General features: G+C 66.5%; 55 protein-coding genes (2 of these 55 cut by a window edge). 33 read left to right on the top strand and 22 right to left on the bottom strand.

The features are described 5' to 3' along the window. Positions 1-742: the 5' portion of a carboxylate-amine ligase gene (locus IWX78_RS08305; protein ID WP_196833049.1), read on the bottom strand. The gene continues 362 nt to the left of window position 1, outside the view; only the first 742 of its 1,104 coding nucleotides appear in the window; it begins with the start codon at positions 740-742; the stop codon falls past the left edge of the window. A gap of 81 nt (positions 743-823) precedes the next feature. On the opposite strand from IWX78_RS08305, the gene IWX78_RS08300 reads away from it, so the two are divergent. The 6 genes from IWX78_RS08300 (at position 824) to IWX78_RS08275 (ending at position 7,260) form a co-directional block, all read left to right on the top strand. Beyond that, a complete protein-coding gene (locus IWX78_RS08300) occupies positions 824-1,639 on the top strand; it encodes a class II glutamine amidotransferase (protein WP_196833048.1) in 816 nt (271 codons plus the stop codon). A 130-nt stretch (positions 1,640-1,769) separates the two neighbouring features. After that, the gene (locus IWX78_RS08295; RefSeq protein ID WP_196833047.1) at positions 1,770-2,864 is read left to right on the top strand and encodes a Glu/Leu/Phe/Val dehydrogenase family protein; all 1,095 of its coding nucleotides are present in this window, start codon (positions 1,770-1,772) and stop codon (positions 2,862-2,864) included. A 204-nt stretch (positions 2,865-3,068) separates the two neighbouring features. Beyond that, positions 3,069-4,484 (top strand): DUF6421 family protein, encoded by a 1,416-nt coding sequence (locus IWX78_RS08290; RefSeq protein ID WP_196833046.1) that lies wholly within the window; start codon positions 3,069-3,071, stop codon positions 4,482-4,484. After that, positions 4,477-5,142: an SDR family NAD(P)-dependent oxidoreductase gene (locus IWX78_RS08285; RefSeq protein ID WP_334684638.1), complete on the top strand. Its 666-nt coding sequence runs from the start codon at positions 4,477-4,479 to the stop codon at positions 5,140-5,142. Before IWX78_RS08290 ends, IWX78_RS08285 begins: the two co-directional genes overlap by 8 nt. Before the next feature lie 55 nt (positions 5,143-5,197). Further along, on the top strand, positions 5,198-6,595 hold the full coding sequence (locus IWX78_RS08280) for a sensor histidine kinase (protein ID WP_196833263.1): 1,398 nt from the start codon (positions 5,198-5,200) through the stop codon (positions 6,593-6,595). Further along, positions 6,592-7,260, top strand: coding sequence for a response regulator (locus IWX78_RS08275; RefSeq protein WP_196833045.1), 669 nt, complete (start codon positions 6,592-6,594; stop codon positions 7,258-7,260). The genes IWX78_RS08280 and IWX78_RS08275 overlap by 4 nt, the downstream gene beginning before the upstream one ends. 54 nt (positions 7,261-7,314) lie before the next feature. On the opposite strand, the gene IWX78_RS08270 is transcribed toward IWX78_RS08275, so the two are convergent. Further along, on the bottom strand, positions 7,315-8,514 hold the full coding sequence (locus IWX78_RS08270; RefSeq protein ID WP_334684637.1) for an MFS transporter: 1,200 nt from the start codon (positions 8,512-8,514) through the stop codon (positions 7,315-7,317). A 133-nt stretch (positions 8,515-8,647) separates the two neighbouring features. Between IWX78_RS08270 and IWX78_RS08265 the strand changes: the two genes are divergently transcribed. The 6 genes from IWX78_RS08265 (at position 8,648) to IWX78_RS08240 (ending at position 14,323) form a co-directional block, all read left to right on the top strand. Beyond that, the gene (locus tag IWX78_RS08265) at positions 8,648-9,532 is read left to right on the top strand and encodes an ABC transporter ATP-binding protein (RefSeq protein WP_196833043.1); all 885 of its coding nucleotides are present in this window, start codon (positions 8,648-8,650) and stop codon (positions 9,530-9,532) included. Next, a complete protein-coding gene (locus tag IWX78_RS08260) occupies positions 9,529-10,635 on the top strand; it encodes an ABC transporter permease (protein WP_196833042.1) in 1,107 nt (368 codons plus the stop codon). The genes IWX78_RS08265 and IWX78_RS08260 overlap by 4 nt, the downstream gene beginning before the upstream one ends. Positions 10,636-10,731: 96 nt before the next feature. Beyond that, entirely contained in the window at positions 10,732-11,079 is a 348-nt protein-coding gene (locus tag IWX78_RS08255; protein ID WP_196833041.1) for a hypothetical protein, read from the top strand. A gap of 84 nt (positions 11,080-11,163) precedes the next feature. Further along, positions 11,164-11,703 (top strand): SRPBCC domain-containing protein, encoded by a 540-nt coding sequence (locus IWX78_RS08250; protein WP_196833040.1) that lies wholly within the window; start codon positions 11,164-11,166, stop codon positions 11,701-11,703. Positions 11,704-11,715: 12 nt separating this feature from the next. After that, positions 11,716-12,786 carry a threonine aldolase family protein gene (locus tag IWX78_RS08245; RefSeq protein ID WP_196833039.1) on the top strand — a complete coding sequence of 357 codons (1,071 nt, stop codon included), beginning with the start codon at positions 11,716-11,718 and terminating at the stop codon, positions 12,784-12,786. A 70-nt stretch (positions 12,787-12,856) separates the two neighbouring features. Continuing rightward, the gene (locus IWX78_RS08240) at positions 12,857-14,323 is read left to right on the top strand and encodes an amino acid permease (protein WP_196833038.1); all 1,467 of its coding nucleotides are present in this window, start codon (positions 12,857-12,859) and stop codon (positions 14,321-14,323) included. Between the two features lie 54 nt (positions 14,324-14,377). Here the strand turns inward: IWX78_RS08240 and IWX78_RS08235 are convergent, their stop codons facing one another. Beyond that, positions 14,378-15,367 carry an NAD-dependent epimerase/dehydratase family protein gene (locus IWX78_RS08235; protein ID WP_196833037.1) on the bottom strand — a complete coding sequence of 330 codons (990 nt, stop codon included), beginning with the start codon at positions 15,365-15,367 and terminating at the stop codon, positions 14,378-14,380. A gap of 139 nt (positions 15,368-15,506) precedes the next feature. Here IWX78_RS08235 and acs point away from each other — a divergent pair, with 139 nt between their 5' ends. From acs to IWX78_RS08215, 4 genes are all read left to right on the top strand, one after another. After that, positions 15,507-17,561 (top strand): acetate--CoA ligase, encoded by a 2,055-nt coding sequence (gene acs / locus IWX78_RS08230; protein ID WP_196833036.1) that lies wholly within the window; start codon positions 15,507-15,509, stop codon positions 17,559-17,561. Between the two features lie 189 nt (positions 17,562-17,750). Beyond that, positions 17,751-19,673: an RICIN domain-containing protein gene (locus IWX78_RS08225; RefSeq protein ID WP_196833035.1), complete on the top strand. Its 1,923-nt coding sequence runs from the start codon at positions 17,751-17,753 to the stop codon at positions 19,671-19,673. Between the two features lie 82 nt (positions 19,674-19,755). After that, on the top strand, positions 19,756-20,748 hold the full coding sequence (locus IWX78_RS08220) for an LLM class F420-dependent oxidoreductase (protein WP_196833034.1): 993 nt from the start codon (positions 19,756-19,758) through the stop codon (positions 20,746-20,748). A gap of 106 nt (positions 20,749-20,854) precedes the next feature. Continuing rightward, positions 20,855-21,445, top strand: a complete 591-nt coding sequence (locus IWX78_RS08215) for a nitroreductase family protein (protein WP_196833033.1) — start codon at positions 20,855-20,857, stop codon at positions 21,443-21,445. 137 nt (positions 21,446-21,582) lie between these two features. Here the strand turns inward: IWX78_RS08215 and IWX78_RS08210 are convergent, their stop codons facing one another. Next, positions 21,583-23,730, bottom strand: coding sequence for an ATP-dependent Clp protease ATP-binding subunit (locus IWX78_RS08210; RefSeq protein WP_196833032.1), 2,148 nt, complete (start codon positions 23,728-23,730; stop codon positions 21,583-21,585). 93 nt (positions 23,731-23,823) lie between these two features. Then, on the bottom strand, positions 23,824-25,293 hold the full coding sequence (locus IWX78_RS08205) for an alanine/glycine:cation symporter family protein (RefSeq protein ID WP_196833031.1): 1,470 nt from the start codon (positions 25,291-25,293) through the stop codon (positions 23,824-23,826). Positions 25,294-25,453: 160 nt separating this feature from the next. Here IWX78_RS08205 and solA point away from each other — a divergent pair, with 160 nt between their 5' ends. Next, a complete protein-coding gene (gene solA, locus IWX78_RS08200; RefSeq protein WP_196833030.1) occupies positions 25,454-26,617 on the top strand; it encodes an N-methyl-L-tryptophan oxidase in 1,164 nt (387 codons plus the stop codon). Positions 26,618-26,812: 195 nt separating this feature from the next. On the opposite strand, the gene IWX78_RS08195 is transcribed toward solA, so the two are convergent. The 5 genes from IWX78_RS08195 to clpS all read right to left on the bottom strand — a co-directional run bounded on the left by IWX78_RS08195 (position 26,813) and on the right by clpS (position 30,767). Continuing rightward, entirely contained in the window at positions 26,813-27,163 is a 351-nt protein-coding gene (locus tag IWX78_RS08195) for a hypothetical protein (RefSeq protein WP_196833029.1), read from the bottom strand. Between the two features lie 49 nt (positions 27,164-27,212). Then, positions 27,213-28,592 carry an LLM class flavin-dependent oxidoreductase gene (locus IWX78_RS08190; protein ID WP_196833028.1) on the bottom strand — a complete coding sequence of 460 codons (1,380 nt, stop codon included), beginning with the start codon at positions 28,590-28,592 and terminating at the stop codon, positions 27,213-27,215. A 96-nt stretch (positions 28,593-28,688) separates the two neighbouring features. Continuing rightward, the gene (locus tag IWX78_RS08185; protein ID WP_196833027.1) at positions 28,689-29,873 is read right to left on the bottom strand and encodes a glycosyltransferase; all 1,185 of its coding nucleotides are present in this window, start codon (positions 29,871-29,873) and stop codon (positions 28,689-28,691) included. Positions 29,874-29,961: 88 nt separating this feature from the next. Then, positions 29,962-30,486, bottom strand: a complete 525-nt coding sequence (locus tag IWX78_RS08180) for a DUF2017 family protein (RefSeq protein WP_196833026.1) — start codon at positions 30,484-30,486, stop codon at positions 29,962-29,964. Next, a complete protein-coding gene (gene clpS / locus IWX78_RS08175) occupies positions 30,483-30,767 on the bottom strand; it encodes an ATP-dependent Clp protease adapter ClpS (protein WP_442929225.1) in 285 nt (94 codons plus the stop codon). The genes IWX78_RS08180 and clpS overlap by 4 nt, the downstream gene beginning before the upstream one ends. 127 nt (positions 30,768-30,894) lie before the next feature. Between clpS and fgd the strand changes: the two genes are divergently transcribed. After that, positions 30,895-31,899, top strand: coding sequence for a glucose-6-phosphate dehydrogenase (coenzyme-F420) (gene fgd, locus IWX78_RS08170; protein WP_196833025.1), 1,005 nt, complete (start codon positions 30,895-30,897; stop codon positions 31,897-31,899). 33 nt (positions 31,900-31,932) lie between these two features. Beyond that, positions 31,933-32,577 carry an NADPH-dependent F420 reductase gene (locus tag IWX78_RS08165; RefSeq protein WP_196833024.1) on the top strand — a complete coding sequence of 215 codons (645 nt, stop codon included), beginning with the start codon at positions 31,933-31,935 and terminating at the stop codon, positions 32,575-32,577. 7 nt (positions 32,578-32,584) lie between these two features. On the opposite strand, the gene IWX78_RS08160 is transcribed toward IWX78_RS08165, so the two are convergent. The 8 genes from IWX78_RS08160 to IWX78_RS08125 all read right to left on the bottom strand — a co-directional run bounded on the left by IWX78_RS08160 (position 32,585) and on the right by IWX78_RS08125 (position 41,086). Beyond that, a complete protein-coding gene (locus tag IWX78_RS08160; RefSeq protein WP_196833023.1) occupies positions 32,585-33,706 on the bottom strand; it encodes a class I SAM-dependent methyltransferase in 1,122 nt (373 codons plus the stop codon). A gap of 4 nt (positions 33,707-33,710) precedes the next feature. After that, the gene (locus tag IWX78_RS08155) at positions 33,711-34,856 is read right to left on the bottom strand and encodes a DUF4064 domain-containing protein (RefSeq protein WP_196833022.1); all 1,146 of its coding nucleotides are present in this window, start codon (positions 34,854-34,856) and stop codon (positions 33,711-33,713) included. A 118-nt stretch (positions 34,857-34,974) separates the two neighbouring features. Further along, positions 34,975-35,388: a heat shock protein transcriptional repressor HspR gene (locus IWX78_RS08150; protein WP_196833021.1), complete on the bottom strand. Its 414-nt coding sequence runs from the start codon at positions 35,386-35,388 to the stop codon at positions 34,975-34,977. A 5-nt stretch (positions 35,389-35,393) separates the two neighbouring features. Continuing rightward, positions 35,394-36,383, bottom strand: a complete 990-nt coding sequence (locus tag IWX78_RS08145) for a DnaJ C-terminal domain-containing protein (RefSeq protein WP_196833020.1) — start codon at positions 36,381-36,383, stop codon at positions 35,394-35,396. A gap of 5 nt (positions 36,384-36,388) precedes the next feature. After that, positions 36,389-37,015, bottom strand: a complete 627-nt coding sequence (locus IWX78_RS08140) for a nucleotide exchange factor GrpE (RefSeq protein WP_196833019.1) — start codon at positions 37,013-37,015, stop codon at positions 36,389-36,391. A gap of 2 nt (positions 37,016-37,017) precedes the next feature. Then, entirely contained in the window at positions 37,018-38,889 is a 1,872-nt protein-coding gene (dnaK, locus tag IWX78_RS08135) for a molecular chaperone DnaK (protein ID WP_196833018.1), read from the bottom strand. 257 nt (positions 38,890-39,146) lie between these two features. After that, on the bottom strand, positions 39,147-39,533 hold the full coding sequence (locus tag IWX78_RS08130) for a hypothetical protein (RefSeq protein WP_196833017.1): 387 nt from the start codon (positions 39,531-39,533) through the stop codon (positions 39,147-39,149). Further along, on the bottom strand, positions 39,530-41,086 hold the full coding sequence (locus IWX78_RS08125; RefSeq protein WP_196833016.1) for a PspC domain-containing protein: 1,557 nt from the start codon (positions 41,084-41,086) through the stop codon (positions 39,530-39,532). The genes IWX78_RS08130 and IWX78_RS08125 overlap by 4 nt, the downstream gene beginning before the upstream one ends. A 114-nt stretch (positions 41,087-41,200) precedes the next feature. Here IWX78_RS08125 and IWX78_RS08120 point away from each other — a divergent pair, with 114 nt between their 5' ends. From IWX78_RS08120 to IWX78_RS08100, 5 genes are all read left to right on the top strand, one after another. Next, positions 41,201-42,427 carry an ATP-binding protein gene (locus IWX78_RS08120; RefSeq protein WP_196833015.1) on the top strand — a complete coding sequence of 409 codons (1,227 nt, stop codon included), beginning with the start codon at positions 41,201-41,203 and terminating at the stop codon, positions 42,425-42,427. Then, entirely contained in the window at positions 42,414-43,088 is a 675-nt protein-coding gene (locus tag IWX78_RS08115) for a LuxR C-terminal-related transcriptional regulator (protein ID WP_196833014.1), read from the top strand. The genes IWX78_RS08120 and IWX78_RS08115 overlap by 14 nt, the downstream gene beginning before the upstream one ends. A 25-nt stretch (positions 43,089-43,113) precedes the next feature. Then, complete coding sequence (locus IWX78_RS08110) at positions 43,114-43,653, top strand: TM2 domain-containing protein (RefSeq protein WP_196833013.1); 540 nt, start codon at positions 43,114-43,116, stop codon at positions 43,651-43,653. 117 nt (positions 43,654-43,770) lie between these two features. Further along, the gene (locus IWX78_RS08105) at positions 43,771-45,111 is read left to right on the top strand and encodes an MFS transporter (RefSeq protein WP_196833012.1); all 1,341 of its coding nucleotides are present in this window, start codon (positions 43,771-43,773) and stop codon (positions 45,109-45,111) included. A 35-nt stretch (positions 45,112-45,146) separates the two neighbouring features. Next, complete coding sequence (locus tag IWX78_RS08100; RefSeq protein ID WP_196833011.1) at positions 45,147-45,821, top strand: FadR/GntR family transcriptional regulator; 675 nt, start codon at positions 45,147-45,149, stop codon at positions 45,819-45,821. Positions 45,822-46,024: 203 nt separating this feature from the next. Here IWX78_RS08100 and IWX78_RS08095 read toward each other — a convergent pair whose 3' ends face one another. Then, a complete protein-coding gene (locus tag IWX78_RS08095) occupies positions 46,025-46,684 on the bottom strand; it encodes a transaldolase family protein (RefSeq protein ID WP_196833010.1) in 660 nt (219 codons plus the stop codon). A gap of 93 nt (positions 46,685-46,777) precedes the next feature. Between IWX78_RS08095 and IWX78_RS08090 the strand changes: the two genes are divergently transcribed. From IWX78_RS08090 to IWX78_RS08050, 9 genes are all read left to right on the top strand, one after another. After that, entirely contained in the window at positions 46,778-47,806 is a 1,029-nt protein-coding gene (locus IWX78_RS08090) for a ribokinase (protein WP_334684636.1), read from the top strand. Beyond that, a complete protein-coding gene (gene rbsD, locus IWX78_RS08085; RefSeq protein ID WP_196833009.1) occupies positions 47,803-48,207 on the top strand; it encodes a D-ribose pyranase in 405 nt (134 codons plus the stop codon). Before IWX78_RS08090 ends, rbsD begins: the two co-directional genes overlap by 4 nt. Positions 48,208-48,228: 21 nt before the next feature. Beyond that, positions 48,229-49,065 carry a GntR family transcriptional regulator gene (locus IWX78_RS08080; RefSeq protein ID WP_334684635.1) on the top strand — a complete coding sequence of 279 codons (837 nt, stop codon included), beginning with the start codon at positions 48,229-48,231 and terminating at the stop codon, positions 49,063-49,065. Between the two features lie 99 nt (positions 49,066-49,164). Further along, positions 49,165-49,743, top strand: coding sequence for a glucose-6-phosphate isomerase family protein (locus IWX78_RS08075; protein WP_334684634.1), 579 nt, complete (start codon positions 49,165-49,167; stop codon positions 49,741-49,743). A 5-nt stretch (positions 49,744-49,748) separates the two neighbouring features. Then, on the top strand, positions 49,749-51,248 hold the full coding sequence (gene xylB, locus IWX78_RS08070) for a xylulokinase (protein ID WP_196833008.1): 1,500 nt from the start codon (positions 49,749-49,751) through the stop codon (positions 51,246-51,248). Continuing rightward, positions 51,248-52,189, top strand: coding sequence for an NAD(P)-dependent oxidoreductase (locus IWX78_RS08065; RefSeq protein ID WP_196833007.1), 942 nt, complete (start codon positions 51,248-51,250; stop codon positions 52,187-52,189). The genes xylB and IWX78_RS08065 overlap by 1 nt, the downstream gene beginning before the upstream one ends. A 10-nt stretch (positions 52,190-52,199) precedes the next feature. Then, on the top strand, positions 52,200-52,826 hold the full coding sequence (locus IWX78_RS08060; protein WP_196833006.1) for a bifunctional 4-hydroxy-2-oxoglutarate aldolase/2-dehydro-3-deoxy-phosphogluconate aldolase: 627 nt from the start codon (positions 52,200-52,202) through the stop codon (positions 52,824-52,826). Further along, positions 52,823-53,734, top strand: a complete 912-nt coding sequence (locus tag IWX78_RS08055; protein WP_196833005.1) for a shikimate dehydrogenase family protein — start codon at positions 52,823-52,825, stop codon at positions 53,732-53,734. The genes IWX78_RS08060 and IWX78_RS08055 overlap by 4 nt, the downstream gene beginning before the upstream one ends. After that, entirely contained in the window at positions 53,731-54,690 is a 960-nt protein-coding gene (locus IWX78_RS08050; RefSeq protein ID WP_196833004.1) for a phosphotriesterase family protein, read from the top strand. The genes IWX78_RS08055 and IWX78_RS08050 overlap by 4 nt, the downstream gene beginning before the upstream one ends. Positions 54,691-54,702: 12 nt before the next feature. Here the strand turns inward: IWX78_RS08050 and IWX78_RS08045 are convergent, their stop codons facing one another. From IWX78_RS08045 to IWX78_RS08035, 3 genes are all read right to left on the bottom strand, one after another. Continuing rightward, positions 54,703-55,668: an aldo/keto reductase gene (locus IWX78_RS08045; protein ID WP_196833003.1), complete on the bottom strand. Its 966-nt coding sequence runs from the start codon at positions 55,666-55,668 to the stop codon at positions 54,703-54,705. Positions 55,669-55,741: 73 nt separating this feature from the next. Further along, the gene (locus IWX78_RS08040; RefSeq protein WP_196833002.1) at positions 55,742-56,734 is read right to left on the bottom strand and encodes an ABC transporter substrate-binding protein; all 993 of its coding nucleotides are present in this window, start codon (positions 56,732-56,734) and stop codon (positions 55,742-55,744) included. A gap of 209 nt (positions 56,735-56,943) precedes the next feature. Continuing rightward, positions 56,944-57,365: the 3' end of an ABC transporter permease gene (locus IWX78_RS08035; RefSeq protein ID WP_196833001.1), read on the bottom strand. The gene runs 601 nt beyond the window's last position; the window shows 422 of its 1,023 coding nt (coding positions 602-1,023); the start codon falls outside the window, past its right edge — the gene reads right to left on this strand; it ends in the stop codon at positions 56,944-56,946.

Below are 57,365 nucleotides of genomic sequence, written 5' to 3'. Positions count from 1 at the left end.
GGGCGGCGATGAGGATCGTGTCATCGACGTCGGGGCAGACATCAGCCACTCGGATCTCGACCGTCGGGTAGTGGTGCGACAGTCGCGCGTCGAAGTAGACCATCCCGTCGTCGAGCATCACCCGGGTGTCTTTCATCGCGGTGACCAATGCCTGATAGCCGGCGACCGATCCGAAGACCTCGGGCACGACCGCTGTCGGCCAGCGGCGGATCACTTCGGACCGATAGCTGGCGTATCCCGAGTCGACCCCATGCCAGAACGGGGAGTTGGCGCTGAGAGCAACGAGCACGTGGAGCCATTCACGGATGCGGTCCAGAACGGCGATCCCCTCATCGTCGGACTCGACGAACACGTGGACGTGACAGGCGCAGGCCAACTGGTCCCGCGCCGTCTGCGCGAGAAGGTCGGCGATTCGTTCATATCGCGCATCGGGCATTAGAACGGAATCCGACGGGATCGGCGATGTTCCTGCGGCGATCACGAGCGCGTCCACCGTGCGCGCCGCGTCGATGGCGGTGGACCGCCACGCCGTCACATCGGCCCGCAGGTCTGTCAGGGAACGGTGAGGGGCCGACGCCGTCTCGATCTGTTGCTGCTTGAACTCGTGGTCGAGTGTGCCGCCGTCGTGTCCGGCCGCACCGGCATCCTGCACGCGACGCAGCACGTCACTGGCAGCGGACACGGGCTGACCCGTTTCCGCACTGACCAACAGGAGTTCTTCTTCGACCCCGACGGTTCGCATGCTGTCACTCTGCCAGTTCGGTTGCCTCAACGTAAGTAATGGACGAAGCTCAGGAAGAAGGATTCGAGAGGGGGTGCGACCGTGTGCCGGCTACTGGGATACGTCTCTCGACACCCGACCGCAGTTCTCGACGTGCTCGGCCCCGACGACTTCGCCTCATTCACCTCGCTCACTGCCGTGCACGGCGACGGCTGGGGCGCGGCCTGGCACGACGCCGACGGGCGGATCCGGTCGATCAACTCCACCGGAACAGCAATACTCGACGATGACTACGCCGCAATGGCAGCGACACGGCTCGGCACGAGCGGGCTGCTGCACCTGCGTTGGGCGACCGCCGGTCTTCCGATCTGCCCGGAGAACACGCATCCGTTCGTCGACGGAGACTACGCCTTCGCCCACAACGGCAACATCTCGCCGATCCCCCACCTCGACAGCCTGCTCACACCCGAGTCGCTCGCCCGGTTGACCGGCGACACAGACAGCGAACGCTACTTCAGGCTCCTGCTGCAGTGCATCGCCGAGGCCGGCGACGACACCGAGGGCGTTACCCGCGGGCTGGCGATCCTGCAGCGGGAGTTTCCTGACTTCAGCCTCAACGCGCTGCTCCTCTCTCCAGAGGCCCTGTTCGCCGTGCACATCAACAGCAGGGCCGAGTCCCCGCCGCGGGCATTGCGGGCTCTGTTCGAGCATGAGGATTCGATGCCGGCCAGGCACGCCACCGAGTATTACGCGATGGACTACCGCGTGACGGAGGATGCCGTTCACGTCATCTCGAGCGGGCTCGACGCGGCCGGCTGGACGCCGATGCCCTCTGACACGGCCATCCGGATCGACCTGGGCTCCCGCGACATCACGCACCTGGTGCCACGCATCGACCACCGTGCAGCAGCGGGCTGATCGATCCCCGCCACGCCCTTGTGCACGGCGGGCGTTCTTGGTGTGATGGAGTCGCCGGCACCCGCGCCACCCGCGCGAGCCGGCACTGCCCACACCCGGGCATCGACATCACCCACAAGGAGATACGACGATGACGTCAGCATTCCACGCGGGCGCGTCCCTGGACGCCCTGCACTCCCCCTCCCTCGACCACGAGACCGTTCTGATCACCCGCGGCATCCGTTCCGGGCTCACGATCAGCGTGGCGGTCCACTCCACCAGACTCGGGCCGGCACTCGGCGGCGCACGGGTCTGGCAGTACCGGTCCTGGCTCGAAGCCGTCGAGGATTCCCTCCGGCTCTCCGCTGGCATGACGCTCAAGAATGCGGTCGCTGGCCTCTCCCGCGGTGGCGGCAAGTCAGTGGTCTTCGTGCCTGTGGGCACCGAGCTCGACGTCGCGACCAAGCGTGCGGCCATGCTCGATCTCGGTGATGCCGTCGACAGCCTCGGCGGCAGCTATCAGACCGCTGAGGATGTCGGCACGAGCGCAGAAGACATGGCCGTCGTCGCCGAGCGCACCAGCCACGTCTCCGGGCTCCCTGCCGACCGCGGTGGGGTCGGAGAGCCGAGCGATGCCACGGCCGCCGGTGTGTACTCGGCGCTGGTGGCCACACTGGACGCCGCCTTCGGGAGCCCACTCGTGCGCGGACGACGCGCCACCATCTCAGGACTCGGCCAGGTCGGCGGACGTCTCGCCCGGCGCCTCGCCGACGACGGGGCATCCCTCATCGTCACCGACGTGAACCCGGCCAGGCGTGCTCTTGCCGAAGAGATCGGGGCCAGCTGGATTGAGCCGGGCGACGAGCACCTGTTCGAAACCGACCTCTTCGTTCCGTGCGGGGTCGGCGGAGCACTCAGCCACGACATCATCTCGCAGCTGCGGTGCGCTGCCGTCGTCGGCGCCGCCAACAACCAGCTCGCCGAGCGCGACGGCGCCGAGCAGCTCGCGGAGCGCGGCATCCTCTGGGCACCGGACTTCGTCGCCAACGCCGGAGGTGTGATCTACCTCGACATGGCGTCGCGACCCGGCGCAGACCTCGAGTCGATCCTCCGGCGGGTCGACGGCATCGGCGACACCATCAGTGCCGTCTACCGCTCAGCGAAAGAGCAAGGGGTCACCACCCTGGTCGCAGCGGAGAAACTCGCGACCGACCGACTGGATGCCGTGAAGCTGCAGGCAGCGTAAGCCTCACCCCCGCGAGGTGCTGGGTTTGCAGGGTCACAGCCCGGCTGCACCCCTCCAAACCCAGCAACTCGCGGCAGACGCAGTTAACCTGCGCGGGCGCCGCCGTCTGCGCAGCCAAACTCCGCAGGAGTCAAAGAAACGCCTGACCGCCCCCGGATACGCTCGACTCATCCGCAGTTCGATTCCAGCACCGGGAGGGTTGTTATGTCTGAAATTCACACACGTGTCATCGTTGGCGAGCCCGAGGTGCTCGAAGACACCCGCGACCTGCCCCTTCACCCGGCCTGGCTGGGCCTCAAGGCCGCAGCCACCGGCATCCGCCCACTGCAGATCAAGGACGGCTCGATTCCCGATGCGGATGCCCACGCCACCGCTCGCGACCACGTCGCGACGATCACGGCATCCGTTCGCGAACTGGCGCCCCTCTTCCCGTGGGACGCCGCCTACCTCGAAGCCGTCGTCGTCGATCTGAATCGTTGGGTGACCGAAGGATTCGGCGTGCCGGACTTCTACGACTCGCTCGTCGCATTCCAGCCCCAGGAACACCGCACGAACGGACGCACCCACCTCGTGCTGTTCCCGATGTACACGCAGAACGGGTCAGCAGACCGGCTCGTCGAGGCGGTGCTCATCGAGGTCGTCTGGCCCGACTTCGTGGCTGAACTCGAAGCAGGCGACTACTCGAACCCGTTGTTCGTGCCGATCCGGTTCCTCGACTTCACGCCGGGGTATGACACCAACTCGGCCGTGCTGTTCCCGGAGACGGTGTCGATGCGCGCGATCCCGACGTTCACCTGGGGCGCGATCTTCGCGGACCGCGAGGCTGCGCGGTTCCGCCGGGTGGTGAAGGCCGCTGCCGGGATCACCAAGCTCGACCTTCCCGCTGACGCCCAGGCGCTCCTCGAGGATCAGAAGCTCACCGAAGAGACCTTCATCATGTGGGATCTCATCCACGATCGCACCCACATGCGCGGTGATCTGCCGTTCGACCCGTTCATGATCAAACAGCGGATGCCGTTCTTCCTCTACTCGCTCGAGGAGTTGCGCTGCGACCTCACGGCGTTCAGGGAATCGGTCACGCTCGAACGCACGCTGTCTGCCCAGAGCCCGGTCGAGCTGAGCGAGGCGGAGACGCAGATCCTCGCACACGCGAAGCTCGTGCAGTACGCGGTGATCTTCGACCGTATCTTCCGGTTCGCGCTCACCGGCAGCCGGGTGCGCAACTACGACGGACTCGGCGGCCAACTGTTGTTCGCGTGGCTGCACCAGCACCATGTGCTGCACTGGACAGACACGGCGCTGACCATCGACTGGGCTGAGGTGTCCGACGTGGTTGTTGCGCTTGGTGCGACGATCGACGACCTGTACTGGCGTTCCATCGACCGCCCGAAGGTCTCGCACTGGCTCGCCGCATACGCCCTCGTCTCGAGCACGCTGGAACCGCACCCGGCGTCGGCGTGGGCCCGCGGGCTGCCGGACGACGTGCTCACCGGAGCCCCGAAAGGGTACACCGACCTCGTGATGGACGACGAGTTCCCGCTCTCGATGTTCTACGAGGCTCTGTCGAAGAAGATGCGAGACGTCATCGAATCCACGGCGGGAGTCACCGGTCGTGACTGAGAACGGCGTCGCTGGTCGCACCGTGCTCGTCGCCGGTGCGACCAGCGCTGCCGGCATCGCCGTCTGCCGTGCACTCGCGGCAGGGGGCGCGCACGTGATCGCGGTCGGTTCGGACGCCGGCCGCGTGAGTGCCCTGACCGACACGGTGCCGGACGTCAGAGGTGTCGTCTGCGACCTCGCTGACCTCGGCGATGTCGAACGACTCGCAGAGCAGATACATGCCCATCAGCGCATAGACGGGCTCATCCACCTCGTTGGCGGCTGGCGCGGTGGCGGTGGCCTTGCCGGACAGACCGACGAGGACTGGGACTTCCTGGAACGCCGGGTCCTGACAACCCTGCGCAGCACCACCCGGGTGTTCGTGGACGACCTGTCGGCGTCGGATGCCGGTCGGCTCGCCATCGTGTCCAGCACCTCGGTCGATTCCCCGGCACCGGGCGGCGCGAACTATGCCACGGTGAAGTCAGCCGCCGAGACCTGGGTGCGGGCGATCGCCCGCGGCTTCGCGAAAACCGCGCCGGCGGCATCCGCCACGATCTTTGTCGTCGCAGCACTCGACGGGCTCGAATCGCGACTCGCCACAGAGGTGGTCGGCCTGTGGGACGCGAAGAGAGCATCCGATCCCCTCAGCCGCGTCCTTCTCAGCCCGGATGGCTGAAGTCCGTCGCACGACGGATGCCAGCACCACCCCCACTCGCTAGCGTGGGACCGTGATGTCTCCCGTTCTGCCTGCTTTCGATCCCGGCGACCCGTCGTGGCGCCGGCCACCGGTGACCGCGAAAGAACTGCGCACCGACGCGATCCTCGCCGCCGTGCTCTTCGTCGGCGCCCTGCTCAGCCTCATGCTGTACCAGGTCGCCGGTGTCTACGAGGATCCTGCACCGATGTGGGTGAGTCTCATCTGGGCCGTCCTCATCACCCTCCCGCTGGCCTGGCGACGCCGTTGGCCGAACATCGCAGCCGTCGTCGTGTCTGCCGCGTTCATCGGCGGCGGCGAGCTGCGCGTGCCCGAGTTGCTGATCTGCAACATCACCCTGTTCATGGCGCTCTACGCCGTCGGTGCGTGGGTGGACAACCGGCGCACGGCGCTCCTCGTGCGCTGCGGGATCATCGCGGCCATGCTGGCCTGGCTGGTTCTGGCCATGTTCCGCCAGACCACAGACCCCGACGCGCTCGAAGGTTTCTCGCGGGTGGGCATGTTCTCACCCCTCGTCGCTTTTCTCATGATCCAGATCCTCACCAACCTGCTCTACTTCGGCGGTGCATACTACTTCGGTGACCGCTCGTACGCCTCAGCCAGGCAGCAGGCCCTGCTCGAGTACCGCACCGAGGAACTCGAGCGCGAACGGGAACGCACCGCCGGCCAGGCCGTCGCCCTCGAACGGGTGCGCATCGCCCGTGAACTCCACGACGTCGTCGCTCACCACGTGTCGGTGATGGGTGTGCAGGCAGGAGCAGCCCGCACCGTTCTCGACTCCGACCCGCGGGCGGCACGAGACGCGCTCGCCAACGTCGAACTCGGCGCTAGGACCGCGATCGACGAACTGCAGAAACTGCTGCACACCCTTCGTGAGAACGACCAGGCGGATGCCGCGTCTCTCAGCGCATCCACCCTCGGCCTCGGTGCGATCGCGACGCTCGCAGCCGACTCGACGGCATCCGGCCTGCCGACGACGCTCGAAGTCGTCGGCACCCCGACCGAGGTCACCGGTCTGGTCAGCCTGAGCATCTACCGGATCGCCCAGGAAGCGCTCACCAACGCCCGCAAGTACGCGGGTTCTGCTGCGACCGCCGATGTGAGGCTCCGCTACCTCGATGGCGCTGTCGAGATCGAGGTGTCGAACACGGGCACTGTGCCGTCGAAACCGCGGGCGGGAGGTCTCGGCCATATCGGGATGCGCGAACGGATCGACGCCCTCGGCGGCACGCTCGAGCTCGGCCCGCGACCTCGCGGCGGATATCTCGTGCGTGCCCGGGTGCCTCTGGGTCGCCCGGTCGACAGCGCGGCGGATGCCGACTCTCACGGCGCTTCGGACGCCGGCGCTTCGGACGCCGGCGCGTCGAGCGAACGCCCACCCTCAGACGCGAGCACACCGAGGAGCACCCGATGACCGCGACCCGCGTCCTGCTGGCCGATGATCACGACATGGTGCGAGCCGGGTTTCGGATCATCCTCGGTTCCCAGCCCGACATCGAGATCGTCGGGGAGGCCGGTACAGGCGCCCAGGCTCTCGAGCGCGCCATCGCCCTGAACCCGGACGTCATCTGCATGGACGTGCAGATGCCGGACATGGACGGTATCGAGGCGACGCGTCTCATCGTCGCTGACGACTCGGTGGCATCCGCGGTGCTCATTCTGACGACCTTCGACCGCGACGACTACCTGTTCGAGGCGTTGCAGGCAGGAGCGAGCGGGTTTCTGCTCAAGAATTCGACGCCTGAGCAGCTCATCGATGCGGTTCGGGTGGTCGCGGCCGGAGACGCACTGCTGTCGCCTGGCGTGACCCGTCGGGTGATCGAGCGGTTCGGGTCGCAGCCGGCCGGCCAGGCAGAGCCCGCCCCGGACGCTCTCGACACCCTGACCGACCGTGAGGCCGAAGTGCTGCAACTCGTGGCTCAGGGAATGTCGAACGCTGAGATCGCCACCAGCCTCTTCGTGGGCGAAGCGACGGTGAAGTCACACGTGTCGAAGGTGCTGCAGAAGCTCGGCCTGCGCGACCGCATCCAGGCCGTGGTGTGGGCATACGAGAACCGCGTGGCGGTGCCAGGGGCGTAGCCGGGTGCCGCCTGGCTCGCGGCTCGTGGCTCGCGGGCGAACTACGCGCAGCCGTCACACCCGTTCGCGCGGCATCCTCAGCGCGGACAGCGCCGCGATGAGCAGGAACACGGCGGCGACGCCGAACGCGGCGGGGAATGACGCCACATCCACCAGCCAGCCGGCGACGAGCGGGCCGAGGATCGCGCCCAGGTCGCTCGCCATCGAGAAGAAGGCCACCGGTCGTCCACCACGGGCACCTGCCGTGGCATCACCGACCGCGGCCGCAGGCGCTGTACCCATGAACGCGGCGGCGATCCCGTAGACGCAGAGCAGCGCAGTGAGCACCGCGAAGTTCGGCGCGATCGAGACGCCGACCACGGTGACGGATGCCACGGCGTACGCCGCGAGGATCGCGGGGCGTCTCCCGACGGTATCGACGAACCGCCCCGCCGGCCCGAGCGCGACCGTCTGCACGACCGCGGCTATCGCGAACGCAACCCCGGTCCATGCGGGCGTTCCAGACAGCACTTCGACGACGAGCACCGGCACGAGGGCGCTTCGCACGCCCAGCGACGTCCACCCGTTCGCGAAGTTCGCGAGGCAGGCCGCACGGAACCGCGGGTCCCGCAACACCGTTCGGAGCGGCACCGCCGGTGCCGCTCCGGCGTCCTCGGCTGCTGCCGTCTTCGGACGCAGCAGAAGGATGCCGACCAGTCCGGCGATTGCGAGCGTGCCCGCGTAGAAAAAGAAGGGGGCGGTCAGCGAGATCGTGGCGAGCACCCCTCCGATCGCAGGACCGGCCATCCCGCCGATGAGGAATCCGCCCTGGTAGAAGCCGACCGAGCGACCGCGCATGCCCGGTGAGGTGGAGCGGAGCAGCAGCGTCATCGCCGACACGGTGAACATGGCCGAACCGATTCCGCCGGCGCCGCGCAACAGGAGGACCTCAACATAGCTGTGGGCAAGGCCGACCAGTCCGCTCGACACGGCGACGATCCCGATGCCGATCGCGAGCAGCATCCGCTCTCCGAACAGATCGATGAGGCGCCCGCAGAATGGGCTGGCCGCGAACCGCATCAGCGCGAACGCCGAGACGACGGCACCGACCTCGAGGTAACCGACGCCGAAACTGCTGACGTAGACCGGCAGAACCGGCACGACGACACCGAAACCGACCATCACGAAGAACGCGACGACTCCGAGCACTTTCACATCACGCGACAACCGAGGCCGGTCGGCCGGGAGGCGACGGAACAGCGGGACTCGGGGCACCAGCCCAGCGTAGGCCAGCCGCGTGGCTGGCCTCATGTCCCCCTCGCGGCGGAGCGCAAAGACCCGTCGGCAGGCGGATGCCGCTGTGCGCGTCGCAGACGTACGGTGGAGACACTGGTACAGAGGAGATCCCATGCTCGAGATTCGAGACGTCAACAAGAAGTACGGCACCAAGCAGGTGCTCACCGATGTCAGCTTCAACGTCCTCCCCGAGCGGATGACCGGCTTCGTCGGCGGCAACGGGGCGGGTAAGACCACGACGATGCGCATCATCCTGGGTGTGCTGTCGTCGGACAGCGGAACGGTCACGCTCGGAGGGAGCAAGCTCACACCCGCCGACCGGCGGCTGTTCGGGTACATGCCCGAGGAGCGCGGCCTGTACCCGAAGATGAAGGTCGAGGAGCAGCTCGTCTACCTCGCGAGGCTGCACGGCTTCACATCAGCGGCCGCCAAGAGGAACGCCACGAACCTCCTCGAGCAGCTGGGCCTCGGCGAACGCGCCAACTCCCCCGTCGAGAGCCTGTCTCTCGGCAACCAGCAACGCGCCCAGATCGCTGCAGCACTCGTGCACGATCCCGAGGTCCTCATCCTCGACGAACCCTTCTCCGGGCTCGACCCCATGGCCGTCGATGTCGTGGTCGGTGTGCTCAAGGACCGAGCCGTTGCCGGCGCTCCCGTGCTGTTCTCTTCGCACCAGCTCGACATCGTCGAACGTCTCTGCGACGACCTGGTCATCATCGCCGACGGCACCGTCCGCGCCAACGGGTCACGCGAGTCGATCAGGGCCAGCCACTCCACCCTGCGTTACGAACTGATCTCCAGCGGGGATGCCGGCTGGCTGCGCTCCGTCCCTGGCGTGAGCGTCATCGAGTTCGACGGCGGATACGCCCTCTTCGACGTCGACACCGAGCAGACCGCGCAGGCGGTCCTCCGGAACGCCATCGGCCGTGGCGACGTCGCCACGTTCGCTCCCCAGCATCCTTCTCTCGCCCAGATCTTCAAGGAGGTCATCCGATGACCACGACGGCCCGCACCCGCCCGGCTGCGCCCAGCCTCGCCCAGAGCACCTGGCTCGTCGCCGAACGTGAACTGACGATGCGGCTGCGCAGCAAAGCGTTCCTCATCTCGACGGGCATCCTGCTCGCGCTCGTGCTCGCGTCGATCGTGATCGGCGGGTTCGCCGCGCAGAACACCGACAAGACGCCGGTCGCGGTCGTCGGTGTGGCTGCCCAGTCGATTGCCGGTGTCGACGGTCTCGAGGTCACCGACTCCGACAGCGTCGAGGCGGCCACCGCACTCGTCGAGAATGGCACCGTCGACGCGGCCATCGTTCCGGATGGCTCGACTCCCCTGGGAATCGCGATCATCGCAGACACCGAAGTACCGTCGTCTCTGGTGGGCATGCTGAGCATGGCCCCTCCGGTGCAACTGCTCGATGACAGCGCCACCAACCCGCTCATCGCCTACCTCGTCGCTCTCGGTTTCGGCCTCGTCTTCTTCATGTCTGCGATGACGTTCGGTTCGACGATCGCGCAGAACGTCGTCGAGGAGAAGCAGACCCGTGTGGTCGAGATCCTCATGTCGGCGATCCCGGTGCACGCGCTCCTCGCGGGCAAGGTCGTCGGCAACTCGATCCTGGCCTTCGGTCAGATCGCGGTGATCTCAGCACTCTCGATCATCGGCCTCACGATCACCGGCCAGACCGATTTGTTGTCAGGGCTCGGCATGCCGATCGTCTGGTTCGCGCTGTTCTTCGCGATCGGGTTCATCCTTCTTGCGGCCCTGTTCGCGGCGACCGCCTCGATGGTGTCGCGTCAGGAAGACATCGGCTCGACCACCACCCCGGTGACGATGCTTGTCATGCTCCCGTACTTCCTCGTCATCTTCTTCAACGACAATCCGACGGTCCTGGCGATCATGTCGTACGTCCCGTTCTCAGCGCCGGTGGCGATGCCCGTTCGGCTGTTCCTCGGCAGCGCCGAGTGGTGGGAGCCGCTGCTGTCGCTCGCGCTGCTCACCGTCACCACCCTGGTGACGATCTGGCTCGGTTCGCGGATCTACCAGAACTCGCTCCTCCGGATGGGTGCGCGGGTGAAGCTCGGCGAAGCACTTCGCGGCTGACACGTCTTCGGGGGCCATTTCGGGAAACCCTAGTGACATGAGGATTGCTCAGGAATAGTCTGCGGTTCTACTCGGTGTCCACCCGAAGGGACCGTAATGACGTCTTCACTCACGCCTCACCCCGTCACCCGACGCGAACGGCAACAGACCCTCAACCCGCTCCGCTACCACGCGATGATCAACCCCGTGCGGATTCCGGAACCTGTCCACATCGAACCACAGCCCAAGCGCCTGAGCGTCACCGCTCTCGTGCTTGGGCTGTCGTCGATGCTGGTCGGGTTCACGGTGATCGTGCCGATCGCCGGCATCCTGTTCGGCCTGCTCGGCGTCGGGCTCGAACCGACCAGCAAACGGATGTCGGTCGCCGGCATCCTCGCCGCTCTGATCTTCGGGACCGCCTGGGCGGCCGTCACGCCACTTCTGCTGGACCTGCTCGTCGTCTGACCCTCGCCGGCGTTCGCCGGATCGACGAACGCTGGACGTGCGTGGCCGCGCCCACCAGACTGGACCAACACCAGGGAGGGTTCCATGTCGACGTCGCAGCTTCCGCCGCATCCGATCGAGGCAACACTGACGGATCTCGGGCAACGCTGGCTCCTCGCCGTCGAACGCACGTTGCCGCATTCCCCCCACGACGTCTGGGCTGCGCTCACCGAGCAGAGTCTGGTCAGTCGGTGGGCGCCGTTCGATCCCGACAGGGATCTCACCGAGACCGGCTTCGTCTCCCTCCCCGAAGCGGGAGTCGCGCATGCAGAAGACGAGAGCACAGAAGACTCGATCGGCACCATCGTCACCGTTTCGCCCCAGCGGATGCTGTCGCTCATCTGGGGAGGAGACCCTCTCGACATCGAACTGGCACCGACGGCGTCGAGCACCGTCGTGAGGCTGAGCCACACCTTCGACGACCGAGCCAACGCCGCGAGCTATGCGGCCGGCTGGCACCTCTGCCTCGCTGTCCTCGACGGCGTCGCCGGTGGGACGGATGTCCAGAGAATGGTGGGTGAGGCCGCGAAGCTGCATGGCTGGGACGACCTGCACGAGAAGTACAGCGAACTCTTCGGCGACTGAGAGACTAGAGGGGTGACTGACACCCTGCATGACGTGAACTCCCGTGGCTTCGCCTCCGACAACTACGCCGGCGCGCACGCCGAGGTGCTCGAGGCCATTGCCTCGGCGAACGGCGGCCACCAGACGGCATACGGAGCGGATGTCTACACCGACCGTCTCCAGAGCGTGTTCGCATCGCATTTCGGTGGTGGCGTGCAGGTGTTCCCCGTGTTCAACGGCACCGGTGCCAACGTCGTCGGCCTGCAGTCGATGCTCCCGCGCTGGGGTGCAGTGATCTCGGCATCGACCGCCCACATCAACGTCGACGAGAACGGCGCGCCCGAGCGGGTCGGCGGCATGAAGCTGCTCACCGTCGACGCGCCAGACGGCAAGCTCACCCCAGCGCTCATCGACCAGGAAGCGTGGGGCTGGGGCGACGAGCACCGAGCGCAGCCGCTCGTCGTCTCGATCACCCAGTCGACTGAACTCGGGACGCTGTACAGCGTCGACGAGGTGCGAGCGATCGCCGACCACGCCCACAGCCACGGGATGAAACTACACATGGATGGGGCCCGGCTGTCGAACGCCGCCGCGTCCCTCGGTGTTCCGTTCCGCGATTTCACCACGGATGCCGGTGTCGACGTTCTCTCCTTCGGCGGCACGAAGAACGGGCTTCTGTTCGGAGAGGCCGTCGTCGTTCTGAACCCGGAGGCATCCGACGGGCTGATCTTCCTGCGCAAGCTCAACATGCAGCTCGCGTCGAAGCTTCGTTTCGTTTCTGCCCAGCTCATCGCCCTGCTCGACGGCGACCTCTGGCTGCGGTCGGCGTCGCACGCGAACGCCATGGCCGCCCGCCTGCGCAACTCGCTCGACGACCTCGTCGCGACTGGCGCGATCACCGGTCTTTCCTTCAGCCAGCCCACGCAGTCGAACGCGGTGTTCGCCACCCTGCCGGCTGGCTCTGCCGACCGCCTGCGTGAGACCTTCCGCTTCTACGACTGGGATGCGACGAAGAACGAGGTGCGCTGGATGGCGTCGTTCGACACGACGGAAGCCGACATCGACGCCTTCGTCGACGGCATCCGGGCCGAACTCTCCCGCTAGCCTCCCCACAGAAACTCTTGCGAACCCGACGCGAAGAGGGCCATGCTTGACGCCATTGAGGGGGTCAAGCATGACGACACGTGATCCAGCCCGATCCATACTCCGGCGCAAGCCGATCGAAGAGATCGACGAGGAGAACAAACACAGCGGACTCTTCCGGAGCCTCGGCCTGTGGCAGCTCACCGCCATCGGCGTCGGCGGCATCATCGGGGTCGGCATCTTCTCGCTCGCCGGGCTCGTCGCCGCCGGCAGCGAAGACACCCCCGGTGTCGGGCCCGCCGTGCTCATCTCGTTCCTCATCGCTGGGCTGGCGTCGGCCGCAGCTGCTCTGTCCTACGCCGAGTTCGCCGGGATGATTCCGCGGGCAGGATCCGCTTATACCTACGGTTACGTGGCGCTCGGCGAGATCATCGGGTGGTTCATCGGCTGGGATCTCCTCCTCGAGTACATCGCGATCGTGGCCGTCGTGGCGATCGGCATTTCCGGGTACTTCGACGCGTTCCTCTCCGGCATCGGTATCCACATGCCGGACTGGATGACATCCACTGCCGACGAAGGCCGGGGAGGCATCGTCAATCTCCCGGCGATCCTCGTCTGCCTGCTCGTCACCTGGATCCTGAGCCGGGGTACCCGCACGTTCGGTCGGTTCGAGCTCATCGCCGTGGCCATCAAAGTCCTTCTCATTCTCTTCATCATCGGACTCGGGGTGTTCTACATCGACACCGCGAACTACGACCCGTTCATGCCCAGCGGGTTCGGACCCGTGATCGCCGGAGCAGCCACCGTGTTCTTCGCCGTGTTCGGCTACGACGCCATGAGCACCGCAGCCGAAGAGGCGACAGACGGCAAGAAGCACATGCCGAAGGCCATCATCCTGTCGCTCATCGTCGCGATGATCCTCTACGTCGCAGCGACCCTCGTGCTCACCGGGATGCAGAATTACACCGAGATCGACCCGACCGCCGGGTTTGCGTCAGCATTCCAGAACGTCGGTCTCCCTGTCGTCGCCACGATCATCTCCGTCTTCGCAGTACTCTCGATCCTCACCGTGATGCTCACGTTCCTGCTCGGAGTCACTCGGGTGTGGTTCTCGATGAGCCGCGACGGTCTTCTGCCCGGATGGTTCTCGAAGACCGACCGTCACGGCACTCCCCAGCGGGTGACCTGGATCGCCGGAGTCTCCTCGGCGTTCCTGGCGGGCGTGTTCCCGATCAAAGAAGTCGCGGACCTCACGAACATCGGCATCCTCGCCGCGTTCGTCGTCGTGTGTTCGTCGGTGATCGTCTTTCGCTACAAGAAACCGGATGCCCCGCGCACCTTCCGTCTCCCATTCATGCCCGTGGTTCCCGCGTTCGGCGTTTTGGCATCCCTGTTCCTCATGCTGCAACTGCACTGGGAGACCTGGGTGCGTTTCGGCGTGTGGCTGCTGATCGGCCTCGCCATCTACTTCCTCTACGGCCGACGGAACTCGCTGATGAACCCCGACAGTCCGAGGCACTCGGAGCGCGTCGGGGCGGCCCCGCCCGCCGACCGGTGATCGAGTAGCGACGCGTATCGCGATCGCGGGCGTCTCGAAACGGCGCCGGACGGTCTACACGGTGTGCGGGGTGCCGGCGACCAGCCGGTCGAAGAGAGCATTCTTGTCGGCGTCGACGACCCGACGGGATGCATCCGCGTCGTACCATTCGATGATCTCGCGGGCACCGTCGGTGAACAGCGTGCGCTGCGCGAAGTCGGGCACGAGGCTCTTGACCTTGCTGTTGTCGAACACCGACGAGTGGGTCTTGTCGCCGAGGAGTCCGTCGGCGAGGTCTGGCGCCGCTGCGGCGATCGCGTCGGTCGTGACGTGGGCGAGGATCGGCTCGACGCCGGCAGCGGACCCGAGCGCACGGTAGATGACATCCCAGGTGGGAGCCTCGTCGCCCGTGATGGTGAACGCCTCGCCGATCGCGGCCCGCTGTCCCAACAGCCCGACGAAACCGACAGCGAAGTCACGGGTGTGGGTGATGGTCCAGAGCGAACTTCCGTCGCCGTGGACGACGACCGGAACGCCGCGGCGCATCCGGTCGATGTCCGTCCAGCCGGCGAGGGTCGGCAGCAGGGTGCGGTCGTAGGTGTGTGACGGCCGCACGATCGTGACCGGGAAGCCGGACTGGCGGTACTCGGCGATGAGCGCGTCTTCGCAGGCGATCTTGTTGCGCGAGTATCCCCAGAACGGGTTCTGGAGCGGAGTCGACTCGGTGATGGGCAGGCGCGTCGGCGGGGTCTGGTACGCCGATGCCGAGCTGATGAACACGTACTGCCCGGTGTTCCCGCGCACCTGGTCGATGTGCATCTGGTCGGGGGTGAAGCTGAGGAAGTCGGCGACCACATCGAACGAGCGAGAGCCGATCGCGCGAGCGACGGCATCCGGGTCGCGAACATCGCCGGTGAGGGACTCGACGCCATCCGGCAACGGACGATCGGTCGATCGCCCGCGGTTGAGAACCGAGACGTCCCAGCCCTTCTCTACGGCCAGGGCCACGGAGGCCGAACTGATGACACCTGTGCCACCGATGAACAACACGCTTTTTGCACTCATGCGTCCATCCTCTCGCGAGTTGCTGTGTTTGCAGGGGTGTGACAGTCCGGCCACCCCCTCAAACCTGGCAACTCGCGAAGGTTACCTTCCGTTGCTCGGCGATTCGGCCGCGTGAGGGCGTGCGCCGTAACGTCTAAGGATGCCCGCCTCCGACGCCTCCGCCCCGACGATCACCAACCTGCTGACCGAGACGCGGCGGTACCCGGCACCCGACGCTTTCGCGGCGCAGGCGAACGTCACGGCCGCAGACTGGTCACGAGCCGATGCCGACCCTGACTCCTTCTGGGCGGATGCCGCGGCGCGGCTGGATTGGGTCGAGCCCTGGCACACGGTCTCCAGCTGGGATCCGGTCGCCGAAGGTCCGGACGGCGAACTCTCGGTGCCTGCGGCGGCATGGTTCGCCGGCGGCACACTCAATGTGGCGGTGAACTGTGTCGACCGCCACGTGGCCTCCGGGAACGGGGACAGAATCGCCCTCTACTTCGAGGGCGAGCCCGGCGACCGCCGTGCGATCAGCTACGCCGAGCTGCAGCGCGAGGTGTCGAAAGCCGCGAACGCGCTCGAAGCGCTGGGGATCGGCCAGGGCGACCGGGTCGTCATCTACCTGCCGGTGATCCCTGAGACAATCATCGCCACCCTCGCTGTTGCCCGGATCGGCGCCATCCACTCGCTCGTCTTCGGTGGCTTCAGTGCCGAAGCGCTGCGGTTCCGCGTCGAAGACACCGGGGCAAAGCTTCTCATCACGAGCGACGGCCAGTACCGGCGCGGGCGGGCCGTCGCCGTGAAGGGCAACGCGGATGCCGCCGTCGACGGTGTCGACAGCATCGAACACGTGCTCGTGGTGCGTCGCACCGGCGACGCGACCCCGGCGATCGCCTGGACGCCTGGGCGCGATGTCTGGTGGCACGACGTCGTCGACACCGCTCCGGAGCGTCACGACGCGCAGGCGTTCGACGCCGAGACTCCGCTCTTCATCATCTACACCTCTGGCACGACCGGAAAGCCGAAGGGACTCGTGCACACGTCGGGTGGATACCTCACCCAGGCCTCGTGGAGCCACTGGGCCCTCTTCGATGCCAAGCCTGGCGACGTGTACTGGTGCACGGCAGACCTCGCCTGGGTCACCGCTCACACCTATGAGATCTACGGCCCGCTGTCGAATGGTGCCACCCAGGTGATCTACGAAGGCACGCCGAACTCGCCGCACACCGCCAGGCACTTCGAGATCATCGAGCGGTACGGCGTGACGACGTATTACACGGCGCCCACGCTCATCCGGACGCTCATGACCTGGTTCCCTGACGGCGTTCCTGCTGGGTATGACCTCTCATCGATCCGGCTGCTCGGCACCGTCGGCGAGGCAATCAACCCGGAGGCGTGGGTGTGGTTCCACTCCCAGCTGGGCGGCGGACGCGCACCGATCATCGACACCTGGTGGCAGTCAGAGACAGGGGCAGCGGTGATGGCCCCTGTGCCGGGAGTCTCAACGCTCAAACCCGGGTCGGCGAACCGGGCGTTGCCCGGCCTGTCAACGCTCATCGTCGATGACGATGGCAAGCCGGTGCCGTTCGGAGAGGGTGGGTACCTCGTCATCGACCGCCCCGGACCAGCACTTGCCCGCACGGTCTGGGGCGACCCGGAACGCTACCGCGACTCCTACTGGTCCCGCTTCTGGAAGCAGGGCTACTTCTTCTCCGGCGACGGTGCCAAGTGGGATGCCGACGGCGACATCTGGGTACTCGGTCGCGTCGACGACGTGATCAACGTCTCCGGCCACCGACTGTCGACGATCGAGATCGAGTCGTCGCTCGTCGCACATCCGCTCGTCGGCGAGGCGGGGGTCGTCGGTGTGACGGATGCCCTCACCGGGCAGGCCATCGCGGCGTACGTCATCCCGGCGACGCGCTCCGCGGGACAGGAGACGGAGCATCCGGACTACTGGCTGGCGTTGCGGGCCGAACTCGCGGAGCTGCTGCGGTCGCACGTCGCTCAGGCGATCGGACCGATCGCGAAGCCGCGAGACGTCATCCTGGTTCCCGACCTGCCGAAGACCCGTTCGGGAAAGATCATGCGTCGACTGCTCGGCGACATCTCCGACGGCCGGCCACTCGGTGATGTGACGAGCCTGCAGGACGAGACCGTACCCGCCAGGATCGAAGCGATCGTGGTCGCATCCGCTCGCCCGACCAGCTGACGCTTCGCCCCGCGCACGGCGAAATTCCACGAATGGCCCCATCAGACACCCGCGAGCCCTCCGACGAGTCGTGTGGGGTCTCGCAGATGGACCTGCGGATGCCCCGAACGGGGCGGTTCGCGCCGGGCTGGTTCCCAGCGGATCGCCATAGGATGAGAGCGACTTTCCGCCCCTGACCCTGGTGACCCGATGCCTGCTCCTGCCGCCCCGCGTGTGACGCCTCGTCGGCGGCGGTGGGGTCGATTCGGCGCATCATCTCTGGTCGCAGCCGCGCTGACAGCGGTTCTCGTCACCCTGGTGACCACCGGAAGCACGAGCGGGACCCTCGCACTCTGGTACGACTCGGCCGCCCAGCCTGCCTCGGTCGTCTCAGCCGCGTCGATCACAGCCGGCAGTGCCGTCACCATCTCTCCGAACGTCACCTTTTCGGCGGGAATCACGGAGAAGACCGGTGGCCTGACGGTGTCGAACACGGGCAGCATCGACGCCACCTACCGCACAGAGACGACGACCACAGGCTCTGCTCCGCTGGCTTCCGGCATCCAGGTGATGCTGTGGCCGTCCACCGTCGCAACGGGATGCACCACACCGGTGAACCCGGTCTCGGGAACCTGGGCGTCGCCCCCGGTCCTGACCGGCAGCCTCGCGGCGGGCGCTTCGCAGTTCTACTGCGTGAAGACGACGCTGACGACGGCCGTCGGCCTGGCCTCGAACACGGCTGTGACCGCCACGTTCACCACGACGCTGTCCCGCAGCAACTGGACGAGCCAGGCAACGTCCGCCGTGACTCAGAATTTCGTCGACGCGGCGCCCAGCGCACCGACAGGCCTCTTCTTCAGCGGCACGACGGCCACGTCGACGACGCTCAACTGGACGGCATCCGCCGACGACGTCGCCGTGACCGGCTATGACGTCTACCGCGGAACAACACTCGTGGGCAGCACGACCGGCGCGACCGCGTTGATCATCAACGGACTCACCGCGTCGACCTCACACACCTTCACGGTGCGGGCCAGGGACGGAGCCGGACACACGTCTGCATCTTCCGCCGTAGCAACGGTGACGACCCTGGCGGTCAGCGCGCCGAGCGGCTGGTTCCAGCTCGTCAACACCAAGAGCCAGATGTGTATCGACGCGTACGGCTACGGCACCACTGATTTCACGCCGCTCGTGCAGTGGACCTGCAGCACGCCGGCAGCGACCAACCAGCAGTGGTCATTCCAGGGTCCGAACGCTGCCGGCTTCTACACCGTCGTGCCTCGCCACAGCAGCGCGATCATCTGGGACGTCGAGGCCGCGTCGAGCACCAACGCCGCCCGCATCATCCTCTACGGCCCCAACTCGGGCACGAACCAGCAGTGGAGCGTCATCGCTGTCGGATCGGGCAAGTACCAGTTCGTCGCCCGCAACAGCGGCAAGTGCATGGCCGTCATCGGCGGTTCGACAGCGTCCAACGTCGGATACGAGCAGGTGACGTGCAACGCCTCAGATCCCGCCCAGACCTTCAGCCTGCGCGGCATCGACACCGTCGCCCCGACGACGCCGACCAATCTCACAGCGACAGCATCAGGCACCACATCGGTGTCACTCACGTGGGCCGCGGCCACAGACGCGGTCGGCGTCACCGAATACCTGATCTATCGCAACGGAACATTGCTGGCATCACGACCGACCGGGACGACCTTTGTGGATACCGGCCTCGCGGCAGGGACCTCATACAGCTATCGCATTCAGGCACGAGACGCTGCGGGCAACACATCGGCGTACTCGAATTACGCATCAGCGCAGACGTCCCGCCCACTTCAGACGCTGTCTTGCACGGGCGAGCAGTGGTATCTGTACTACACGTGGACCAACAACGAGCGCGGCTCGTCGTCTGTCGCCAGCTATGGGCTGTATGTGAACGGCTCGAACGTCGCGGCAACGGTGGCCGACACGTGGCAAAGCACCATCGGCCTCTCCTCAGATCAGGCTTACCTGTATGCCCCCGCCAGCTCGACAGTGACTGTGGTTCTCAAGCAGAAGCTGACGAACGGACAAGAGACAGCAATCGCCAGCGGCACCGTTCGCCTCCAGACAGTGAACGGGCTGAGGGTGATCAACTGCTTCTGACCGCCTGCACGGTCACGGCATTTCCGAATTTGTTGTGTCAATCCCCCAAATAGTCGGGACGGCCGCCCCTAGGCTGGCGTTCATGAGATTTGGACTATTCATCCCTCAGGGATGGCGACACGACCTTGTTGGAATCGACCCACGAGAGCAGTGGGAGACGATGCGCAGCCTGGCAGACCACGCGGATGCCGGCAGCTGGGAATCGATCTGGGTGTACGACCACTTCCACACCGTCCCGGTGCCGAGCGAAGAGGCCACCCACGAGGCATGGACACTGATGTCCGCTTTCGCCGCGTCGACGAAGCGTGTGCGACTCGGCCAGATGTGTACCTGTATGAGCTACCGCAACCCCGCATACCTGGCCAAGGTCGCCGCGACGATCGACGTCATCTCCGGCGGACGCGTCGAGATGGGAATCGGCGGAGGCTGGTACGAGCACGAATGGCGTGCATACGGATACGGCTTCCCCAGCGCAGGCGACCGACTCGGTCGACTCGACGAGGGTGTCCAGATCATGAAGCAGGCCTGGGAGACAGGCACGGCGACTCTCGACGGCAAGCACTATCAGGTCGACGGTGCCATCGTGCGTCCGCTGCCGTTGCAGGCCGACGGCATCCCGTTCTGGATCGCGGGCGGCGGCGAGAAGGTCACTCTGCGGATCGCTGCACAGTATGCGCAGTACACGAACTTCGACGGCTCCCCCGAGGGCTTCGCTCACAAGAGCGAAATCCTCAAGGGTCATTGTGACCGCATTGGGCGCGATTTCAGCGAGATCGTCCGCAGCGCCAACTACAACGTGGTCATCGCAGACACCGAAGCGGAGGTCCAGGACCGACTGGACGCCATCGAGGCACGGGTGACCCCGTACCTCGGCGAAGCCAAGGCCGCCGATTTCATGGGCGAGTACCGCAGTGGCAACGCGCTCGGCGTCGGCACCCCCGATCAGGTCATCGAGCGCCTGAGCACAATGCAGGACAACGGTCTCGCTTACGCGATCACCTACTTCCCCGAGGCGGCGTACGACCGGTCGGGTATCGAACTGTTCGAGAGCAAGGTTCTTCCTGCCCTCAGCTGAGACGCGTGAAAGAAGGCGCCGCGGAATATTCCGCGGCGCCTTTTGCTTGCATCTGCATGGATCAACGGCGACCCGGAAGACACCATCCAGTTCGAAAGGCAGCCTCATGTCCGATACCACCATCGTCCGCACCGCGACCACCAGCGCACCGATCCACGAGGTGCTGGCCGAACGCTGGAGCCCTCGCTCGTTCGACCCGAGCGTGGAGATCCCCGACGAGAAGATCACCGCGGCGCTCGAGGCGGCACGCTGGTCTGCATCAGCATCGAACACGCAGCCCTGGCGTTTTATCGTCGCACGCCGCGGCACCACCGAGCACGCCACGATCGTCGACAACCTCATGGGCTTCAATCAGGTCTGGGCGTCGTCAGCCCAGGTACTCATCGTGAACCTGGCCGCAGCGACCACCGATGACGGCGCACCCCTGCGCTGGGCCCAGTACGACCTCGGACAGGCCGTCGCGAACCTCACCGTCCAGGCACACCACGACGGACTCCACGTGCATCAGATGGGTGGGATCGAGGTCGACGGACTCCGTCGTGCCTTCGACATCGGCCCTCAGCTCGAACCGACCTCGGTGACGGCGCTCGGAGTGCTCGGCACGCCAGAAGCGTTGACCAGCGATGTGCTCCGCGAGCGCGAGGTCGCTCCGCGCAGCCGTCTCGCCCTCGACGATCTGGTTCTTCTGAACGCCTAGACCGGCCTCTGCTGTACTTCTGTGTCGATGCTGCACTTCCAGTCGCCGTCGCGCCGCCCATGCTGCAGTTGTGTGTCGATGCTGCAGTTGCAACTGCAGCATTGACGTAAAAGTGCAGCACGGGTAGACGGATGCCTCTACTCGGCTGCGACTGCCCCCACCGTGAGTTCGTCGGCCGCGATGTCGAGGTCGACCCGCACGGTGTTGCCGTCGCGGATGGTCCCACCGAGGATCGCTGTGGCCATCCGGTCGTCGATCTCGTTCTGCATGAGCCGACGCAACGGCCGAGCCCCGTAGATCGGGTCGTAACCGCGCTCGGCGAGCCAGCTGCGAGCATCCGGTGTCACCGCCAGCTCGAGCCGGCGTTCGCGCAGCCTCCGTTGCAGGCGGTCGATGTAGAGCTCGACGATCTGGCTGAGATCGGCTTCGCTCAGCGCCGAGAACACGACGATGTCATCGAGCCGGTTGACGAACTCCGGTTTGAAGGCCTGGCGAACAAGCTGCTGCACGGCCGCTTCCTTCTCGGGCCACGAGAGCGCCTGGTCGACGAGGTACTGCGAGCCCAGGTTCGAGGTGAGGATGAGGATGGTGTTACGAAAGTCGACCGTGCGGCCCTGACCGTCGGTGAGCCGACCGTCGTCGAGCACCTGCAGGAGCACATCGAAGACCTCAGGATGCGCCTTCTCGACCTCATCGAGCAGAACAACCGAGTACGGGCGACGGCGAACCGCCTCGGTCAGCTGACCGCCCTGCTCATAACCGACGTACCCGGGAGGAGCGCCGACGAGGCGCGAGACGGAGAACTTCTCGCCATACTCCGACATGTCGATGCGCACCATCGCCTTTTCGTCGTCGAAGAGGAATTCGGCGAGCGCCTTGGCCAGCTCGGTCTTGCCGACACCGGTCGGACCGAGGAAGAGGAAGGATCCGGTCGGACGGTCGGGGTCCGAGATACCGGCCCGCGTGCGCCGAACGGCATCCGCCACCGCTTTCACTGCCTGCTTCTGCCCGACGAGTCGCTTCCCGAGTTCCGTTTCGAGGTGCAGCAGCTTCTCGGTCTCGCCCTGAAGCAGCCGACCGACGGGGATGCCGGTCCAGGCGGCGATCACTGCGGCGATGTCATCAGCGGTGACCTGATCGTTGACCATGAGCGGTCCGTCGTTCTCGACGAGCTCGGCCTCGCGCAGTTCGCGTTCGATCACCGGGATGTCCCCGTACAGCAGGCGGGACGCCTTCTCGAGGTTGCCCTCCCGCTGAGCACGCTCCGCGGCGATCCGGGCGGTGTCGAGCCGTTCCTTCAGCCCACCCACCCGGTTGAGGTTCGCCCGCTCCTTGTCCCAACGGGCCTGCAGTTCGGTGAGTGACGCCTGGCGAACCGTGAGGTCCTCACGCAGCCTGGCCAGGCGCTCTTTCGAAGCGTCGTCCTTCTCCTTCTTCAGCGCCAGCTCCTCGAGCTTGAGCCGGTCGACGCTGCGTCGGAGCTCGTCGATCTCGACCGGCGCCGAGTCGATCTCCATCCGCAGCCGGGACGCTGCTTCGTCGATGAGGTCGATGGCCTTGTCTGGCAGCTGCCTGGCTGGAATGTAGCGGTTGGAGAGGGATGCCGCGGCGACAAGCGCAGAGTCGGCGATCGTGACCTTGTGGTGGGCCTCGTAGCGCTCCTTGAGCCCGCGGAGAATCGCGACGGTGTCTTCGACGCTGGGCTCGCCCACGTAGACCTGCTGGAACCGCCGTTCCATGGCGGCATCCTTCTCGATGTACTCGCGGTACTCGTTGAGGGTGGTGGCGCCGATCATCCGGAGTTCGCCCCGCGCAAGCATCGGTTTGAGCATGTTGGCTGCGGCGACGGAGCCTTCGCCTGCACCGGCTCCCATCAGGGTGTGCAACTCATCGATGAAGGTGATGATCGAGCCTTCGGCCTCGTTGATCTCCTTGAGCACCGCCTTGAGGCGCTCCTCGAATTCACCCCGGTACTTCGCGCCGGCGACCAGGGCAGCGAGGTCCAGCGAGACGATCTGCTTGTTCTTGAGCGAATCCGCGACGTCGCCGGCGACGATCCGCTGTGCGAGACCCTCGACGACGGCTGTCTTGCCGACACCGGGTTCGCCGATGAGCACAGGGTTGTTCTTCGTTCGCCGCGTGAGGACCTGGCTCACGCGACGGATCTCGGCGTCTCGGCCGATGACAGGGTCGAGCTTGCCGGACGATGCGATCTGGGTGAGGTTCACCCCGTACAGTTCCAGGGCGCTCTTCGGCTCTTCCTCTGACTGCTGACCAGGCTGCATGTGGTTCTCTCCGAAGTTAACTTGAGTCGATTTGACTCAAGTTTACCGGCCTCGGAGAGAGAGCGCCAGCGGCGCGGTGGCGATCGGTCCTCGCTATCGGCGAACAGCAGAGGGCTTGTGCACCCGGATCGGCCCGGTCACGCTGAGCTCGTCGGTCCAGCACTGGATCCCGGAAACCTCCGGCAACCGATCGCGTGTGAACACCGGGTCGAGTCCGGCCCTGCGCTGGTCGGAGTAGTCCTTGAGGAGCTTGAAGACGATCCCGGACAGCAGGGCGATCGCGATGAGGTTCACGAGCGCCATCAGTCCCATGATCCCGTCTGCCGTGTTCCAGATGACGTCAGCGGATGCGATGGATCCGAAGAAGATCACGGCGACGACGAGGATCCGGTAGGTGACCAGGTAGCGGCGCTTCGGCGAGATGAATTCGATATTCGATTCGCCGTAGTAGTAGTTGCCGAGGATCGAACTGAAGGCGAGCAGGAAAATGATGATGGTCAACAGCACGTTCGACCATTCCCCCAGGTTGCCGACGATGGCGTCCTGCGTCAGTCCGATACCCCGGGTCGCCCCGGCCAGGTCTGGCGTGGAGACAAGGATGATGAACGCCGTGATGGAGCAGACCAGGAAGGTGTCGAAGTACACGCCGAGGGTCTGGACGAGGCCCTGTTTGACCGGGTGGGTCACCGCGGCACTCGCCCCGGCGTTCGGGGCGGAACCGAGGCCGGCCTCGTTCGAGAACATGCCGCGCTTGACGCCGGTCATGATGATCGTGCCGATCGTCGCTCCGACGACCTCGTTGAAGCCGAACGCCTGGGTGTAGATCGACGCGAAGACTTCTGGCAGCTTCTCGATGTTCATGCCGACGATGACGAGCCCGAGAAGCAGGTAGCCCAACGCCATGGTGGGGACGACTGCCTGGGTGACCGACGCGATACGACGGATGCCGCCGAAGACGACGAGACCGGTCAGCAGCGCGAGCACAGCACCGACGACGACTGGAATCCAGGTGACCTCGCCTCCGAAGCTCGATGACACGGTCGCGGTGATGGTGTTGGCCTGCAGGGAGCTGAAGGCGAACGGAAAACAGACGATGAGGATGACGGCGAAGACGATACCCATCCAGCGCGCCTTGAGTCCATGCTGCATGTAGTACGCCGGACCGCCACGGAAGCCATCGGCATCCTTCACCTTGTACAGCTGCCCCAGGGTGGACTCGACGAAGCTGGATGCCCCGCCGATGAACGCCATCGTCCACATCCAGAACACCGCACCGGGGCCGCCGATCGCGATGGCGGTGCCGACTCCGGCGATGTTGCCGACGCCCACCCGAGACGCAGCCGAGACGGTGAACGCCTGGAACGCCGACACCGACTGAGGTTTGCCGTTGTCGTCCAACGGCGTCTTGTCTGTCAGCGTCCGGAACATCTCCGGGATCAGGCGGAATTGAACGACACCTGAGCGTGCGGTGAAGTAGAGGCCGAGGACCGCCAGAACCGGCAGCACCGCCCAGGTCCAGAGCAGATCACCGGCGAACAGCACGAATTCATTGACGAGGTCCATGGGGTCAGTATGTCGGAAGAGGCTTCACCGAATCCACCTCAGCTGCCGCGAGAACCCGCGGGGAGCCGCCACGCAGCGTGCACGCGGCCGGCGAAGCGACGGCATCCGTCGAGGGTGGCAGACTGGAGGCCCAGCTACTCCCCGACCGGAATCGAGACCCATGCGCGACGTCGATGTGATCGTGATCGGTCTCGGCTCGATGGGTGGCGCGGCCGCGAACGCCCTGGCCCAACGCGGCCTGTCCGTGCTCGGTCTCGAGCGATTCTGGCCGGCTCACGACCGCGGATCCGCGCACGGGGGCACCCGGATCATCCGCCAGTCCTACTACGAGGGCGGCGAGTACGTGCCCCTCCTCCGCCGCGCGTACGACGGCTGGCGGGCGCTCGAGGACCAGTCGGAACGCACGCTGGTCACCCTGACCGGCGGTATTTACATCGGAGACCCGGGCGAGGAGACCTTCACCGGGGCCCTCCGGTCAGCCGAGGACTGGAACCTGCCGCACGAGGTTCTCACCAGCGCGGAGATCACGGAACGGTTCCCGGCGATGCGCCCCGCCGAGCATGCCGTCGGCCTGTACGAGGCGAACGCCGGCTTCGTGAACCCCGAACTCACCACCGCTGCCAACATCCAGGTCGCGACCCGGCACGGTGCTCGGCTGCACTTCGGGGAATCCGTGCTGTCGTGGACGGCGACCAGGGGCGGCGGCGTCGAGGTCATCACCGATCAGGGCCGGTATGGTGCCGACCGGCTGGTCGTGGCGCCTGGTGCCTGGTCGGCTCAGCTGCTCGGTGAACTCGGCGCCCCGGTCACTCCTGAGCGTCAGGTCGTGTACTGGTTCGCGCCCGGTCTCGCTCCCGGTCGTCCGACCTACGACGACTACACCGCCGCACGGCAACCGGTCTTCATCGAACGCACGGACGGCAACGAGCAGGTCTACGGCTTCCCGATCGCCGATGGCGGCGCAGGTGGTATCAAGATCGGTTTCTTCCACGACGAACGTCCCACCGACCCGGATGCCGTCGACCGCGACGTCCTGCCGTTCGAGATTGCGAGAATGCAGTCACGCACACTCGAGCTCTTCCCGCACCTCACCGGCCCGCTTCTCGACGCGCAGACCTGCCTCTACCCGAGCTCTCCGGACGACCACTTCATGATCGGCCTCCACCCGGAGTACTCGCAGGTGACGGTCGCGACAGGATTCGGTGGACACGGTTTCAAGTTCGTGCCGGTCGTCGGCGAGATCGCGGCCGACCTCTCGACCAGGGGACGCACCGACCTGCCGATCGGGCTGTTCTCCCTCGACCGGCCCACCCTGCAGTTCTGAGGCGCAGCATCCGTCGTGTCGATCCCGCTTGGTCGAGATTCGCCGTGTCGAAAAACACTGAAGCAGTGCACCGGGGCGTACGCTGGCTGCACAATCGGACCCGTCCGATGCCTCACATGAAACGACCCGCCGTCCCAGGGGGCACTGGGAGAGCGGGTCGTTTTGCGCAATGCGGCCGAAGCCGCAACTTCTCGATTATCGCCCAGAGCCAAGCCCTGGCGGTGGAATGATCGGCGTGTCGGCGCCGTCCTGCACCCCCCGTTCGTCCGCGTCGTCCGTGGGCGTCTCGGCGCCGTCCGGTGTCGCTGACGCTGCGTACTCGCCGGCCGACTCCCCGGTGACGTCTCCCGGATGGGTTTCGTCGAAGCCGTCGAGGATGCCGTTGGTCTGGTCGAACGGGTGGGCGACGTCGCCCAGGACTCCGGCGTTGGAATCCGGGGCGGCTGCGGAGTCGGTGGGAACGGGCTCCGTGCGATCGGCCGCGCTGACGTCGCTGTCAGCGTCGGTGATCTTCACCTGGTTCTCGAGATCTCTGTTGTTGTCCATACCTCGACGCTACGCGTCGGGTCAGGAGCGACAAGTCCCTTGACAGAGCTCAGACGCGCACTGAATTGATCTTGAAACCGGCACCGCGATGCTCAGCAGGCAGGTGGTCTCCGCGCCCATGGAGTTTGTGGCGGAGGCTGCCTGGCTCGTAGTCGGAGGGGTAGGCATCCCGCGCCTGCAGTTCAGGGATGACGAACTCGACGATGTCTTCGAACGTGCCGGGGGTGATGGCGTATGCGAGGTTGAACCCGTCGACGTCGGTTTCGTCCACCCACGATTGCAGCTGGTCGGCCACTTCGGCGCCGGAACCGACGATCCGGGTGCCGAGACCACCGATCCCCGCCCAGTTCGCGATGTCACGCACGGTCCACTCGCTTCCGTCTTCGGATGCCGCCTGGAAGTTCGCCACAGCTGACTGGATGGCGTTGCTCTTCACGTCACCGATCGGGTCGTCGAGGTCGTACTGCGACAGGTCGATGCCCATCCAGCCGGACATGAAGACGAGTGCGCCCTCCGTGCTGGCGTACTGCTGGTAGTCCTCGTGCTTGGCCTGCGCCTTCTCGGGTGTCTCGTCGGTGATGATCGTCACGAGCTGGTAGATCTTCGCGGAGTACCGGTCGCGACCGGCCGCCTCGAGGGCATCCCTGATCTTCGACACGGTGGCCTTGAGCACGGCCTTGGTCGGGGAGCCGACGAAGATGGCCTCGGCGTTCTCGGCGGCGAACTGGATGCCTCGGCCTGAGGCCCCGGCCTGGAAGATCACCGGCGTGCGCTGCGGCGACGGTTCGGACAGGTGGATCCCCGGAACCGTGAAGTTCTTGCCCGCGTGCCCGATCTCGTGCACCTTGGTCGGGTCGGTGAAGACGCCGGTCTCTCGGTCGCGGAGAACGGCGTCGTCTTCCCACGACCCCTCCCAGAGCTTGTAGAGCACTTCGAGGTATTCGTCGGCGATGTTGTAGCGCTCGTCGTGCTCGATCTGGTCGTCGTGGCCCATGTTGCGTGCAGCACTGGGCAGGTAACCGGTGACGACGTTCCAGCCGATACGGCCCTTGGTGAGGTGGTCGAGTGTCGACAGGCGACGGGCGAACGGGTATGGGTGCTCATACGCGGTGCCTGCTGTGATGCCGAAGCCGAGGTTCTTCGTGACGGCGGCCATCGCTGAGACCAGCAACAGAGGGTCACTCACCGGAACCTGCGCACCGTTGCGGAGCGCTGCTTCATGATTGCCGCCGTACACGTCGTATGTGCCGAGCACGTCGGCGATGAAGAGGCCGTCGAACTTGCCACGCTCGAGCAGCTGGGCGAGCTCGGTCCAGTAGTCGATGTCGGTGTACCGGTGCGACTGGTCATCCGGGTGACGCCAGAGTCCTGGCGACTGGTGGGCGACGCAGTTCATGTCGAAGGCATTGAAGCGGATATGACGGGCCATGTCTCCATCGTGCGTCGTACCCGGCTTTGCGCATACTCGCGGCGCAACACGGCGTCACACAGCGGGAGCCCCGCTGCCGCCCTGTTCCGACGTGCGTCAGCCGGCGAGTACCCGCTCGTAAACGCCGATCATGCGCGCGGTCTGGTAGCTCTGGCGGAACTCCTGGCTGGTCTGCGGCTCGACGACGAGTTCCGCCCCGGAGACCAGGTCTGCGGCCACCCTGCTGATCGCCTCGGCGAGCGCAGGCACCGACCCGTCTGCCGGCTGCCAGTAGGTGCCATCGGGGAGTTCACCGGCGATGTTCGGGTCGCTGACAATCGACGGAGTACCGAGCGCTGCCGCCTCGAACACGGTCATGCCCTGCGTCTCGAATCCGATCGACGTCTGAACGAGGGCATCAGCTGAGGCGATCGCCGTGAGCGCATCGCGGTATGGCACCTTTCCGGCGAAGACCACCCGGTCGTCGAGCCCGTTCGTGCGCACGAACGCCTGGGCCTTCGCCAGCAGAAGTCCTGCCCCGTAGAGACGGAACTCCGCGTCGACGTCGGCCAGCCGAATCGCCTCGAGGTATTCGAGAATCCGTTTCTCGGAACTCATCCTGCCCATCCAGACGAACAACGGCCGGCTCCCGACACGCGGGGTTCCCGCCGCCAGCACCTGTTCGACCACGGCGTCGTCTGCACCGGTCCAGATCACGTCGACGTCGGAAGCGACGCCCTTCCGTTCCAGAAGCGCGGCGAAGTGACCGCTCGGTGCCGTCGATGCATCCGCTCTCACTGCCAGCTCGTTGAGGAACGCCCACGCGCTCGGCGCGAGCGTCGACCGCGTCGGCTTGAGCACCCGGTGCTGCCACCACAGCAGCGCCCGAATCACCAGTCGCGGGAACGGAACGACCTGCTCGAGGCCGAACTCCATGTGGTTGTGAAAGGTGTGCACGGTTCGGATGCCGTGCCGAGCGGCATACCGGTACCCGAGCATTGCTCCCCAGTAGTCGGCCTGCACGTGCACGACATCCACCGGCGCGCGCGTGGCGAGTGCCGCATCCAGGAAGCGGTCGGCCCGACGGCCGACGAGGGTCATCGAGTATTCGCGGTCGAGGGTGATCGGAACCGACGGGGTGTCGACATAGCCGGGGTCACCGGCGTGGTCTCGGTGCATCCGCGGCGCACAGACCGTGACGGTGTGCCCGGCCTGTTCGAGGAATCGTTTCTGCAACCTGAGTGAGACCTGCACTCCTCCGAGCGAATCCGCGTGCTGGTCGCTGAACATCAGAATGTGCATGGTGCGTCAAGGCTATCCGAGGCCCGGACGCGCAGCGTCCGAGCCGAGGAGATTGAACGACGTGGCACGTCTGCCGCGTCGGTCGAAATCACGTGATTCCCTCGGCCTCCTCCAGCGCCTCGAGTAGTGACCCCTGTGCGAAACCGAACCAGTCGTAGAGACTCTCGACGTATTCGCTGTCGGTCTCTTCCGAGGTGTTTCCGCTGCCGTCGATACCGAGACTCGTCGCGAGCACGAGTCTCAGGTCGGTGAGGGTGCCGAGCCAGTACATCGCGTACTCACGGTCGAGCTGCACGGTGCGAACTTCGCCGTCGCCGGTCAGTCGCGATCGGGCGTTCTCGAACGAGACCAGCACTCCCCGTGCATTCTCGACTTTGCGGTCGATGAGGTCGTCGAGGGTGAACCGGCGGAACTCGTCTGCCGCCTCGGGGTCGTTGACGTAGGCATCAGGGAACAGTCGGGCAAGAACGCCGGGGTCGACGTCGGCTTCGCCTTGCTTGACCCGCTCGAGCAAACCGATGATCTGCTGCACGAGGTCGGTGAAGACGACCACCTCTTGCACTTCGAACTCGGCGAGGAGGTCACCGCTCGCACCGGCGTCGAATGCCCTCATTCCGGCACCTTCTGCAGCGTGGCCTGCAGCCCGAAGCCGTGCATGGCGACGACGTGGCGTTCCATCTCTTCGCGGCTGCCGCTGGCGACGACGGCTTTGCCGGCGGTGTGCACCTCGAGCATGAGGCGTTCGGCCCGCTCACGGCTGAAACCGAAGTAGCTGCGGAACACCCACGAGACATAGGTCATGAGATTCACCGGGTCGTCCCATACGACGGTATTCCAGGGCGTGCCCAGCGTCAGCGACTCGGCGAGGTCCAGACGATGGTCGAGAGAGGGCACTCACCCAGCTTTGCACTCGCGGGCGACAAAGCACAGCATTCCGGCGTCGGATGCAAGCGATCGCAGACATTCGCCCGGTTGCGTATTGTCGGAGGAGGCACCTCGAGCCGCGACGACAGGAGAACACGTGTTGAAACTGGGAGTGAAAGCATCGGCGGAGCAGTTCGGTCCGCGCGATCTCGTTGAGATCGGCGTGCAGGCCGAGGAGCACGGCTTCGACAGCGTCACGGTGAGCGACCACTTTCAGCCCTGGCGCCACAACGGCGGGCACGCGCCGTTCTCTCTCGCCTGGATGACGGCCGTCGGTGAGCGCACCGAACGGATCACGATCGGCACCTCGGTGATGACGCCGACGTTCCGTTACAACCCGGCGGTCGTCGCGCAGGCATTCGCCACGATGGGTTGCCTCTACCCGGGACGCGTCTTCCTGGGCGTCGGTACCGGTGAGGCCCTCAACGAGATCGCCACCGGTTTTCAGGGCGAGTGGCCCGAGTTCAAGGAACGGTTCGCCCGCCTGCGCGAATCCGTCGACCTGATGCGCCAGTTGTGGGTCGGTGACCGTGTCGACTTCGACGGCGAGTACTACACGACGCGCGGGGCATCCATCTACGACGTGCCCGATGGCGGCATCCCGGTCTACGTCGCCGCGGGAGGCCCCGTCGTCGCGCGCTACGCCGGTCGCGCTGGTGACGGCTTCATCTGCACCTCGGGCAAGGGCATGGAACTCTACACAGACAAGCTCCTGCCGGCCGTGGCCGAGGGCGCAGCGAAGGCTGGGCGCAACGCCGACGACATCGACCGGATGATCGAAATCAAGATCTCGTACGACACCGACCCGGATGTGGCTCTCGAGAACACCCGCTTCTGGGCGCCGCTGTCGCTGACCCCGGAGCAGAAGCACTCGATCGACGACCCGATCGAGATGGAGGCTGCTGCCGATGCGCTGCCGATCGAGCAGGTGGCGAAGCGCTGGATCGTCTCGTCTGACCCCGACGAGACCGTTGCCCAGATCAAGCCGTACATCGACGCCGGCCTCAACCACCTCGTCTTCCACGGGCCGGGGCACGACCAGAAACGGTTCCTCGACCTCTTCGCACGTGACCTTGCGCCGCGCCTCCGCGACCTCGGCTGACACTCACCCACGAACGGAGCACACCCCCCTCTCATGACAACTCTCGGACTCATCGGCGCCGGTCACATCGGCTCCCAGCTCGCCCGCGCAGCCGTCGCCCACGGCTACGACGTCGTCGTCTCCAACTCGCGAGGCCCCGCCAGCCTCACCGAACTGATCCTCGAACTCGGCGAGCGGGCGACCGCTGGAACGACGGCGGATGCCGCAGCTGCTGACCTCGTCGCGGTCGCGATCCCGCTCAGAGACATCGAGAACATCCCCGCCGGTCTCCTCGCCGGAAAGGTCGTGATGGACACAACCAACTACTACCAGCAGCGGGACGGCCAGGTCGCAGCCCTCGATGCCGAAGAGACCACGGTGTCGGAACTGGTTCAGGCGCATTTCGCCGACGCACACGTCGTGAAGGCGTTCAACCACATCTACGCATCGGCGATCACCGACGACGCCCAGTCCGCCGGTACCGCTGAGCGCCGCGCACTCATCGTCGCCGGGGAGGACGCGGGCGCCAAGAAGAAGGTCTCGGAGTTCATCGACGCGATCGGGTTCGACGTGCTCGACATCGGCGGGCTGGCGGAGAGCTGGCGCATCCAGGTCGGCACTGCGGCGTATGGCCCCAGGCGAGACCTCGAAGAGCTCGAGATCGACATCGCGCAGGCCGAACGCCCGGCAGCCCACTGACACCGGCTCAGCGGCGCACCGAGACGGTCACAGTGAACCGGGAGTTGCGTCCGAGCTGCCGCGTCGGACCGATGATGCGCTCCAGGGCCGGCCGGTAGCCGAGATGTGAATTCCACACCGTCCACAGTTCGCCGCCTGGCGCAAGCACGCGCGCGGCATCCTCGAACAGTTTGACCGCGATTCCGGCGTGCACGGTGGCGCCGACGTGGAACGGCGGGTTCAGCAGGATCAGCTCGGCTGAGGCATCCTGCCAGCCGGACAGCCCATCGTTCCGCACGACGTTCACCCGGTCGGCGACACCGTTCGCGGCAACCGTCTCCCGGGCCGATGCCACGGCAGCGGCGGACTGGTCGGTCGCCGTCACTCGCAGAGCCGGGCGGGCGCGGGCGACGGCACTCGCGATCACTCCCGTTCCGCAACCCAGGTCGACGGCGTCGCGTACGTCAGGCAGCCCGTCGATGAAGTCGAGAAGAAAACGGGTCCCGAGGTCGACACCGGTGCCGGCAAATGCGGCGCCATGGGCGTGCACCCAGAGGTCGAGGTCGTCGTGGAACCGGCGCGCGGGCCAGACCGACTCCCCCGTCGGTCTCTGTGGATCGCGGGCGAAGAGCACGCGAGACTTCTGCTTCGCCAGCCCTGCGGTGACCGAACCGAACCGGGCAGCGAGCACATCGTTCATGGCCCGGGTCATGTGCTTCACGCGCCCGCCGGCACACACGGTCACATCGTCGGAGGCGTGTCGCGCCACGCGCTCGACGATCTCGGCGAGCGCGTCGAGCGACCGGGGCAACTGCAGCAGCACGAGCCGCGCTCCGCCCAGGCCGTCGGCGTCGAGTTCGACGTTCGCGAAGGCATCCGTCATCGTGAGGGTGTCGGCGTTCGCGGCCAGGGCGCGCTCGCCCGAGAGCGCGTCCTGGTGCACACGGATGCCGCGCGCTCCGATGGCAGCGGCCCCGAGCGTGAGTGCGCCGTAACGGTCTCCGATCACCACGACCGTGCCAGCAGCGGCCGCCCCAGTGTCAGAAGCCGCGGTCTCGAGCAGGAGCCGGTCGGTGGCGTCGAACGCGTAGAGGTTGGGGGCTTCCACGTCTGGCCATCGGCGGAGCCGCTCGAACGGGAAGTCTGTCACTCCCTCAGGGTATCGGTGGTGCCTGGAGCGGGGCGCCGGGTGGCTGGGCACCGTGTGCAGCCGACTCCGTCGCCGGACGCTCGCGGAACGCGTGCGCCATCCACCACCAGCTCAACAGGCCGATAGCCGCGTTCACGAGCAGACCGACGAGCCCCACCACCAGCGCCAGAACGACGAACGGCGAGAAGTCGATGTCGCTGAGCGAGTCGATGCCGCCCTGCCCGTCCATGCCGTCTGGCATGTTCATGTTCGGCGTCATCATGCCGCCGAGATTGAACAGTGGCGACGTGATCGCGCTGACGAAGAAGTTGACGACAACAGCGATCCCGAGGGCGCTCCAGGTGACAGCTGCCGGGCGGTTGACGCGGTGGCCTCGAAGGATCCAGATGCTGGAGAGATAGCCGAGGATCAAGATGATGATTCCGAGCACGGCCGCTGCGATGAGCCAGCCACCGAATGTGCCCCAGGCATCCGCGACGACCTGATCGATGACGTCGGTCCCCTCGAGCCCACTGTATGAGAAGTCCTGCGGGTTCTCGGCCGCGATCCACGTGAAGATGGTGCCGATGAAGGCGCTGATGGCTATGGACACCACCACCACGGCGATCAGGCCGAAGCCGAAGCTCATGAGACTGAACGAGACGGCGCCCGCGATCATGGCACCGCGCCGCTGCCTGGGCGCGAGCGGTGGCCTGCGGGGAACGACCGGGCCGGATGCGTACGGCACCTGCGAAGGCTGGGGATAGCCCGGTTGCGGGTAGCCCTGTTGCGGGTAGCCCTGTTGCGGGTAGCCCTGTTGCGGGTAGCCCTGTTGCGGGTAGCCCTGTTGCGGGTAACCCTGCTGCTGCGGATAACCCTGCTGCAGCGGATAACCCTGCTGCTGCGCATAGCCGGGCTGCTGCGCGGGGTACTCGGTCATCGGGTCAGCGGCCGGGCGCATCGCGCCGGGCGCCGGAGCTTCGGGCGAATCCGGTGCCGGAGGAGGCGGAGACCCCGGCGGAGGCGCCAGCGGCGATCCGGGCGGAACGCTTGGTGGCTGCGCCGGCGGTTCGGCGACCCCTGACGGCGGCTGCGGTGCCGTCGGTTCGGGCCCGGGCTGGTCACCCGGAGTCGAAGGATTTTCGGGAACGTGCGGTTCGTGCTCGCTCATGCGGCCAGCTTAACGACCCTGGAGCGTGGGCGTAACCCTCGGATCGACCCGATCGTGCAGACCGGATCGCGACGGCAACCGGGGCCGGACGACTGCACGCAGCAGAACGAGCACCAGTTCAGCGCTGGAAAGGCCGCCACACCACGAGTTCGGTGCGCCGCTGGGCGCGCGTGCCACTCTTCATCGGAACGACATCGCCCTGCAGTCCAGCGGCGAACACCCGGCGGCCGGGCGATTTGACGAGTTCCTCAGCCAGCGCGTGTTCGAGCTCACGCACACGCGCGCCGAGCGCAGCCACCTCGTTCTCGAGGGTGAGGATGCGGCTGATGCCCTCGAGGCTCACGCCCTCGGCACTGAGCCGGGCGACCTCGCGCAGCTGTGCGACGTCGCGCATCGAGTATCGACGGGATTTCCCCGCGGTACGGGTAGGAGAGACGAGGCCGAGCCGGTCGTACTGCCGCAGCGTCTGCGGGTGCATTCCGGCCAGCTCGGCCGCCATCGCGATCGCGAAGATCGGCGAATTCTCGTCCATCAGTGTTATCCCCTTGCCCGGTGGATCAGGTCTTCCCGCGGGTTCTCGTGCGGTTCGAGATCATGGAACTTCTCGAGCGCCGCCTTCGCCTCCGCGCTCAGGTGCGACGGTACCGCAACCTGCACGACGGCGAGCAGGTCTCCTGTGCCCTTCGACGTCGAGACGCCGCGACCCTTCACCCGGAGAATCCGGCCGGACGGTGTGCCGGGCGCGACCCTCAACTTGACGGGGTCACCACCGAGTGTCGGCACCTCGATCGTCGCCCCGAGGGTGGCCTCGACGAACGTCACCGGCACATTGACCCGCAGGTTGAGCCCATCGCGCTCGAAGACGGGATGCTTGCGCACCGCGACAGTGAGCACGAGGTCGCCAGCCGGGCCACCGTCTGGCGATGGGTGACCTTTGCCTCGCAGCTTGATCTTCTGGCCGTCGGAGACCCCGGCGGGGATGTTGACCTTGATCGTGCGACCCTCGGCGGTCTGCAGGGTGATCTGGTCACCCTTCGTCGCCGTGAGGAAGTCGATCGTGGTGGATGCGGTGACGTCACGTCCAGGGGTCGGACCGCCGAATCCGCGGTATCCGCCCGTCGGCTGGCCGAACCCGCCGCCGCGCCCGAACATGCCACCGAGGATGTCTTCGAAGTCGGCCTGCTGGTAACTGGTGCTCGTCCCGCGAGCACCACCTCCGAACATCCCGCCGAAGACATCGTCGAAGCCACCGGATGCCCCGCCGCCGCCTGGAGCGGTGAAGCGGGCTCCGGATCCCATCGCACGCACTGCGTCATACTCTTTGCGCTGCTCGGCGTCGTTGAGGACCGAGTAGGCCTCGCTGACCTCCTTGAACCGGGATTCTGCCGTGGCATCCCCCGCGTTGGAGTCCGGGTGGAACTTGCGCGCAAGCTTGCGGTAGGTCTTCTTCAATTCCGCCGGCGTCACATCTTTTTTGACGCCGAGGACCTTGTAGAAGTCCTTGTCAAACCAGTCCTGGCTTGCCATCGCGCCTACTCAGCGGGAACGGCGACGACGACCTTGGCCGCGCGCAGCAGTGTCGAGCCGATCGAATAACCGGTTTCGACGACGTCGATCACGGTGGCCGCCTCGACGCCAGGGGTCGGCTGCTGGAAAACAGCCTCATGCACGTTGTGGTCGAAAGCGTCACCGTTCGCGCCGAACGGCACGAGGCCGATCTTCTCGACGCTCGCACGCAGCTTCGCAGCAATGGTCGCGAACGGGGCGTCACCCTCGAGGTCTCCGTGCTTTTCGGCCCGGTCGAGGTCGTCGAGCACCGGCAGGAGCAGCCGCGCGACGTCTCCTGTGACCCGTTCACGTTCGACCTCGCGGTTCGCCTCGGTGCGCCGACGGTAGTTGGCGTACTCGGCGGTGACCCGCTTGAGGTCGACGAGGTGTTCGTGCTCGGGTTCGGCGTTCGCGATCTTCTCGCTCAATTCGTCGTCGAGTCCGTCGGCCTGCGCGGCGTTGAGGATGTCGTCGACGGTCAGTTCGTCATCGGTTGTCTCGGGTGATTCGGAGTCCACCTGCGACTCAGGGTCGGAAGCTCGTGCTTCCGACCCCTCGTCCACTGGCTGAACCTCGTCACCGTCTTCTGGAGTCGGGTTCGTGTCAGTCATGGTTACTTCTTGTCGCTCTCGGTCTCGTTCTCGTCATCGACGACTTCGGCGTCAACGACATCCTCATCGGATGTTGCTTCGGTCGGCTGCTCAGCACCCTCCGCCGGAGCGGATTCGGCCTGCTGCGCCTGCGCGTAGATTGCCTCGCCCAGCTTGACCTGGCTCTCGTTGAGCTTGTCGTACGCCGTCTTCACCGCGGCGTCATCATCACCGGCGAGGGCGGACTTCAGCGCGTCGACATCGCCCTGGACTTCGCTCTTGACGTCGTCGGGGAGTTTGTCGTCGTTTTCCTTGATGAGCTTGTCGATCGAGTAGGCGAGCTGCTCGGCCGTGTTGCGGGTCTCGGCTGCCTCACGGCGGGCCTTGTCCTCCGCAGCGTTCTCCTCTGCCTCGCGGACCATGCGCTCGATGTCTTCCTTCGCCAGCGAGGAACCGCCGGTGATGGTCATCGACTGCTCCTTGCCTGTCCCCTTGTCCTTCGCGGACACGTGGACGATGCCGTTGGCGTCGATGTCGAAGGTGACCTCGACCTGCGGGATGCCGCGGGGTGCCGGGGCGATACCCGTGAGCTCGAAGGTGCCGAGGTTCTTGTTGTCGCGGGTGAACTCGCGCTCGCCCTGGAAGACCTGGATCGCGACGGACGGCTGGTTGTCGTCCGCCGTGGTGAAGGTTTCACTGCGCTTGGTCGGGATGGCCGTGTTGCGCTCGATGAGCTTGGTCATGATGCCACCCTTGGTCTCGATACCGAGAGACAGCGGGGTCACGTCGATGAGCAGAACGTCCTTGCGCTCGCCCTTCAGCACACCGGCCTGGAGTGCGGCGCCGACTGCGACGACCTCGTCAGGGTTGACGCCCTTGTTGGGCTCCTGTCCACCGGTCTCTTCCTTCACAAGGGCCGAGACGGCGGGCATCCGAGTCGATCCACCGACGAGTACCACGTGCGCGATGTCGCCGACCTTGATCCCGGCTTCACGGATGACGTCCTGGAACGGCTTCTTGGTGCGGTCGAGGAGGTCGCTGGTCATCTGCTCGAACTGGGCGCAGGTGAGCGTCTCGTCGAGGTTCGCAGGGCCGTTCTCGGTGAGCGAGAGGTAGGGCAGCTGGATCGACGTCGACATGCTCGACGACAGTTCCTTCTTGGCCTGCTCTGCTGCTTCCTTGAGGCGCTGCTTGGCGATCTTGTCGTTCGAGACGTCAACGCCTGTGGTCTCCTTGAAACGCTTGATGAGGTGCTCGACGACGCGCTGGTCCCAGTCGTCTCCACCGAGGCGGTTGTCACCGGAGGTGGCACGCACCTGGATGGTTGAGAAGTCGTCGTCCTTGCCCACTTCGAGCAGCGAGACGTCAAACGTTCCACCACCGAGGTCGAAGACGAGAATGAGCTCGTCTTCTTTGCCCTTGTCGAGGCCGTAGGCGAGTGCAGCAGCGGTCGGCTCGTTGATGATGCGGAGCACGTTGAGGCCCGAGATCTCTCCGGCTTCCTTGGTGGCCTGGCGCTCGGCGTCGTTGAAGTAGGCGGGAACCGTGATGACGGCATCCGTCACCGTGTCGCCCAGGTACTGCTCGGCGTCGCGCTTGAGCTTGGCGAGGATGCGGGCCGAGATCTCCTGCGGGGTGTACTTCTTCTCGTCGACGGCGAAAGTCCAGTCCGTGCCCATGTGACGCTTCACAGAAGCGATGGTGCGGTCGACGTTGGTGACGGCCTGGCGCTTCGCGGTCTCACCGACGAGCACTTCACCGTCCTTGGTGTACGCAACGACCGACGGGGTGGTGCGGAGGCCCTCGGCGTTCGCGATGACGGTGGGCTCGCCACCCTCGAGGACGGCCACGACTGAGTTGGTGGTTCCGAGGTCGATTCCTACTGCACGTGCCATGTGTTTCTCTCTCCTTTAAGACCGTGACGGCCTGTTCCGAATGACAGCCGGGATGCGGCCTGAGTTCAGTTCGTGATCACCTCTCATAGTTGAGCGGCGATGGCTCAAGTTTACCGATCGCACATTCGCTGTCAACTTCTCCCAGCAAATCTTGAGCGAGACCGACTCAACTTTGAAGATCACCCGGCACCGGCACCGGCACGACAACGAGAAGGGAGCGGCTCCGCAGAACCGCTCCCCTGATCGATCGGATGCCGTCAATCGGTTCGCCGGATGGCCGCCGCGATCCCGGCAACCACGAGAACCGCGCCGACGGCGATGAGCCCTCCGATCAGCCAGGTCACCGGGTCAACGATCACGGGCATCACCGAGTTCGCGATCATGAACGCGGCGAAGCCGAGCAGGAGCACACCCCAGAAGATCGTGCCGAATCGCGCTGGCAGGCGGCTTTTCCTGGTTGCGGGCGTTTCAGGCGCCTCGGTCGTGTCCGGCTGGAACCAGCTCGACATGCTCTCCGCCTGTCGGCTGTCATCGATCGGGGAACTCGAGCCGATCGGGTCGGTTCGTTCGGTCGGCCCCGTCGAGCCGCCGGCGGTGACCGGTGGGATGGGTTCGGTCGGCCGGGTGGGGTTGGTGTCGCTCATCGTTCGCTTCCTTCTCTGCTGCCGAGGTTCACTCCGCCGGTGATCACCCAGATCCTCACGGTGGTGGTGTCTGGGGACCCTGTGTCACCGAACCGCACCTCATCGCGGTAGAACACCCCGCCACGGTCGTTGCGGCTACCGTCTTCGTTCACGTAGTTGAGGCCGGTGACGAGGCCATTCACCTCGATGACCACGGGAACGTCCGCGGGGACGACGACATCCAGGGTTCCGGCGCCGAGCCAGAGGTCGACCACCCCGCCGACCTCGGCAGACCGCGCATCGAGCCCGGTCAGGTCGAGGGTCGGCGAGCCGGCGACCATGGCAAAGCCGGTCGGACTCCCGACATCGGCGTCCGTGACCTGCCAGGTGGTGTTCCCGACCACAGAGACCGCCGTGCCACGCGGGAACACCCCGGTGAAGAGCATGGCGACGATGGCGACGACTGCGAAGAAGCCCAGAGCGCCGCTTTCTTTACCCCGGATGCCGGCGAGGATCGTTCCGATCGCCAGCACCCCGAGGGCGGTTCCGAGGCCGAGCATCAGCGCGGCGTTCGACCAGTCGCGATGTCCGACGAGAATCGGCATGAGCGTGCCGGCCACGACAGCGAGTCCGAGCCAGATCGAGACCCAGGCCGCTCCGGGCTGACGGCGGCGATACCGCTCCTCGTGATCGCGGCGCTGCTGAGCGCGCTCGGCGTCACGCTTTCGGCGCTGCGCCTCACGCTCGGCCGCTCCGGGCACCGGGGCGCTCTGGTGGGCGGCCGCCGGCGTGCCGTACCAGGTCGAGGTTGGGGCGGACGTCGCCGATGAAACCGTCGGCGCGGTCGGCACCTGCGCGGTCGGCGCGCTCGCGGCCTGAGCGGCCTGAGCGGTCGGGGCCTGAGCGGTCGAGGCCTGGCCATCCACCGTGGGGGCGGTCCGCATCGGATCGGCCGGTGCCGGATACGGCCTGGTCCCGTCGTTCGGTGTTGCCTGCGAAGTCCACGGCGTCCCCGTCGATGACGGGGCACCCACCCAGTAGCCCGCGTGGGAGGTGGGCGGAACGGAGTCGGCCCGCGGCATCCGCCGGACGAGCACGACGGTGAGCCAGATCAGGCCGCCGACGATGGCCAGGATCCAGCCCATCCGCAGGGTGGATTCGAGCCAGGCGGGCATGTCCCACCAGTCGGGAACGCCGCCCCACCAGAGTCCCTGCGCGAACGGCACGAAGGTGAGCAGGAGCACGACCCCGATGGCGATCATCGCCGGCTCGAACACTCCCTTGATCGCCTGCTCCAGGTAGATCCGCCCTCGCGGGTCAGGGATCAGTGCCCAGGCGACGGCGTAGAGGAAGAAGATCGGCCCGCCGAGGATGGCGACGACGATGAAGATGCCGCGGATGATCAGCGGGTCGAGCCGGGTGTGCGCGGCGATGCCGCCGGCCACACCGGCGAGCCAGTGGTCGTCTGACCGGCGGAGGTCGAACCCTCGGATCCAGTCGAAGAACGAACCGGCGCTCGAGGCGCTCGGCGTGCCCGGAGCAGATCCGGCCGGGCTTGAAGGTGCATCAGTCATGGTTCGAGTGTGGTCGAGCCTCCCGGCCGCTGCCATGGGGTATCCCCCTGATCCGTCCCTGAGATCGACCGGGGGCGGCTGTGCTCGCTCGGTCAGGGTGCTTGGATGGCTGGTATGGACACCCCCGTGATGACCAGGCCGACCGTGCGTCTCGTCGGTGGCGTCTGCGCGGGGTTCGCCGACCACACCGGTCTGCCTCTCGCCCTTGTGCGCACGGCAACCGTCGTCCTCGCCGTGTGCGGTGGCTCCGGTCTTCTGTTCTATGTCTGGCTGTGGGTGACGACTCCGACCAGAACGGATGCCCCCACCCCGGTCAAGCGCGCCCTCACCCGACCGACGGCGTCAGACGCTCCCACCGACCGGCTCGAGCCCGACCGCCGGAGGGCGCCGGTGACGGAGATCCTCCTCGGCCTCGCCCTCCTTGCCGCCGCCGGCGCGCTCGTGGCATCCCGTCTGGGAGCGGACCTGCCGCTCGCGTTCGTCATTCCGGCGATCGTGGTGCTCGCCGGAGCCGGTCTCGCCTGGCGGCAGTTCGACGACCTGCGGCGCCAGCGGTCATCGTCTTCCTCTGCGCTGCTCGTACGGGCGCTTGGCGCCCTCGTGCTCGTGGCGCTCGGCATCCTTCTTTTCTTCGTCACCGGCGACGAACCGAACCTGTGGACGGTGTTCTCTGCGGCACTCGCCGTGCTCGTCGGCGTGGCCATCGTCGTCGCGCCCTGGCTGGTGCGCCTCACCCGCGACCTCGCCGACGAACGCGCAGCGCGGGTGCGCGAGGCCGATCGCGCCGAGATCGCAGCGCACCTGCACGATTCCGTGCTGCAGACCCTGGCACTCATCCAGCAAAAAGCCGATCCGGCGAGCGAAGCCTCCCGTCTGGCGCGGGCACAGGAGCGCGAACTGCGCGACTGGCTCTTCGCCGGATCACCCGGAGCATCCGTCGATCTAGCAGACGAACTGCGTCGCATCGCCGCGGTGATCGAGCAGGAGTATGTCGCTCACATCGACGTCGTCGCCGCCGGCCAGAGCCCGAGCAGTGTGCCCGATGCCCTGCTCGGCGCAGCGCGCGAGGCGATGCTCAACGCGGCCAGGCACGCCGGCGGCACCGTCTCCGTGTACCTCGAATCCTCGCAGACCGCCGTCGAACTCACCGTGACGGACCGCGGACCCGGCCTGAACCTCGACGACATCCCTCACGACCGGATGGGTGTGCGCGATTCCATCCTCGGACGGATGCGACGGATCGGAGGTACCGCCGAACTCCGCCCGGGCCCCGGCGGTACCGGAACCGAAGTCCGCCTCCTCCTCCCCCTCACCGACGGAGCACTCCATGCCGACACCTGAACCGACGAGCACCGAACTCACCGTGGTCATCGTCGATGACCACTCGATCTTCCGGTCCGGCCTCCGCGCAGACCTGGCCGGCGACATCCGCGTCCTCGGTGAAGCGGCCACCGTCGACGAGGCCGTCGACCTCGTCACCGCGACCCAGCCGCAGGTCGTTCTTCTCGACGTGCACCTCCCCGGTGGAACCGGCGGGGGCGGTGCCGAGGTGATCCGCCGTTCGGCGACGCATGCTCCGCACACCCGGTTCTTGGCCCTGAGCGTGTCGGATGCCGCCGATGACGTGGTCACCGTCATCCGGAGCGGCGCCCGCGGTTACATCACGAAGAGCGCATCAGGGGCTGACGTCTCGAATGCCGCACGCCGCGTCGCCGACGGCGACGCCGTTTTCTCGCCACGGCTGGCCGGATTCGTGCTCGACGCGTTCGGTGCCGTCACCGGAGAGACGGCCGAGGCGTCTGACGAGCTCGACCGGCTATCTGCCCGCGAGCAGGAGGTGATGCGGCTCATCGCGCGAGGGTACGCATACAAGGAGGTCGCGTCGGCGCTCTTCATCTCGGTGAAGACCGTGGAAACCCACGTGTCGAGTGTGCTGCGCAAACTGCAGCTCTCATCGAGGCACGAGCTGACCGCGTGGGCACTCGAACGGAAACTCCTGTGACACCCCTCGCCACTAGGCTGACCGCATGAGTGACGCCACCCAGCCACCCGTCCCCCCGGCAGAGCCCAGCGCTCCGCCCCTGAATCCCGACCAGCACGGCCCCGACCAGCACGGTCAGCAGCAGGCGCAGCCGTATCAGAGCCAGTCGCACCACGGTCAGCCGTACCCGCAGCAGGGCCAGGCGTACTCGGGCCAGGCGTACCAGCAGCAGAGCCAGCCGTACCCGGGCCAGACATACCAGCAGCAGGGCCCTTACCCGCAGGCACCCTACGGGCAGGTTCCTCCCGGCTACCAGCAGCAGGGCTACTTTCCGCCGCCGTACGACCCGGAAGCGAAGAGCCGGATCGCCGCCGGACTGTTCGGGATCTTCCTCGGCGCTTTCGGCGTGCACCGCTTCTACCTCGGCTACGTCGGCCTTGGCCTCGTGCAACTGCTCCTCACCGTGCTTTCGTTCGGAGTGCTCGCGGTGGTCAGTTCGCTCTGGGGCCTCATCGAGGGCATCATGATCCTCGCCCGATCGAGCGGGTTCGTCACCGACGCGACCGGCCGGCCACTCCGCGACTAGCTGTACTGAGGCGCTGGCGGCATCACACACGCCGCCCCGCGACCAGCGGCATCCGCTCGTGCCACGTGACGCGAAAAATTTCACCTGCGCGCCAAGTGATGCCACTAGCCTGACCTCATGACGACGAACGCCAGCGACGGAACACCCGCGACCGTCGCGCCCGCTCTCTCGGAGGCACCCTCGAACATCAGCCCGAAACGGGTCTTCGCGTGGGGCCTGTGGGACTGGGGCTCTGCGGCGTTCAACGCAGTCGTGACCACGTTCGTCTTCACGGTGTACCTCACCTCCGACGCGTTCGGCGGCGAAGCTGTTGTTTCTGCCCAGCTCGGCTGGGCGCTCGCAGGCGCCGGTCTGCTCATTGCCGTGCTCGCACCGGTCACCGGCCAGCGGTCGGACAGTTCCGGGCGTCGCAAGTTCTGGCTGGCCGTCAACACCTACATCGTCGTCGCCCTGACCGCTGCCATGTTCTTCGTCGCCCCTGAGCAGCAGTACCTCTGGCTCGGCCTCTTCCTCGTCGCCGCCGGCAACGTCTTCTTCGAGTTCGCGGGCGTCAACTACAACGCCATGCTCGCCCAGGTCTCCACGCCTCGGACCGTCGGGCGGGTATCGGGCATCGGCTGGGGCCTCGGCTACCTCGGCGGCATCGTGCTCCTGCTCATCGTGTACTTCGGTCTCATCCAGCCCGAGGTCGGGCTGTTCGGGATCACCAGCGAGAACGCCATGGACATCCGGGTCACCGTGCTCATCTCGGCGATCTGGTTCGGGGTCTTCGCTCTGCCCGTTCTGCTCTCGGTTCCCGAATACAAAGGCGTCGGGGCTCGCCGGGCGAGGATCGGCTTCTTCGCGTCCTACCGCCGGCTGTTTGCCGACATTTCGCGGCTCTGGCACGAGAGCCGCCAGACCGTGTACTTCCTCATGGCGAGCGCTGTCTTCCGTGACGGCCTCGCCGGGGTCTTCACCTTCGGCGGCGTGCTCGCCGCCGGCTCGTTCGGCTTCTTAGCGGGCGAGGTCATCGTCTTCGCCATCGCCGCCAACGTCGTCGCCGGCATCTCGACGATGACCGTCGGACTGCTCGATGACCGGATCGGAGCGAAACCGGTGATCATGGCATCCCTCGTCGGACTCGTCATCGCGGGACTCGCGGTCTTCTTCTTCCACGATGGCGGCCAGGTCGTCTTCTGGACGTTCGGTCTGGCGCTATGCCTGTTCGTCGGACCGGCGCAGTCGGCATCCCGGTCGTTCCTGGCCCGTCTCATCCCGGCCGGACGCGAGGGAGAGGTGTTCGGTCTGTACGCCACGACGGGGCGCGCAGTGTCGTTCCTCGCCCCGACCGCTTTTGCCCTCTTCGTGACCTTCGGCGGCGCCCAGTACTGGGGCATCCTCGGCATCATTCTTGTCATTTTCGTCGGACTTCTGCTGCTCATCCCGGTGAACGCACACCAGCAGAAGCTGACGTAGGCTCGCTGCCGTCGGCGGAAAGATAGGATCTCTGCATGGCGGTCACCGACGAGGCAATTCTCAAGATCAAAGAGATGATCATCTCGGGTGCGCTCGGTCCCGGCGACCGATTGCCCCCTGAGAAGGAACTGTCCGAGCGGCTCGGACTGTCGCGCAGCTCGATGCGCGAAGCCGTGAAGGCCCTCGAGGTGATTCGCGTGCTCGACGTCCGCCGTGGCGATGGCACCTATGTCACCTCGCTCGAACCCCGCCTTCTGCTCGAGGCGATGTCGTTCGTGGTCGACCTGCACGACGATTCCTCGATTCTCGAGCTGTTCGCCGTGCGACGCATCCTCGAACCGGCGGCGGTCGCGCTTGCCAGCGGACGGATGACCGACAGCGCGATCGCCTCACTGCGCTCGCAGATCGAGGCCGTCGACAACAGCACGGATGTCGAGGGGCTCGTCGCCCACGACCTCGAGTTCCACGGTGCAATCGTCGCGATCGCAGGAAACGGGTACCTCACCAGCCTCATCGAATCGCTCTCGAGCCACACCGTGCGAGCCCGCATCTGGCGGGGTCTCACCCAGGAGAACTCGGTCGGACGCACCCTCGCCGAGCACCGCGCCATCGTCGACGCGCTCGAACGCGGAGACGCCGAGCTTGCCCAGGCGCTCACCGTCGTGCACATCTCGGGCGTGGAGCAGTGGCTCCGGGATGCGGTCGCCTGAGCCCCGCTCCTGCCGCCCCGCCCACATTCACTCGAACCCTGCAAATTCAGGAGATTCTGACCGACACGCCGCACGAGAGCGCTCTCATGCGGCGTGTCGCACAGGATCTCCTGAATTTGTCGCCCAACCCCGACAGTGCAGCTCCACGCAGGCAGCAGGCAGCGGGCACGCAGGCAGCAGGCGACAGCAGACGACGGATGCCGCTACGCCAGCCCCCGGGCAACCGCCGCATCGAACTCCGCCGACGACCGGTCGCTGACCTCGTGCTGCAGCGCTTCCAGCAGCACGCGGGGCGCCGCGGTGAAACAGGTGACGCCGTGCAAAGCCAGATCGACGATGTCGCCCGGACTCCGCAGGCTCGCGGCGAGCACCTCGGTGCCGCTTGCGGCCACCAACTCCTGCATGACGGAGATCTCGGAGAGTCCGTCCCTCCCCGCGTCGTTCAGACGCCCGAGGTACGGGGCGATATACCGGGCACCGAGCGTCGCAGCGGCGAGCGCCTGCGCAGGCGAGTACACGGCGGTCACCAGCACGTCGGCGCCGCGTCTGGCGAGAGCGGATGCCGCGGCGAAACCGATTCGCGTCGCAGGCACCTTCACGACAGCCTTGTCGCCGAGCGTGAGGATCGCATCCGCGTGTCCGAGCATCTCGGCCGTCGTCGCACCCCATGCCTGAAAAAAGATCTCCCGAGCGCCCTCCGCATCCCATCGGGCATAGAGCTCGGGAATGTCCGTCACCGTTCTGCCGCCCCGCTCGAGGATCGTCGGGTTGGTCGTCACGCCGTGCACGAGCCCGTCAGCCAGCAGTTCAGTGACCGCATCGACGTCGGCACTGTCGGCATAGAAACGGGGAACTGTCGTCATGGCTGCACCTTCGCGGTCGGGTTCTCGTCCGGGCAGCGTATCAAGTTCAGCCCGCAGGAACCTCACAGGCTGGCCCACCTGTCCGCTAATGTAATGACAGGCAAGAGGGCATCCATGACGGATGCCCGCGATGGGCGCAACGCCCTGCGAAAGGCAAGAATGAGCCAGACACAGTCGTCGGCATCCGCGCCAGGCGGCGTGCTGATCGTCGGCAGCATCACCGCAGACCTCACCACGTTCTCCTCCCGGCTGCCGGCCAGGGGGGAAACCATCCTCGGTGACGACTTCACCCTCGTGCTCGGCGGCAAGGGCGCGAATCAGGCCGTCGCGGCCGGGCTCGCCGGAGGCCACGCGCACATGGTCGGCTGCGTCGGCACCGACCTCTTCTCCGACCTCGTGACCGGTGGACTGCGTGATGCCGGCGTGCACATCGACCACGTCGTCGCTGTCCCCGGTCCGACGGGGATCGCCCACATCAGGGTCGACGACTCGGGCGAGAACGACATCGTCATGGTTCCGCTCGCCAATTCCTCCCTCAGCGAGACACAGATCGACGCCGCGTTCGACGCACTCGGCTCGACCTGCCGGGTACTGCTCACCCAGCTCGAGATCCCATGGGCACTCACGCAGTACGCCATCCGCAAAGCGCACGACTCCGGGCTCACCGTCGTGCTCGACCCTGCACCGGCCGCAACGCTCGACGAGAGCATCTGGCCATTGGTCGATATCGTGACGCCCAACGAGACCGAAGCGTCGATCCTCACCGGCATCGCCGTCACCGACGAGGCATCCGCCATCGAGGCCGGGCGCTGGTTCACAACACGAGGGGCGACAAGCGCGCTCATCACGATGGCCGCAGCGGGCGCCGTGCTCGTCACCGCCGACAGCGTCGACCGCTTCGACTCCATCCGGGTGGACGCGGTCGACACCACAGCAGCAGGCGATGCATTCGCCGGCTACCTCGGTGCGTCGCTCGCCGACGGATTCGACATCACGGATGCCATCCGTCGCGCCATCGCTGCCGGCGCGCTCACCGTCACCAGACGCGGCGCCTCCCCCAGCCTCCCTCACCGGGACGACGTCGACGCCCTCGCCGCGTCACAGAATGCGGGCATCCGATGAGAAGCACTCACACCACGATCAATCCGCAACTCTCGCGGATCATCTCAGAGACCGGGCACACCGACCTTCTCGTCGTCACGGACGCCGGCCTTCCGATCCCTGCCGGGTCCGAACGCGTCGACCTCGCATACCGGCCAGGCGACCCAGCGTTCTTCGACGTTCTCGACACGGTACTCGCCGAACTCGTCGTCGAAGGGGCCATCGTCTCGGCCGAGGTGGAGGAGCACAGCCCTGCCGTTCTGCAGGGGCTCCGCGAACGGCTCGAGCCGCTCGGCGTCACCATCGAACTCGTCCCGCACGCCGCGTTCAAGCTTCGGACCCACGACGCCCGCGCGTTCGTGCGCTCCGGCGAATTCACCCCGTACGCCAACGTCATCCTCCAGGCTGGCGTCGCGTACTAATCCTGCTCAGAATCGACCCCAGTGACTCTCACCACCGACCCTCCTGCCGACCACCGTGCCGACGTCGACCGCGGCACCGCCGCAGACATCGACCGGCAGGCTCCCGTGCCGATGTACCACCAGCTCAAGCATCGGATCATCGACGACATCGCCCGGCTCGGTCTGCGCCCCGGCGACCTGCTGCCAGGAGAGCACCGCCTCTGTGAGCAGTTCGGGGTGTCACGCACGGTTGTGAGGCAGGCGCTCTCGCAGCTCGAACACCAGGGAGTGATCGAACGGGTGAAAGGCAAGGGCACGTTCGTCGCCCACCAGAAGACGCCGGAGAGCCTGGTCCACACCCTGACCGGTCTCTACGAAGAGGTCGCCGCCCGCGGCGGTCACGTGCACAGCGATGTGCGCATGCAGCAGGTCGCTCCTGCCAGTGACGAGGTGGCGGATGCCCTCAGCGTCGCGCCAGGCGCACCCGTCGTCGTCATCGAACGACTCCGGCATGTCGACGACGAGCCATGGTCCTGGTCGACGACGTACCTCCCGCACCAGATCGGCCTGCTGGTGCTCGACGCCGACCTGCGCGACCAGTCGCTTTACGCGCTTCTCGCGACCCACGGCATCCGAGCGGTTCGCGGCGTGCGCTCCGCCGAGGCCACATCGGCGACCGAGGAGCAGGGCGCTCTGCTCGGGGTGGGTAGCGGACAGGCGCTGCTCGTTCTGCGCAGCGTCGGCTACGACGAGAACGACCGGCCGATGGAGTATTTCGTCGCGTACCATCGCGGCGATCGCAGCAGGTTCGAGTTCCATCTGAACGCCTCAGCAGACGATCCCAGTACGGCGTCTCTGCGTCACACCCGACTGGGCTGAGTATCGATACATCCAGTTAGCCTGTAATTACATGTGACATGTAATTACAGGCTAAAGTAGGAACAGCAGCACCGCGGCTGCGCCGACCGAGGAGAGACCGTGCCGTCCTATTCCGCCCTTCCCGTGCCGCCGATGAGCATCCGTTTCGACCCAGCGGGCGGAACTCTCCAGCCCGAGGGACCGACGCTGACTCGTCGTATGTCTGACCTCGATGGGCTCTTCCGCGATCACGCCGCCTGGGAACAGGCCGTCGCAGACGGCGATCCGGTCGTCTACTCCGTGGTCTCGTCACGGGTGCCCGAGGTGGAGCGAGAACTGCCGCAGTCGATCACGACCATCCAACCGGGCGCGACGGCCGGCGAACTCTGGATGACGAAAGGGCACCAGCACCCCAACCACCAGGGTGAAATCTACCTCGGCATTTCCGGCCACGGCGGACTGCTTCTGTTCAACGGCACCGAAACCGAATGGGTCGACATGACTCCAGGGACGATCGGCTACATGCCGCCAGGCTGGGCGCACCGCAGCATCAACGTCGGCGACGAACCGTACTCGTTCCTCGCCGTGTACCCCGGGGGCGCCGGCCACGACTACGGCTGGGTGCTCGAACACGGGATGGGTCGGCGCGTTCTCTCCGGTGCATCCGGCGTCGAATTCGTCGACTACGACGCGAGCTGATCGACATGATCCTCGCCCACGACCTCGGAACGACAGGCAATAAGGCCTCCATGCACACCGACGACGGTCGCCTGGTCAGCGCCGTCACCGTGACCTATCCGGCGCACTTCGCCGACGGCGGTCTCGCTGAACAGGACCCGGAGGACTGGTGGAACGCGGTCGTCCAGGCCACGAGGGATCTCCTCGCCCGGTCAGAGGTCGACCCGAGCCAGGTCACCGGGCTCGCGATCAGTGGCCAGATGATGGGCGCAGTATTGCTCGACGCCGAATACCGACCGGTGCGCCCGGCCATCATCTGGGCCGACACCCGCAGCAGCGCACAGACAGCGGCGCTCGAGGCCGTGATCGGGCAGGGCAGGGCGTACTCGCTGCTCGGCCACCGCCTCAACCCCACGTACTCACTCGAGAAGATCATGTGGGTGCGCGACAACGAACCCGACGTCTTCGCTCGCGTGCGTCACTTCTGCGTCGCCAAGGACTTCGTTCTCCACCGGCTCACCGGCCGCCTCGCCACTGACCGGTCGGATGCCTCAGCGACGAACGCGTACGACCAGGGCCGCGGCGCCTGGTCTCCTGACATGCTCGCAGCAGCGGGCCTCGATGCGTCCCTGTTCCCCGAAGTCCTCGAGTCGACGGCCATCGTGGGCACCCTGACCGCGGCCGCGGCGAACGCCACCGGACTGCCAAGGTCGACCCGGGTCGTGATGGGCGGAGGGGATGGCCCCATCGCGGCCGTCGGCGCCGGAATCGTCGCGCCGGAAGACGGAGCATACGTCTGCCTCGGCACCTCGTCGTGGATCTCGTTCGCGAGCGACACCCCGGTCTACGACCCCCTCATGCGAACGATGACCTTCGACAACGTCGTGCCGGGGAGTTATGTGCCGACGGCCACGATGCAGGCAGGCGGAGCTGCACTCGCCTGGGTGTCCGAACTGCTCAACCCGCACCCGTCGAGCGCTGCGCTCTCCGCCCTCGTCGCCGACGCGTCGACAGCCGGCGCCTCGACCAGCGGCCTGTACTTTCTTCCCTATCTCCTCGGCGAACGATCGCCGTACTGGGACCCGGATGCCGCGGGTGCGTTTCTCGGGATCGGCAGGCACCACGGGCGCGCAGCGATGACCCGTGCGGTCCTCGAGGGCGTCGCGTTCAACCTGCTCAGCTGCATCCAGGCCTTCCGCGAAGCCGGAGCGGTCGTCGACCGTATCGACGCCATCGGTGGGGGCGCGGCGAGCGACGTCTGGCTGCAGATCCTGGCCGACGTCTGGGGTGTTCCCGTGCGCAGGCGCACGATCGTCGAGGAGGCGAACAGTCTCGGTGCCGCCGTCACCGCAGCCGTCGGACTTGGCCTGGTCGACGACTTCGGTGCGGCACGTGGCCTGTCCGAAGCCACGGCGGAATTCGTCCCGGACGACTCCCGCCACACCGACTATCTCGGCCGCCACCGGGTCTTCCTCGACGGGTACGCCAGCCTCGAGACCTGGAATTCCGGCAGGACCCGCTCCTGATGGGCGGCGTCCTCGCCACAAGCAGGTCCTTCTCCTCCGGTTCCCAGGACCTCGTCGGGACACTCGCCGCGGCCGGCCACACGCTCACAGTCGCCGGCTCCGGTCACGACCTCGACGAACTCCGACCGATGCTCGCGGATGCCGTCGCGTGGATCGCCGGGACCGGCCCGGTCACCGCCGCCCATCTCGACGCTGCGCCTCACCTCCGGGTGGTCGCCCGCTACGGTGTCGGCTACGAAGCCGTCGATCTGAAGGCGGCCGCCGACCGCGGCATCATCGTCACCAACACACCCGGCGCGAACAGCGGCGCCGTCGCCGACCACGCCGTCGGCCTCATGCTCGCCGTGCTGCGCGGAACGACCGAGGGTGACCGGCGGGTGAGAGCCGGAAACTGGTCGGTCCTCCGGGGGCGCGAGCTCGGCTCACTCACCGTCGGCATCGTCGGCTTCGGACGTATCGGGCAGGGTGTCGCCCAGCGGCTGAGCGGCTTCGGTTCCCGTGTCGTCGCGCACGATCCGTGGCTCGACGACGACGCGTTCCTGACTGCCGAGCAGATGGATATCGCAAAGATGGCCTCCGCCTGCGACCTCGTCACTCTTCACGCGCCAGGCGGAAACGTGATCGTGGATGCCGGCTGGCTGGCATTCGCCCGCCCCGGGCTGGTTCTCGTCAACACGGCCAGGCCGGACCTCGTCGACGAGGGTGCGGTGGCCGCAGCGCTGAGAAGCGGAGCGATCGGCGGCTTCGCTGCGGACACCCTCGCCGGGGACACGAGCGGATTGCCGTCACCGCTGCTCGCTGCCGACCTCGCCGACCGCGTGGTCGTGACTCCCCACTTCGGCGCCCAGACCATTGAAGCCGTCGACGGCATGGGATCCATCGCCGTCGCCAACGTGCTCGCCGTGCTCTCCGACACGACTCCACCCAACCCTGTCTCCTGAAAGGCTGAGCATGTCGCTCGATACCCTGAAATCCACTCGTGTGCTCGCGGTGCTCCGCGCGCCGAGCGCCCAGAGTGCCATCCTCGCTGCAGACGCGCTGGTCGAGGGAGGGGTGACGGGGCTCGAGATCACGTTCTCGACACCGGATGCTCCCGCCGTGATCCGCGCACTCGACGAGAAGTACGGAGACCGGATCTATCTCGGCGCCGGCACCGTCACGACGTCGCAGCAGGCCGAGCAGGCCGCTGATGCCGGTGCGCGATTCCTGGTGAGCCCCGGTACCCGCGAGAACCTCACTGCCGCGATGAAGGCCACAGGTCTCACCGTGATGACCGGAGCCCTGAGCCCCAGTGAGGTGATGGCCGCTGTCGAGTACGGCACGGACGTGGTGAAGGTGTTCCCCGCGTCGCTGGGTGGACCCGCCTACCTGCGGGCCCTGCGCGGCCCGTTCCCCGATCTGCCTCTGATGCCGACGGGCGGGGTCACCCCGGAGAACATCGACGAGTGGTTCGCTGCCGGCGCGATTGCGGTCGGCGCCGGGGGCGACCTGTGCTCCACTGCCGCCCTCGCCACCGGGGACTGGGCCGAGATCACCCGGCGCGCACAGCTCTTCTCGACGGTGGGCGTCCAGGCATGACCGGCCACATGGGCTTCGTCGGAGTGAGCACATCCGGGTCATCCATCAGAACGATTTTTCCGCGGTGGGCGGAGATCCTCGACCTGCCCACCCGCACGCTCATCGGGCACGATCTGCCACTGGATGCCACGGCCGCCGACTACCGCGCGCTGGTCGAAACGATCCGGGACGACCCCGACCATCTGGGCGCGCTCGTCACCACACACAAAATGGGTCTGTTCGAAGCGGCATCCGACCTGTTCGACGAACTCGACTCGTTCAGCACCCTCTGCGGCGAGATCTCGAGCATCTCGAAACGCGACGGGCGACTGCTCGGGCACGCCAAGGATCCGATCACAGCGGGCCTCGCTGCGAGCGAGTTCCTGCCTCCCGATCACTTCGCTGCGTCCGGTGCCTCCGTGCTCATCCTCGGGGCGGGCGGCGCAGGCACCGCCCTGAGCTGGTACCTCAGCGAACGGGCCGACCGACCCGGCTCGATCATCGTCACAGACACCAGCCAGTCCAGGCTCGACCACCTGCGCGACGTCCACAGCAGGCGGGGCACGCCGGAGGGCCTTCTCCGTTACGTCCTCACCTCTGACCCCGACGTCACCAGAAGCATCCTGGCGACTCTGCCCGCCGCGAGCCTCGTCGTGAACGCGTCCGGTCTCGGCAAGGACCGTCCGGGGTCACCGGTTCCCGACGGCGCGGCGTTCCCGACCGGTGCGTACGTGTGGGAGTTCAACTATCGCGGGAGCCTCGAGTTCCTCGCCCAGGCGCGCGAGCAGCACGCATCCGCCGGTCTGATCATCGTCGACGGCTGGAGGTACTTCATCCACGGCTGGAGTCAGGTCATCGCCGAGGTGTTCTCGGTCGAACTCACCGACGAACTGCTCGACCGGCTCACCGCCGCAGCGGAAGCCCGATGACCAGCCCCGGCGGATTCGTTCGTACGGTACTCGGCGACGTTCCCGCAGGCGACCTCGGCCGGGTCAACTATCACGAGCATCTCTTCCAGGTGTCGCCTTTGCTTCCCGGTGATGAACTCACCGACGAACCCGCGTCACAGACCGAGGCAGCGGCGTTGCATGCGAGCGGCTTCGACACGATGGTCGATGCCACCCCTGTCGGTCTCGGCCGCAACCCCGAGGCGCTCGCCCGAATCTCGCGCGTAGCGGGCCTCACGATCGTCGCAACGACCGGCGCTCACCGCGACGCCCACTATGCCGGCGACGCCTGGCTGCGCGAGTTCAGTGAAGAGGAACTCGCGGCGCTCTTCACCGGTGACCTGACGACCGGGATGCCGCTCGCAGACGGCGAGGTCCAGCCGGCGCTCGGTCCAGGCACCGGTCCGGTACGCGCGGGAGTGCTCAAGGCCGGTATCGACTACTGGAGCATCTCGCCGTTCGAGAACACGGTGCTGCGCGCTGTGGCTTCGGCCCATCGCACGACGGGTGCCCCGGTGATGGTGCACCTCGAGTTCGGAACCGCCGCCCACGAGGTGCTCGACCTGCTTGAGGGCCTCGGGGTCCCGCCGGCGAGGGTCGCCCTCGCTCATGCGGACAGGAACCCGGATGCCGGGCTGCATCTCGAACTCGCCGCCCGTGGAGCGTTGCTGGGCTACGACGGCATGGCCAGGTCACGGACCAGGACAGACGCCGAGCTGCTCGACCTGACAGCAGAGGTCGTGGCCGGCGGTGGCACTCTCCTGCTCGGCGGCGACGTCGCGCGGCGGTCGAGGTACGTGGCGTACGGCGGGATGCCGGGACTCGCCTACCTCGGTGAACGCTACCTGCCGCGCCTGGCCGAACGGATCGGCGCCGACGCGCTCGACGGCATCCTCACCGTCAACCCGCACCGGTGGCTCAGCTGGGACGCCCGCTGACCGCCGCGTCTGTCACCCGGCCTGATCGGTGAGGTCCGACCAGAGCGCATCGGGAATCTCGACGGCCATCCTTTCCACGTTCTCTCGCATCTCATCGGGGTCGGCTGAACCGACAGCCACTGACCGCACGACCGGGTCGCGCAGACTGAATTGCAGTGCTGCCGCCGGCAGTTCGACGCCGTGCGCTGCACACACGGCCGCGATCCGGTGCGCACGGTCGAGCATGGCGGGCGGTACAGGACCGTATTCGAAGTGCGCATCCGCACGGGGTTGCGGCGTGGCCAGCAGCCCGGAGTTGAAGACGCCGACGGCAACCATGCCGACCCCGTGCTCGTCGCACAGCGGTGAGAGTGACGCCGCCGTCGAATCGAGCAGGGTGTAACGGTTCGAGACCATCAGAAGGTCGATGTCGCTGTGTTCGACCGCTGAGCGAAGGATGCCGACGTCGCTCGTCCCGACGCCGACGGCGCCGACGAGACCGCTCTCGCGCAATCCGGCCAGCGCCGCGAGAGCCCCAGAGATCGATGCCCCTGTTTCGCTCTGTTCCGCCCGATACTGTTCGGGGTCGTGGAGGTAGAGGATGTCCACCCGGTCGAGACCCAGCCGCTCCAGGGAGTCATCGAGGCTGCGACGGATGCCGTCGGCCGAGTAGTCCCACCTCCGTCTGGCCGTCGACGGAACGACGAACCAGGTGTCGTCGGGTTCGCCCGCCCGCTCCGGCGTGGGTTCGAGCAGACGCCCGACCTTCGTGCTGAGCAAGAACTCATCGCGTGGTTTGGAGCGGAGGAACGCCCCGATGCGCCGCTCGGACAGGCCGAGCCCGTAGTGCGGCGAGGTGTCGTAGGAGCGGATGCCGAGATCCCAGCAGGTCTCCAGTGTCGCACGAGCCTGTTCGTCGCTCACGGCGTGGAACAGATTCCCCAGCGAGGCGCCGCCGAAGGTCAGGCGGCCGTGGTCGACGCGGTCGAAGCCTGTCACAACGCATCCTCTCGGGAACAGCGCAGCCCCTCCCCCGGGTGAACGGGGAAGGGGCTGAGCACTGTGATCGGTCCTACTGGTAGAGAACCGACGCGATCTCTTCGTCTTCCATGTTCTCGGCGTCGTACCAGAAGTAGCCGGTGTCGATGACTTCCTCAGGGGTGTCGCCCTGGATGATGTCGTAGGCCGCCTGAACGACCTCCTCGCCGATACCGATCGGGTTCTGGGTGATGGCGCCGGCCATGACACCGTTGGTGATGGCGTCGATCTGAGCCTGGCCGGAGTCGAATCCGACGACGGTCAGTTCGCCCTCGCCGAGGCCGAGCTCACCGACAGCGTTGACGACGCCGATGGCCGAACCCTCGTTGGTGCCGTAGATGCCCTTGAGGTCCGGGTGCGCCTGGATCATGGCCTTGGCGATGTCAGCCGACTTGAGGTGGTCGCCGTCACCGTACTGGATGTCGACGATCTCGATGTCGGGGTATTCCGCTTCCATCTGATCGACGAATCCGTCACGCCGCTCCACACCGGTGGAGTTGATCTGGCTGTGGCCGACGATCGCGACCTCGCCCTCTCCGCCGATGAGCTCGGCCATGTGGTCGGCAGCGAGTGCACCGGCGCCGAGGCTGTCGGTCTTCGCGATGCTCTGGCCGTATTCGCTCGAGCAGCCGGCGTCGAATTCGACGATCGGGATGTCGGCCGATTCAGCCGACTCGTAGAGCGGGATGCAGGCCTCGGGGTCGAGGGCTGCGAACCCGATGGCATCCGGCTTCTTGTCGATGGCCGCCTGCAGCATCTGCAGCTGGCCGTCGATCTCGGTCTCGGCTGCGGGTCCGTCGAAGGTCACCGTCACACCGAGCTCTTCTGCCCGCTGCTCGGCGCCCGTCTTCACGGCCTGCCAGAACTGGTGCTGGAAGCCCTTCGAGACGAGGGCGATCGTGATGTCGCCGTCTCCGGATGCGGCGTCGTCTGTCGTTCCGCCGCCGCCACCGTTCGAACAGCCGGCGAGGCTGAGTGCCACAGCGGCCGCAGCCGCGAGGACTGCGACTTTTTTACCTGTTTTCATCGAATAACTCCATTGTTCGTTCGGGGCCAGCCGGGGGGCTGACTCGGCCATGCTATTTCGTTCGAGGGACCGTATGTGGCGAAAGTACATGTAGATACAAGATCGTTATATCTCCCGTGATCTCGCCGATGCAATCGATTTCGCGATCGGCTGGAGAAGAGCAGCCCGGCCTCTCGGGTACTGCAGCCCTTCCCGGCTTTGTGAGCGGCCTACGAGACCGATCTCCGCTGGCGGAGGGTGTCGGTAAAGACGGCGATGAGGATGACGACACCGACGACGACGTTCTGCCATTCGGTTTGGATCGACATGATCCGCAGCCCATTGATGAGGACGCTCATGATCAGGGCACCGATGACGGTTCCCATGATCGAGCCGCGGCCTCCGAGAAGGGACGTACCCCCGATGATCACGGCGGCGATCGCCTGGAGTTCGTATCCGACACCGATCTGCGGCTGTGCCGAGTCGAGTCTGGCGGCGATGACGACCCCGGCGAATCCGGTGAAGAGACCTGCGACCGTGTAAACCACGATCAGCCATTTGCGCGTGTTGACGCCGGAGAGCCGTGTGGCTTCTTCGTTGCTTCCGATCGCGAACGTGTAGCGACCGAACAGGGTCTTACTGAGCAGCAGGT

Source organism: Mycetocola sp. CAN_C7 (assembly GCF_015752285.1).
GTDB lineage: Bacteria > Actinomycetota > Actinomycetes > Actinomycetales > Microbacteriaceae > Mycetocola_A.
Note: the sequence above shows the minus strand (reverse complement) of the source record. Positions and strands in the feature narration are given on the sequence as shown.

Bases quoted from the DNA above. Each gene is read 5' to 3' on its own strand.
- IWX78_RS08295 (WP_196833047.1), top strand. From the start codon at position 1,770: ATGACGTCAGCATTCCACGCGGGCGCGTCCCTGGACGCCCTGCACTCC.
- IWX78_RS08290 (WP_196833046.1), top strand. From the start codon at position 3,069: ATGTCTGAAATTCACACACGTGTCATCGTTGGCGAGCCCGAGGTGCTC.
- IWX78_RS08280 (WP_196833263.1), top strand. From the start codon at position 5,198: ATGTCTCCCGTTCTGCCTGCTTTCGATCCCGGCGACCCGTCGTGGCGC.
- IWX78_RS08275 (WP_196833045.1), top strand. From the start codon at position 6,592: ATGACCGCGACCCGCGTCCTGCTGGCCGATGATCACGACATGGTGCGA.
- IWX78_RS08265 (WP_196833043.1), top strand. From the start codon at position 8,648: ATGCTCGAGATTCGAGACGTCAACAAGAAGTACGGCACCAAGCAGGTG.
- IWX78_RS08260 (WP_196833042.1), top strand. From the start codon at position 9,529: ATGACCACGACGGCCCGCACCCGCCCGGCTGCGCCCAGCCTCGCCCAG.
- IWX78_RS08255 (WP_196833041.1), top strand. From the start codon at position 10,732: ATGACGTCTTCACTCACGCCTCACCCCGTCACCCGACGCGAACGGCAA.
- IWX78_RS08250 (WP_196833040.1), top strand. From the start codon at position 11,164: ATGTCGACGTCGCAGCTTCCGCCGCATCCGATCGAGGCAACACTGACG.
- IWX78_RS08240 (WP_196833038.1), top strand. From the start codon at position 12,857: ATGACGACACGTGATCCAGCCCGATCCATACTCCGGCGCAAGCCGATC.
- IWX78_RS08235 (WP_196833037.1), bottom strand. From the start codon at position 15,367: ATGAGTGCAAAAAGCGTGTTGTTCATCGGTGGCACAGGTGTCATCAGT.
- acs (WP_196833036.1), top strand. From the start codon at position 15,507: ATGCCCGCCTCCGACGCCTCCGCCCCGACGATCACCAACCTGCTGACC.
- IWX78_RS08225 (WP_196833035.1), top strand. From the start codon at position 17,751: ATGCCTGCTCCTGCCGCCCCGCGTGTGACGCCTCGTCGGCGGCGGTGG.
- IWX78_RS08220 (WP_196833034.1), top strand. From the start codon at position 19,756: ATGAGATTTGGACTATTCATCCCTCAGGGATGGCGACACGACCTTGTT.
- IWX78_RS08215 (WP_196833033.1), top strand. From the start codon at position 20,855: ATGTCCGATACCACCATCGTCCGCACCGCGACCACCAGCGCACCGATC.
- IWX78_RS08210 (WP_196833032.1), bottom strand. From the start codon at position 23,730: ATGCAGCCTGGTCAGCAGTCAGAGGAAGAGCCGAAGAGCGCCCTGGAA.
- IWX78_RS08205 (WP_196833031.1), bottom strand. From the start codon at position 25,293: ATGGACCTCGTCAATGAATTCGTGCTGTTCGCCGGTGATCTGCTCTGG.
- solA (WP_196833030.1), top strand. From the start codon at position 25,454: ATGCGCGACGTCGATGTGATCGTGATCGGTCTCGGCTCGATGGGTGGC.
- IWX78_RS08195 (WP_196833029.1), bottom strand. From the start codon at position 27,163: ATGGACAACAACAGAGATCTCGAGAACCAGGTGAAGATCACCGACGCT.
- IWX78_RS08190 (WP_196833028.1), bottom strand. From the start codon at position 28,592: ATGGCCCGTCATATCCGCTTCAATGCCTTCGACATGAACTGCGTCGCC.
- IWX78_RS08185 (WP_196833027.1), bottom strand. From the start codon at position 29,873: ATGCACATTCTGATGTTCAGCGACCAGCACGCGGATTCGCTCGGAGGA.
- IWX78_RS08180 (WP_196833026.1), bottom strand. From the start codon at position 30,486: ATGAGGGCATTCGACGCCGGTGCGAGCGGTGACCTCCTCGCCGAGTTC.
- IWX78_RS08165 (WP_196833024.1), top strand. From the start codon at position 31,933: ATGACAACTCTCGGACTCATCGGCGCCGGTCACATCGGCTCCCAGCTC.
- IWX78_RS08155 (WP_196833022.1), bottom strand. From the start codon at position 34,856: ATGAGCGAGCACGAACCGCACGTTCCCGAAAATCCTTCGACTCCGGGT.
- IWX78_RS08150 (WP_196833021.1), bottom strand. From the start codon at position 35,388: ATGGACGAGAATTCGCCGATCTTCGCGATCGCGATGGCGGCCGAGCTG.
- IWX78_RS08145 (WP_196833020.1), bottom strand. From the start codon at position 36,383: ATGGCAAGCCAGGACTGGTTTGACAAGGACTTCTACAAGGTCCTCGGC.
- IWX78_RS08140 (WP_196833019.1), bottom strand. From the start codon at position 37,015: ATGACTGACACGAACCCGACTCCAGAAGACGGTGACGAGGTTCAGCCA.
- dnaK (WP_196833018.1), bottom strand. From the start codon at position 38,889: ATGGCACGTGCAGTAGGAATCGACCTCGGAACCACCAACTCAGTCGTG.
- IWX78_RS08130 (WP_196833017.1), bottom strand. From the start codon at position 39,533: ATGAGCGACACCAACCCCACCCGGCCGACCGAACCCATCCCACCGGTC.
- IWX78_RS08125 (WP_196833016.1), bottom strand. From the start codon at position 41,086: ATGACTGATGCACCTTCAAGCCCGGCCGGATCTGCTCCGGGCACGCCG.
- IWX78_RS08120 (WP_196833015.1), top strand. From the start codon at position 41,201: ATGGACACCCCCGTGATGACCAGGCCGACCGTGCGTCTCGTCGGTGGC.
- IWX78_RS08115 (WP_196833014.1), top strand. From the start codon at position 42,414: ATGCCGACACCTGAACCGACGAGCACCGAACTCACCGTGGTCATCGTC.
- IWX78_RS08110 (WP_196833013.1), top strand. From the start codon at position 43,114: ATGAGTGACGCCACCCAGCCACCCGTCCCCCCGGCAGAGCCCAGCGCT.
- IWX78_RS08105 (WP_196833012.1), top strand. From the start codon at position 43,771: ATGACGACGAACGCCAGCGACGGAACACCCGCGACCGTCGCGCCCGCT.
- IWX78_RS08100 (WP_196833011.1), top strand. From the start codon at position 45,147: ATGGCGGTCACCGACGAGGCAATTCTCAAGATCAAAGAGATGATCATC.
- IWX78_RS08095 (WP_196833010.1), bottom strand. From the start codon at position 46,684: ATGACGACAGTTCCCCGTTTCTATGCCGACAGTGCCGACGTCGATGCG.
- IWX78_RS08090 (WP_334684636.1), top strand. From the start codon at position 46,778: ATGACAGGCAAGAGGGCATCCATGACGGATGCCCGCGATGGGCGCAAC.
- rbsD (WP_196833009.1), top strand. From the start codon at position 47,803: ATGAGAAGCACTCACACCACGATCAATCCGCAACTCTCGCGGATCATC.
- xylB (WP_196833008.1), top strand. From the start codon at position 49,749: ATGATCCTCGCCCACGACCTCGGAACGACAGGCAATAAGGCCTCCATG.
- IWX78_RS08065 (WP_196833007.1), top strand. From the start codon at position 51,248: ATGGGCGGCGTCCTCGCCACAAGCAGGTCCTTCTCCTCCGGTTCCCAG.
- IWX78_RS08060 (WP_196833006.1), top strand. From the start codon at position 52,200: ATGTCGCTCGATACCCTGAAATCCACTCGTGTGCTCGCGGTGCTCCGC.
- IWX78_RS08055 (WP_196833005.1), top strand. From the start codon at position 52,823: ATGACCGGCCACATGGGCTTCGTCGGAGTGAGCACATCCGGGTCATCC.
- IWX78_RS08050 (WP_196833004.1), top strand. From the start codon at position 53,731: ATGACCAGCCCCGGCGGATTCGTTCGTACGGTACTCGGCGACGTTCCC.
- IWX78_RS08040 (WP_196833002.1), bottom strand. From the start codon at position 56,734: ATGAAAACAGGTAAAAAAGTCGCAGTCCTCGCGGCTGCGGCCGCTGTG.